The sequence below is a fragment of the Caulobacter sp. GW821-FHT10A10 genome (assembly GCF_059415745.1).
This window is the reverse complement of sequence record NZ_JBWKNV010000001.1, coordinates 1-56254: the sequence shown is the minus strand read 5'-3', so window position 1 is coordinate 56254 and position 56254 is coordinate 1. Positions and strand designations below refer to the sequence as shown.

General features: G+C 68.4%; 51 protein-coding genes (1 of these 51 cut by a window edge). 31 read left to right on the top strand and 20 right to left on the bottom strand.

Annotation, left to right across the window (positions count from 1 at the left end; genetic code table 11):
- Together AC07NS_RS00255 and AC07NS_RS00250 are read right to left on the bottom strand one after the other, a co-directional pair.
- A protein-coding gene (locus AC07NS_RS00255) for a helix-turn-helix domain-containing protein (protein ID WP_494600591.1) crosses the window boundary here: on the bottom strand, nt 1-330 show its 5' portion. It extends 57 nt beyond the left edge of the window; the window shows 330 of its 387 coding nt (coding positions 1-330); it begins with the start codon at nt 328-330; its stop codon lies beyond the left edge, outside the window.
- 121 nt (nt 331-451) lie between these two features.
- Nucleotides 452-1354, bottom strand: coding sequence for a PAS domain-containing protein (locus AC07NS_RS00250; RefSeq protein ID WP_494600589.1), 903 nt, complete (start codon nt 1352-1354; stop codon nt 452-454).
- A 276-nt stretch (nt 1355-1630) separates the two neighbouring features.
- Here AC07NS_RS00250 and AC07NS_RS00245 point away from each other — a divergent pair, with 276 nt between their 5' ends.
- From AC07NS_RS00245 to AC07NS_RS00230, 4 genes are all read left to right on the top strand, one after another.
- The gene (locus tag AC07NS_RS00245) at nt 1631-2056 is read left to right on the top strand and encodes a TadE/TadG family type IV pilus assembly protein (protein ID WP_492853520.1); all 426 of its coding nucleotides are present in this window, start codon (nt 1631-1633) and stop codon (nt 2054-2056) included.
- Nucleotides 2056-3723, top strand: coding sequence for a pilus assembly protein TadG-related protein (locus AC07NS_RS00240; RefSeq protein ID WP_494600588.1), 1668 nt, complete (start codon nt 2056-2058; stop codon nt 3721-3723). The genes AC07NS_RS00245 and AC07NS_RS00240 overlap by 1 nt, the downstream gene beginning before the upstream one ends.
- Before the next feature lie 39 nt (nt 3724-3762).
- The gene (locus AC07NS_RS00235; protein ID WP_494600586.1) at nt 3763-4086 is read left to right on the top strand and encodes a hypothetical protein; all 324 of its coding nucleotides are present in this window, start codon (nt 3763-3765) and stop codon (nt 4084-4086) included.
- A gap of 83 nt (nt 4087-4169) precedes the next feature.
- Complete coding sequence (locus tag AC07NS_RS00230; RefSeq protein ID WP_494600584.1) at nt 4170-4523, top strand: PilZ domain-containing protein; 354 nt, start codon at nt 4170-4172, stop codon at nt 4521-4523.
- A gap of 86 nt (nt 4524-4609) precedes the next feature.
- Here the strand turns inward: AC07NS_RS00230 and AC07NS_RS00225 are convergent, their stop codons facing one another.
- From AC07NS_RS00225 to AC07NS_RS00205, 5 genes are all read right to left on the bottom strand, one after another.
- Entirely contained in the window at nt 4610-5041 is a 432-nt protein-coding gene (locus AC07NS_RS00225) for a helix-turn-helix domain-containing protein (protein WP_110119520.1), read from the bottom strand.
- A gap of 111 nt (nt 5042-5152) precedes the next feature.
- Nucleotides 5153-5974, bottom strand: a complete 822-nt coding sequence (locus AC07NS_RS00220; RefSeq protein WP_494600582.1) for an acyl-homoserine-lactone synthase — start codon at nt 5972-5974, stop codon at nt 5153-5155.
- A gap of 264 nt (nt 5975-6238) precedes the next feature.
- The gene (locus AC07NS_RS00215; protein WP_494600580.1) at nt 6239-6967 is read right to left on the bottom strand and encodes a helix-turn-helix transcriptional regulator; all 729 of its coding nucleotides are present in this window, start codon (nt 6965-6967) and stop codon (nt 6239-6241) included.
- 167 nt (nt 6968-7134) lie between these two features.
- On the bottom strand, nt 7135-8658 hold the full coding sequence (locus AC07NS_RS00210; protein WP_494600578.1) for a response regulator: 1524 nt from the start codon (nt 8656-8658) through the stop codon (nt 7135-7137).
- A gap of 143 nt (nt 8659-8801) precedes the next feature.
- Nucleotides 8802-11792: a TonB-dependent receptor gene (locus AC07NS_RS00205; RefSeq protein ID WP_494600576.1), complete on the bottom strand. Its 2991-nt coding sequence runs from the start codon at nt 11790-11792 to the stop codon at nt 8802-8804.
- Nucleotides 11793-12263: 471 nt separating this feature from the next.
- On the opposite strand from AC07NS_RS00205, the gene queC reads away from it, so the two are divergent.
- The 5 genes from queC (at nt 12264) to AC07NS_RS00180 (ending at nt 15551) form a co-directional block, all read left to right on the top strand.
- Complete coding sequence (gene queC / locus AC07NS_RS00200; protein WP_494600574.1) at nt 12264-13043, top strand: 7-cyano-7-deazaguanine synthase QueC; 780 nt, start codon at nt 12264-12266, stop codon at nt 13041-13043.
- A 129-nt stretch (nt 13044-13172) separates the two neighbouring features.
- Nucleotides 13173-13805, top strand: coding sequence for a 7-carboxy-7-deazaguanine synthase (gene queE / locus AC07NS_RS00195; RefSeq protein ID WP_494600572.1), 633 nt, complete (start codon nt 13173-13175; stop codon nt 13803-13805).
- A gap of 72 nt (nt 13806-13877) precedes the next feature.
- Entirely contained in the window at nt 13878-14246 is a 369-nt protein-coding gene (locus AC07NS_RS00190; protein WP_494600570.1) for a 6-pyruvoyl trahydropterin synthase family protein, read from the top strand.
- Nucleotides 14247-14611: 365 nt separating this feature from the next.
- Nucleotides 14612-15088 carry a recombinase family protein gene (locus AC07NS_RS00185; protein ID WP_494600568.1) on the top strand — a complete coding sequence of 159 codons (477 nt, stop codon included), beginning with the start codon at nt 14612-14614 and terminating at the stop codon, nt 15086-15088.
- A 67-nt stretch (nt 15089-15155) separates the two neighbouring features.
- On the top strand, nt 15156-15551 hold the full coding sequence (locus AC07NS_RS00180; protein WP_494600566.1) for a YciI family protein: 396 nt from the start codon (nt 15156-15158) through the stop codon (nt 15549-15551).
- 73 nt (nt 15552-15624) lie between these two features.
- On the opposite strand, the gene AC07NS_RS00175 is transcribed toward AC07NS_RS00180, so the two are convergent.
- Entirely contained in the window at nt 15625-15855 is a 231-nt protein-coding gene (locus AC07NS_RS00175) for a hypothetical protein (protein WP_494600564.1), read from the bottom strand.
- A 254-nt stretch (nt 15856-16109) separates the two neighbouring features.
- Between AC07NS_RS00175 and AC07NS_RS00170 the strand changes: the two genes are divergently transcribed.
- The gene (locus tag AC07NS_RS00170; RefSeq protein WP_494600562.1) at nt 16110-16304 is read left to right on the top strand and encodes a hypothetical protein; all 195 of its coding nucleotides are present in this window, start codon (nt 16110-16112) and stop codon (nt 16302-16304) included.
- A gap of 936 nt (nt 16305-17240) precedes the next feature.
- Here AC07NS_RS00170 and aroC read toward each other — a convergent pair.
- The 4 genes from aroC to argH form a co-directional block, all read right to left on the bottom strand.
- The gene (gene aroC / locus AC07NS_RS00165) at nt 17241-18368 is read right to left on the bottom strand and encodes a chorismate synthase (protein WP_494600560.1); all 1128 of its coding nucleotides are present in this window, start codon (nt 18366-18368) and stop codon (nt 17241-17243) included.
- A 99-nt stretch (nt 18369-18467) separates the two neighbouring features.
- Nucleotides 18468-19733 (bottom strand): diaminopimelate decarboxylase, encoded by a 1266-nt coding sequence (gene lysA, locus AC07NS_RS00160; protein ID WP_494600558.1) that lies wholly within the window; start codon nt 19731-19733, stop codon nt 18468-18470.
- A 19-nt stretch (nt 19734-19752) separates the two neighbouring features.
- Nucleotides 19753-20067 (bottom strand): hypothetical protein, encoded by a 315-nt coding sequence (locus tag AC07NS_RS00155; protein ID WP_494600556.1) that lies wholly within the window; start codon nt 20065-20067, stop codon nt 19753-19755.
- Nucleotides 20064-21482, bottom strand: a complete 1419-nt coding sequence (gene argH, locus AC07NS_RS00150) for an argininosuccinate lyase (RefSeq protein WP_494600554.1) — start codon at nt 21480-21482, stop codon at nt 20064-20066. The genes AC07NS_RS00155 and argH overlap by 4 nt, the downstream gene beginning before the upstream one ends.
- On the opposite strand from argH, the gene AC07NS_RS00145 reads away from it, so the two are divergent.
- From AC07NS_RS00145 to AC07NS_RS00120, 6 genes are all read left to right on the top strand, one after another.
- The gene (locus AC07NS_RS00145; RefSeq protein WP_494600552.1) at nt 21483-22112 is read left to right on the top strand and encodes a TlpA family protein disulfide reductase; all 630 of its coding nucleotides are present in this window, start codon (nt 21483-21485) and stop codon (nt 22110-22112) included.
- Nucleotides 22109-22846 (top strand): GNAT family N-acetyltransferase, encoded by a 738-nt coding sequence (locus tag AC07NS_RS00140; protein WP_494600550.1) that lies wholly within the window; start codon nt 22109-22111, stop codon nt 22844-22846. Before AC07NS_RS00145 ends, AC07NS_RS00140 begins: the two co-directional genes overlap by 4 nt.
- A 76-nt stretch (nt 22847-22922) precedes the next feature.
- Nucleotides 22923-23456, top strand: a complete 534-nt coding sequence (locus AC07NS_RS00135) for a CcdC protein domain-containing protein (protein WP_494600548.1) — start codon at nt 22923-22925, stop codon at nt 23454-23456.
- A gap of 327 nt (nt 23457-23783) precedes the next feature.
- Nucleotides 23784-24995, top strand: a complete 1212-nt coding sequence (locus AC07NS_RS00130; RefSeq protein WP_494600546.1) for an acyltransferase family protein — start codon at nt 23784-23786, stop codon at nt 24993-24995.
- Between the two features lie 32 nt (nt 24996-25027).
- The gene (locus tag AC07NS_RS00125) at nt 25028-25660 is read left to right on the top strand and encodes a hypothetical protein (protein WP_494600544.1); all 633 of its coding nucleotides are present in this window, start codon (nt 25028-25030) and stop codon (nt 25658-25660) included.
- A 7-nt stretch (nt 25661-25667) separates the two neighbouring features.
- On the top strand, nt 25668-25982 hold the full coding sequence (locus AC07NS_RS00120; protein ID WP_494600542.1) for a winged helix-turn-helix domain-containing protein: 315 nt from the start codon (nt 25668-25670) through the stop codon (nt 25980-25982).
- Here the strand turns inward: AC07NS_RS00120 and gluQRS are convergent.
- Nucleotides 25979-26821 carry a tRNA glutamyl-Q(34) synthetase GluQRS gene (gluQRS, locus tag AC07NS_RS00115; protein WP_494600540.1) on the bottom strand — a complete coding sequence of 281 codons (843 nt, stop codon included), beginning with the start codon at nt 26819-26821 and terminating at the stop codon, nt 25979-25981. The genes AC07NS_RS00120 and gluQRS overlap by 4 nt on opposite strands.
- Nucleotides 26822-26975: 154 nt before the next feature.
- Complete coding sequence (locus AC07NS_RS00110; protein WP_494600538.1) at nt 26976-27599, bottom strand: TetR/AcrR family transcriptional regulator; 624 nt, start codon at nt 27597-27599, stop codon at nt 26976-26978.
- A 488-nt stretch (nt 27600-28087) separates the two neighbouring features.
- On the opposite strand from AC07NS_RS00110, the gene greA reads away from it, so the two are divergent.
- The 9 genes from greA (at nt 28088) to AC07NS_RS00065 (ending at nt 40144) form a co-directional block, all read left to right on the top strand.
- Nucleotides 28088-28567: a transcription elongation factor GreA gene (gene greA / locus AC07NS_RS00105; RefSeq protein WP_494600536.1), complete on the top strand. Its 480-nt coding sequence runs from the start codon at nt 28088-28090 to the stop codon at nt 28565-28567.
- Nucleotides 28568-28594: 27 nt separating this feature from the next.
- Nucleotides 28595-29281 (top strand): DNA-3-methyladenine glycosylase family protein, encoded by a 687-nt coding sequence (locus AC07NS_RS00100; protein ID WP_494600534.1) that lies wholly within the window; start codon nt 28595-28597, stop codon nt 29279-29281.
- Between the two features lie 171 nt (nt 29282-29452).
- Nucleotides 29453-30016: an HNH endonuclease gene (locus tag AC07NS_RS00095; RefSeq protein WP_494601832.1), complete on the top strand. Its 564-nt coding sequence runs from the start codon at nt 29453-29455 to the stop codon at nt 30014-30016.
- A 1527-nt stretch (nt 30017-31543) separates the two neighbouring features.
- Complete coding sequence (gene kdpA, locus AC07NS_RS00090; RefSeq protein ID WP_494600532.1) at nt 31544-33256, top strand: potassium-transporting ATPase subunit KdpA; 1713 nt, start codon at nt 31544-31546, stop codon at nt 33254-33256.
- A 17-nt stretch (nt 33257-33273) separates the two neighbouring features.
- Nucleotides 33274-35346, top strand: a complete 2073-nt coding sequence (kdpB, locus tag AC07NS_RS00085; RefSeq protein ID WP_494600530.1) for a potassium-transporting ATPase subunit KdpB — start codon at nt 33274-33276, stop codon at nt 35344-35346.
- Between the two features lie 109 nt (nt 35347-35455).
- A complete protein-coding gene (locus AC07NS_RS00080) occupies nt 35456-36142 on the top strand; it encodes a TorF family putative porin (protein WP_494600527.1) in 687 nt (228 codons plus the stop codon).
- Between the two features lie 11 nt (nt 36143-36153).
- Nucleotides 36154-36732 (top strand): potassium-transporting ATPase subunit KdpC, encoded by a 579-nt coding sequence (kdpC, locus tag AC07NS_RS00075; protein ID WP_494600523.1) that lies wholly within the window; start codon nt 36154-36156, stop codon nt 36730-36732.
- 111 nt (nt 36733-36843) lie between these two features.
- Nucleotides 36844-39444, top strand: coding sequence for a DUF4118 domain-containing protein (locus AC07NS_RS00070; RefSeq protein ID WP_494601831.1), 2601 nt, complete (start codon nt 36844-36846; stop codon nt 39442-39444).
- Nucleotides 39445-39451: 7 nt separating this feature from the next.
- Nucleotides 39452-40144: a response regulator gene (locus AC07NS_RS00065; RefSeq protein WP_487288613.1), complete on the top strand. Its 693-nt coding sequence runs from the start codon at nt 39452-39454 to the stop codon at nt 40142-40144.
- 179 nt (nt 40145-40323) lie between these two features.
- Here AC07NS_RS00065 and AC07NS_RS00060 read toward each other — a convergent pair whose 3' ends face one another.
- The 3 genes from AC07NS_RS00060 to AC07NS_RS00050 all read right to left on the bottom strand — a co-directional run bounded on the left by AC07NS_RS00060 (nt 40324) and on the right by AC07NS_RS00050 (nt 44815).
- A complete protein-coding gene (locus AC07NS_RS00060; RefSeq protein ID WP_494600521.1) occupies nt 40324-42111 on the bottom strand; it encodes an ATP-binding protein in 1788 nt (595 codons plus the stop codon).
- 102 nt (nt 42112-42213) lie between these two features.
- Nucleotides 42214-43506 (bottom strand): hypothetical protein, encoded by a 1293-nt coding sequence (locus AC07NS_RS00055; RefSeq protein WP_494600519.1) that lies wholly within the window; start codon nt 43504-43506, stop codon nt 42214-42216.
- Nucleotides 43507-43534: 28 nt separating this feature from the next.
- The gene (locus tag AC07NS_RS00050) at nt 43535-44815 is read right to left on the bottom strand and encodes an SGNH/GDSL hydrolase family protein (RefSeq protein ID WP_494600517.1); all 1281 of its coding nucleotides are present in this window, start codon (nt 44813-44815) and stop codon (nt 43535-43537) included.
- Nucleotides 44816-45192: 377 nt separating this feature from the next.
- Here AC07NS_RS00050 and AC07NS_RS00045 point away from each other — a divergent pair, with 377 nt between their 5' ends.
- The 3 genes from AC07NS_RS00045 (at nt 45193) to AC07NS_RS00035 (ending at nt 50017) form a co-directional block, all read left to right on the top strand.
- Nucleotides 45193-46350, top strand: a complete 1158-nt coding sequence (locus AC07NS_RS00045) for an acyltransferase family protein (RefSeq protein WP_494600515.1) — start codon at nt 45193-45195, stop codon at nt 46348-46350.
- Between the two features lie 290 nt (nt 46351-46640).
- A complete protein-coding gene (locus AC07NS_RS00040) occupies nt 46641-48053 on the top strand; it encodes an O-antigen ligase family protein (protein ID WP_494600513.1) in 1413 nt (470 codons plus the stop codon).
- Nucleotides 48050-50017 carry an acyltransferase family protein gene (locus AC07NS_RS00035; RefSeq protein WP_494600511.1) on the top strand — a complete coding sequence of 656 codons (1968 nt, stop codon included), beginning with the start codon at nt 48050-48052 and terminating at the stop codon, nt 50015-50017. Before AC07NS_RS00040 ends, AC07NS_RS00035 begins: the two co-directional genes overlap by 4 nt.
- Before the next feature lie 53 nt (nt 50018-50070).
- On the opposite strand, the gene AC07NS_RS00030 is transcribed toward AC07NS_RS00035, so the two are convergent.
- Nucleotides 50071-51216 (bottom strand): glycosyltransferase family 4 protein, encoded by a 1146-nt coding sequence (locus AC07NS_RS00030; protein WP_494600509.1) that lies wholly within the window; start codon nt 51214-51216, stop codon nt 50071-50073.
- Between the two features lie 204 nt (nt 51217-51420).
- On the opposite strand from AC07NS_RS00030, the gene AC07NS_RS00025 reads away from it, so the two are divergent.
- The 3 genes from AC07NS_RS00025 to AC07NS_RS00015 all read left to right on the top strand — a co-directional run bounded on the left by AC07NS_RS00025 (nt 51421) and on the right by AC07NS_RS00015 (nt 55098).
- Nucleotides 51421-52647: a lipopolysaccharide biosynthesis protein gene (locus tag AC07NS_RS00025; RefSeq protein ID WP_494600507.1), complete on the top strand. Its 1227-nt coding sequence runs from the start codon at nt 51421-51423 to the stop codon at nt 52645-52647.
- A 259-nt stretch (nt 52648-52906) separates the two neighbouring features.
- The gene (locus AC07NS_RS00020) at nt 52907-53974 is read left to right on the top strand and encodes a glycosyltransferase (protein WP_494600505.1); all 1068 of its coding nucleotides are present in this window, start codon (nt 52907-52909) and stop codon (nt 53972-53974) included.
- The gene (locus AC07NS_RS00015; RefSeq protein ID WP_494600503.1) at nt 53971-55098 is read left to right on the top strand and encodes a glycosyltransferase family 4 protein; all 1128 of its coding nucleotides are present in this window, start codon (nt 53971-53973) and stop codon (nt 55096-55098) included. Before AC07NS_RS00020 ends, AC07NS_RS00015 begins: the two co-directional genes overlap by 4 nt.
- 66 nt (nt 55099-55164) lie before the next feature.
- On the opposite strand, the gene AC07NS_RS00010 is transcribed toward AC07NS_RS00015, so the two are convergent.
- Nucleotides 55165-56145, bottom strand: a complete 981-nt coding sequence (locus tag AC07NS_RS00010) for an NAD-dependent epimerase/dehydratase family protein (RefSeq protein ID WP_494600501.1) — start codon at nt 56143-56145, stop codon at nt 55165-55167.
- A partial coding sequence (locus AC07NS_RS00005; protein WP_494601830.1) for a hypothetical protein occupies nt 56142-56254 on the bottom strand: 113 nt, incomplete at its 5' end. The genes AC07NS_RS00010 and AC07NS_RS00005, both read right to left, overlap by 4 nt.

Genomic DNA, 56254 nt, shown 5'->3' with positions numbered 1-56254 from the left:
CCGGATGGCGTCAGGGAGATCGACGGCCGCCTGCATGAACGGACTGGCGTCGCGCAGGGCCGTGAAGCGCACGATCAGGTTCTCGCCGTCGGGACCCGTGTCGAGGCCGTCGAACAGGGCCGAGATCGGCACGTTCAGGGTCCTGGCCACCTCGACCAGCTTGGAAGCGCTGATCCGGTTCTCGCCGGTTTCGTACTTCTGCACCTGCTGGAAGGTCAGGCCGATCGCCTTGCCCAGCTCTTCCTGTGAAACACCGGCCGCGCGACGATGCGCACGGATCAACGCGCCGACATGGGTGTCGACTGGATGTGGAATGGGCGAGCCCGCCATGACGCCGCTTCCGTATACGAAAACCAACGTTTCGGGTTTGCCTTGTGACAATCAAAAAGACAAGCGCTTACAGCGCATTGGCGGGCGATTGTTCCGTACGGTCAAGTTAACGGTATAGCGGTCAGGCCGTGATCGCGATCAGCACGCCGTCGGGGACGCCGTCCCGCCGGACGGTCGCCAGCCCCAGCTCGACGGTCCGCTCGGCTCCGTTCTTGACCAGCAGGGTCACCGACAGGCGGGCCGGGGCGTCGCCTTGCAGGGCGTGCTCGACAGCCATGGTCAGGCCGCGACGCTCGGCCGGCCGGACGATGTCGCTGAGGCGGCAGTCGCGCAGCTCGGCTTCCGAAAACCCGGTCAGGGTAAGGAAGTCGGCGTCCATGCTGGCCAGCACGCCGCGGATGTTCAGCCGGGCGGTCGCCAGGCCGGGCAGCACGGCCAGGGCCGCCTCCAGGGCCGCTGCGCGGTCGAGGCGGCCGCGCAGGTCGCGCTCCTCGGTGCGGTTGACGAACAGGGCCGCCACGCCGCCGGGGTAGGGGAAGACGCGCACGCCGAAGCAGCGGCCGGCCTGGACGGTGGATTCCGACTCGAATTCCAGGGTCTCGCCGGTACGCAGCACGCGGCGGAACTGCTCGCCGATCAGGGCCTGGGACGGCGCGTTGAACACCTCGTTCCAGGCCACGCCGACCAGTTGGGCGGCGCTCGAGCCCTTCAGGTCCTCGAACACGGGATTGACGGCGGTGATGCGCAGGTCGGGATCGAGGGCGACGAAGGCCTCGTTCATGTGGCCCAGGATCGCCGATCGCGCGGTCTCGGCCGTTTGCAGTTCGGAATCGTTGTCGTGACCGCCCGGACCTTCGGTGAGGCCGGCCGCGGCGTAGTGCTCGGCCGAGATCATCACCACCCGCGGACGGCCGTGGTGCGTGACGATGACGGGCCCCGACAGGGCCACATCCTGCCATTGGCCGAAATTGCGGCTGATCTCTCCGGCGGTCACCCTTGCAGGTGCGATGTCGCGCGACTTCATGTCGCTCCTCCAGATTTGCGTGGAATCCGGACGCTACGCATTCACTGAAGCAAACTCTCGGAATGGTTGGTCAGTTGCGCGCTAAAGTTACCGGCGGCTGAGTACGGGGGCAACGCGGTCTGGGGGGTGGCAGAACGTCGCAGAGGATGCGGGTTCCATGTCCGCGAACTTCGCAAAATCCGGATTACCCGTACGAACGCGGAGACAGCCAAGGTCGATCTAATCTCGCTTCACAACCCAAAGGGTGTTCGCCCCAAACGGGTACGGGAGGCGTATGTGACGAAGACGCGTTCGATCCGGAAGTTCGCCGCCGACCGGCAAGGTACGGCCCTGGTGGAATTCGCGCTCGTGTGTCCGGTGCTGATCGCGATGGTGATCGGCATGGTCGGCTGGGGCTCCTATTTCTGGATGGCCCATTCGGTGCAGCAGGTGGCCAATGACGCCGCCCGGGCCGCCGTGGCCGGCCTCAACGCCACCGAAAGGAGCCAGCTGGCCCAGGCCTCGGCCGCCGAGGGCGTGACCGACTACGCCGGTCTCGACGCGACGCGGCTGACCACCAAGGTCACCGATCGTGGCGACCGCGCGGTGATCTCCGTCTCCTACGACGCCTCCAACAGCGTGGCCTTCGCCTTCGCCAAGATCGCTCCCATGCCGTCAAGCCTGATCACGCGTCAGGCGGTGGTCCGTCTGGGAGGGTATTGATGGTGCGTCGTTTCCTTTCCAATCGCGGCTTTCTTTCCAACGACAAGGGGGGCGTGGCGATCATCGCCGCCGCCGCCCTGACCGGCGGGGTCGGCCTGGCCGCCCTGGCCGTCGATCTGGGCTCGGTTTATCTGCAGTCTCGGCGCCTGCAGGGGGTGGCCGACCTGGCGGCCCTGGCCGCGGCGGCCGACCTCGACCGCGCCGATCGCGCCGCCAGCGCGACGGTCGAGGTCAATCCCGTCGGTGGAACCGTCGATGTCAAGGTCGCCAAGGGCCGTTACGACGCCCAGCAGGCGGCCGCCGCCCAGCGCTTCCAGAGCGGCGCGACCACGCCCGACGCCGCCCGCGTGACGGTGGAAGGCCAGGCCGACCTGTTCTTCGGCCAGGCCCTGCTGGGCCGGCCCTCGATCCCGATCCGTCGCCAGGCCACGGCCGCCCGCGCCGACCTCGCCAGCTTCTCGATCGGCACGCGCCTGGCCAGCGTCGACGGCGGCGTCGCCAACGCCCTGCTGACCGGCCTGACCGGCAGCTCGGTCAGCCTGTCGGTCATGGACTACCAGGCCCTCGCCAACGCCGACGTCGAGCTGTTCGGCTATCTCGACGCGCTCAACACCAAGCTCGGCGTCAAGGCGGCCAGCTACAACGACCTGCTCGCCACCGACGTGAAGACCAGCAAGGCCCTGTCGGTGCTGTCCGACGTGCTGTCGGCGGCCGGCGAGGTCCGCGCGTCCGCGGCCGCCAAGGTGCTGTCCTCGGCCACGAACGCCAACCAGAGCATCAAGCTCAGCGCGCTGATCGACGCCGGCCCCTACGCCCGCCAGGACCGCGTGGTCGGCGGGGCCGGGGCCGCGGTCGGCGTCGACGCCATGCAGCTGGCCGACGCCATGCTGATGCTGAGCAACGGCTCGCGCCAGGTGCAGCTGGATCTCGGAACCGCCGTGCCGGGTCTGGCGGATGTCGATGTCTGGCTGGCCATCGGCGAACCGATGAACAACGCCCCCTTCATGACCGTCACCCAGGACAAGTCGGTGGTCATCCGCACCGTCCAGACGCGGCTCTATGTCGAGGCCAAGCTCCTGGGCTCGGGCAGCCTGCTGGGCGGCGCGGCCCAGATCAAGGTGCCGCTGATGGTCGAGCTGGCCTCGGGCGAGGCCAAGCTGGCGGCCCTGGATTGCACGGCCCGCACCACCACCCTGGCGGTCAAGCCCAGCGTCGGCTCGCTGACCATCGGCCAGGTCGACACCAGCAAGCTGTCGAACTTCAAGCAGGCCCTGACCCCGACCAAGGCCCGCATCGTCCAGGCGCCGCTGTTCACGGTGGACGGCTCGTCCAAGGTCGATCTGGGCGGCGGCACGTTCCGCAACGTCGTATTCAGCAGCGCCGACGTGAAGGCCGGCACGGTCAAGACGGTGAAGACCAACGACCTGGTCGGCACGACCGTGGCCACGCTGATCACCGGCCTGACGTTGGACGTCAATCTGCTGGGCATCCAGCTGGGCCTGGGCAAGTCGGCGGTGCTGACGGCCCTGACCCCGGTGCTGGCCGCCGCGGCCGCGCCTCTCGATCAGGTGATCAACAGCCTGACCGGACTGGTCGGGGTGGGCCTGGGCGAGGCCGACGTCCGCACCAACGGCATGCGCTGCGGCGCCCCGGCCCTCGTGGCCTGATCTTTGTTCAACCCCAAGCAGGAAAGCGTGAGTTCAGTCATGTCCAGGCAGTCGGTTCCGTCGCAGCAGTGGCCAGGTCTCGGTGACGCGTCGGAGGATCTTCCGACCGGTCCGTTCGGCCGGCGCGGGGTGTCGGCGGCCGAGCTGGCCGGACCCTCGCTGCTGCATTCGGACTTCCAGCCGCCCAGCATCCGCGCCCGCCTCCACGTGCTGTGCGCGCTCTACGCCCACACCCCGTCGCCCGACCGGCGGCTGGCCCTGCTCGACAGCCTGGAGGAGCAGGTTCTCGAGTTGGCGCACCTGATGGCCGTCGACCTGCTCAGCAACGGCTGGCGGCCGGACGCGACGCGCGACGCCGCCTGACCGGTATGGTCAAGCTTTAGGTAAATATCGGAAAAACCTTCGGAACAGACGGCCGATTAACCGCGCCGTGCGTTCCTTGAGGCATGTCGATATTCGATTCACGTTCGGGGGCTGACCGGCGTACCGCGCCGCGCCTGTCCACGAACAGGTCCGGCAAGGTGCTGTGCGGCACCTTCGCCTGGGACTGCGTGATCAAGGACATGTCGGACGGCGGGGCCCGCGTGCAGATGCTGTCGGGCTCGACCCCGCCGGCGAGCGCCCAGCTGGTCGACCTGGTCGGCGGCTTCGCCCACGACGCCAAGGTGGCTTGGCGCAAGGACCGCGAGATCGGCCTGACTTTTCTCAAGAGCCATGACCTGCGCGGCCTGGCCCCCGCCGGGGCCCAGACGGCCAAGCGCATCTGGCTGGCGGCCCAGAGCCGCGCCAACGCCGGCTGACGTGCGGGCGCTGACATACTGACCAAGAAAAAGCCTCGCCTGGGGGGAGGCGAGGCTCTTCTAAGCGTACTCGGTGATCGCTGAGATCAGGCGTCGGCCCGGGCGGCTTCCTCGGCCATGGCGCGGACGAGGTCCAGCACTTGGCGACGGACGCGGCCGCGGTTGATCTTCGGGAACACCTCGGCCAGTTCCAGACCTTCCGGCGTGGTCAGGAATTCCTGAACGACGCGTTCGGCGTGGTGACCGACTTCGTCCTCTTCGGCGCCGTTCATCGGGTCGGCCAGGCCGTCGAAGAAGAAGGACACCGGCACCTGCAGGGTGCGGGCGATTTCATACAGTTTCGAAGCGCTGACGCGGTTGGCGCCACGCTCGTACTTCTGGACCTGCTGGAAGGTCAGGCCCAGGGAATCGGCCAGTTGCTCCTGGCTCACGCCCAACAGCTTGCGACGCATACGGACACGACCGCCGACGTGCAGATCGACCGGGTTGGGTCGCCGGCCTTCGGTTTCTTCACTCAACTTTTTCGCCTCCAACGGTTGTTTGTGTAAAATGACACGACCGGGGCGTTGGCGAAAGTCGAGCTAGACCAGGTGCGGCGCTACGTCGCTGAGGTGGAGCTTATGCTCCGCCTAAGCGTTAAGCTGAAACTCCGATTTCTGACCGCGATCGCTCCAGATCCGCCGAGCTTGGCCGCTTGCGTCGTGCAAACGGAAAAGCGCTTCTGCGGAAAGGGTTTCGTCACGCTCCGAACCCGGAAGAATCTGGGGCGTCATCGCCCGCAGCACCTGGCGCTGCACGGCGACCAGATCACCGAAGGCCCGCAGGTCAAGTTCGTCGACGTGATAGCCCACGGTCGATTCGATGGCGATAGATTCGCGAACCCGCTCGAGCAATTCTCGCGACAGGAGAATTTCCGATCCGGCGACCACGCCATACTCGTAGGGGCGGGGCAGGCCGACCAGCCGGGTGTCGATCGGCGAGTTCATGATTCCCGGATACAGCGCCATGTCGATCATGCCGACGAAGCGGGTCACGTTGTTGACCAGCGCCAGCTCCATGGCCGCCGCCCAGGCTTCGAACACGCGCGTGCCGCGGCCCGGACCCTTCTTGGCGCGATAGGCCTCGGTGGTGAAAAGGCGGCTGGCTTCCCAGACGTCCTGACCCTTCTTGGGGCTTTCGCCCGGGGCGATCAGGTGGCCGAACTTGTCGGCCAGCATGCAGCGGTCGTCAGTGGGCCGCAGGCGCAGGCCGACCTCGAGCTGCATGTCGTCGTCGAAGCCCAGCAGGTAGATGGCGCGGGCGTCGTCGTAGTCGTCGACTTCGCCGCCATCGAGCACGACCAGGTCGACCCAGCCGTTCTTCTCGACGCACTGCTTGCGACGTTCTTCATGCATGGCCCACAGCTGGGGGCCGTAGAGGTGGCGATTTTCGCAGGTGACGATGTGGATCATGGCGATGCTGTCCCCCGTTCTGGACAGCTCGCATTAGGCAGTATGATCCGCCCAATCACCGATAGGCCAAACGGCCTATGCGCACGCCGCCTCAGTCCGTGAGGCATTTCCGGTTTTTAAAGGGAATTGGTCTGTGCGCTGGCGCACACACGACCATAATTAGCGTTCCGCGCAGGCGCAAAACGACTATGTCGAAGACCTAACAGATCGCCGAACCATATTCAAGGTTGTGAAATTTCGCGTATCGACGTTACGCGTGTGGAGTCATTCGGCCTTCAGCAGGCCCAACTCGCCGGCCTTCATCACCGCTTCCTGCCGCTTGACCACGCCCAGGCGCTTCTTGGCCGCCTCGATGTGGTGGTGGACGGTGCGGGGAGAGAGTTCGAGGATCGCACCGATCTCCCAGTCGGTCTTGCCACGGCTGGCCCAATAGAGGCACTGGGCCTGGCGCTCGGAGATCACCCCGTAGTCGGGATTTTCGTCCTGCAGTTCCCAGTGCTTGAGCATGATGGTGCCGAACACCGTGGCCAGGCTCTCGACCACGGCGCGGGCGGCCGGGTCGGTGTCGGGCGCGGCGGTGGCCATGCGGATCAGCACCTCGTGGCCGGCCGGGCCGAACACCCGCACCACATAGCCGTCGTTCATGCCGAACTCGGAGGCCTCGCCCCACATGGCGTGGGCGCGCTGGTCGCCCAGTGGCTTGGCGTCGCTCCACGCAAAAGACTTGCTCGATTTCAGCAGCAGCTTCACGCACGGGTCGTGGACGACGTAGCGTTCGCCCCAGTAGCGGCTGTCCCAGGCCTCGAAATCCTGGCGGGAGAGGGCCGGGGGCTCCTTGCCGTAGCGCTCGGCGTTGACCAGGGTGGCGGCGAAGCGCTCGTAGCCGAAGGCCGCCAGGGCGCGGCCGAAATGTTCCTCGACCTCGGCCGGCGCGCCGTAATGCGGCGCCTTGCTCAGGAAATCCCAAGCCTGCTGTTCGGCCGAATTCAACACGACGCTCTCGCCTCCCGCTCGATCAGCAACTTAAGGCTACTTTTGCGCGTAGGCCAGTAGCGGCGTCGATCTGTCGCGGGCTCTACTCAAGCCACGTCTTGAAACAACTTTCGGTATTTTGTCTTTCGCGGAGGTTGTGCGCGCGGTTTCTTGACCGTGCGCGGGGATCAGGCCGCTTCCTGCTCGTCCTCGCCGGCCAGCAGGGCGCTCAGCACCACGGCCAGGCGCTCGGGCTTGATCGGCTTTTCGACCACGTCCTGCATGCCGGCGGCCAGATAGACGGCGACGTCCTCGGGGCCGGCGTTGGCGGTCAGGGCCACGATCGGGGCCGCGCCGGCCGGGCCGGACAGTTCGCGGATGGCGCGGGTGGCGGCCACCCCGTCCATGCGCGGCATCTTGATGTCCATCAGGATCAGGTCGAACCGGCCGGTGCGCGCGGCCTCGACCGCCTCGACGCCGTCAGTCACCTGCTCGGAGGTGCAGTCGAACATCTCGCACAGCGCCTCGGCGACCATGCGGTTGGTGGCGTTGTCGTCGACGATCAGGATGTGGGCGGGGCGGGCCGAGACGGTCACTTCCTCGCTGTCGTCCAGGATCACCTCGGCGACCGGAGCGGTCAGGGCGAAGCGCAGGGTCAGGCCGGCGCCGCGGTTGGGCTCGGCGCGCACCTGGCCGCCCATCTCGCGCAGCACGCGGTGGGCCAGGGCCATGCCGACGCCCAGGGCCATCTCGGCGCGGTCGTCCATGCGGCCTTCGCCGAGCGGGTCGAACACCCGGGCCAGGCGCTCTTCGGCGGTGACGGCGGCGGCGTTGTCGCGCACGTCGCCTTCCAGGCGCAGGCGATCACCGTCGAGACGGGCCCGCAGGCTGGCCTCGATCACGCCGCGACCATGCGCCAGGGCGCCGTCGATGAGGGCGTCGAACACCTGCAGCAGGCGCGAGGGGTCGATCAGGGCGGCGGCCTCGGGCTCGCCGTCATAGGAGAACAGCAGGGTCGAGCCGCCTTCGGCCGCGCGCGGCGCCCAGCGGGCCTCGACGGCGTCGGCCAGGTCGCGCAGGCGGGTCGGCTCGGGCGACAGGGCCAGGCCGCCGGTGGCGGCGCGGTGCAGGTCCATGGCCCGGCCGAGGATGTCGCTCATGTCGCGGCTGGTGTCGCTGATGGCGCGCACGCAGGCGGCGGCGTCGGGCGCCAGGCGCTGGTGCTCCAGCCGGTCGGTGAAGGCCTGGACGCCGTCCAGGTGCAGGCCGATGTCGTGCGCCATGCGCTCGACCAGGCCCATGGCCTCGCGCGCTTCGCGCTGCTTGCGGCGGTGCGAGGCCAGCAGCGAGGCCAGGCCGCCGACGCCGACATAGCCGCCATGCTCGTCGGTGGCGACGAAGGCGGTGCGGAAGACCGGGGTGGCGCTCTGGGCCAGGGCGTCGACGAAGACGCCGGGGTCCATCGACACGCGCACGCTGCGCGGCTCGGGATCCATGACCTCGGTGACGGGGCGGTCGTTGAGGTGCTCGGCGGCGACCAGCATCTGGCCGACGAAGACGTCGCGATAGATCAGGCCGATCGGCTCGCGACCTTGCGTGACCGCCAGGGCCGCCAGGCGCGGTTCGCTCGCGAAGATCTCCAGCACCGTCCGGCAGGACGTCTGAGGATCGACCGGTTCACGGCGATCGATGAGGCGGGCGAGCGTTTCCATGCGGCCGGGGGCTGGACGACGTTGAGTTCACAGCTTGGACGACTTGGCCTTGCAGAGTCGTTAAGTCACAGGCCTGAAAGCAGGAAGGGCGGCGGATTTGCACCCGCCGCCCTCGTTTTTTCAACGAACCTGGTTCAGTCGGATCACCAGGTCTTGGTGATGCTGATGCCGTACAGCCTGGGTTCCAGCGTGTAGACGTTGGTGAACAGGCCCGAGGTGTCGTCGGTGGTGTAGGCGTCGGTGATCGGCGTGTCGTTGAGCAGGTTCTTGACGTAGGCGTCGAACGACAGGCCCAGCTCCGGCTTCTCGATCTTGAGCGTCAGGTTGACGTTCTCCCACGACTTCAGCCGGTCGTACTCGGTGTTGTAGATGCGGGCGTACTGCTCGCTCTGGCGGTAGTAGTCGCCGCGCAGGGTGGCCGACCAGCCGGACGGCAGGTCCCAGGTGTACTGGGCGCCCAGCGACAGGGTCCAGTGCGGGGAGTTGGGCAGTTCGTTGCCCGACAGGTCGGCCGCGCGGCCGTCGATCGAGGCCCCGGTGGCGTAGTTGTAGAGCCCGGTGCCGTTGGCCACCGCGTTGGCGGTCAGGGCCACCGTGACCAGGCCGGTGGCCTGGGTGGCGCTGAAGCCGTTCGACATCAGCGCGCCGACCAGGGTGCTGGCCCCGGCCGAGGGGCCGCCGGCCGCCGCCAGTATGGTCTGCACGGCCGTGGCCTGGGCCGAGGTCAGGCCCGCGCCGCCGCTGGTCGTCGCCAGGGTCAGCAGGGTGTTGGTCAGGTTGCTGTAATAGCTGCTGGCGCCGGTGCCCGGACCCGCGCAGGCCAGCGGCAGGGTGCCGCCGAGGCCGGCGCCGAGCACGGTCGCGACGCCGGCGGTGGTCAGCACGCAGTTGCTGCCCAGGGCCGCGGTCGGCCGGGCGGCCTTGACCAGGGTCAGGGCCGCGTCGCCCTGGGTGCGGTTCATGGTGTCGATCGAGGTGACGCCGTCGCCGATCTCGGTGTGCAGATAGCCGACATTGGCGTTGAGGCGCAGGCCGTGGATCGGCTGCCACAGGGTTTCCAGCTCGACGCCCCAGACCTTGGCGTCGATGTTCTCGTTCACCGAGGTGCGGTTGACGATCTTCGAGATCTGGTAGCCCTGGTAGTCGTAGTAGAAGCCGGTGGCGTTCAACAGCAGGCTGCCGCCCAGCAGGGTGTTCTTGGCCCCGACCTCGAAGGCGTTGACGAATTCCGGCTGGTAGGTCGCCGCCACGCCGGCCAGGCCGATGGCCCCCGGCGGGTTGGCGCCGCCGCCCTTGTAGCCCTTGGAGTAGAAGGCGTAGAGCAGGCTCTCGTCGGTGAACGGCAGGTTGGCCTTGTAGTCGAAGCCCAGGCGCCCGGTCAGTTCCTTGAAGTCGGAATACTGCGCCGACGGCGTGCCCTGGGTCAGGCCGTAGCCCGTGGTCAGCAGCGGGGTCGGATAGTAGTCGGACTTCTTCTTGTCCTGGGTCTGGCGCAGGCCCAACGTGAACTTCAGGTCCTCGTTGGCCTGCCAGTAGACCTCGCCGAACAGCGCCGTGGCCCGCAGGTGATAGGGCGTGTGGTTGTCATAGTAGTTGTGGCCCTGGCCGGTCGGGGTGGCCGAGGTGTCGATGCCGATGCAGTTGGCCGTGGTCGACGGGTTGCAGGTCGGGTTGCCGGTGTTCTGGAAGTTCAGCGCCAGGGCCGAGATCGTCAGGCCGTTGCTGACCACCAGATAGTCGGTGATGCCCTGATAGTCGAAATAGATGCCGCCGACGTTGAAGTTGATCGGCCCGTCGAAGGCCGACTGCAGGCGGAACTCCTGGCTCAGCTGCTTGGCCGTCGACTTGGAGATGTCATAGGTCAGGAAGGTGTTGGACGTTCCGGTCTGCGGATCGCTGAAGTAGCCGCCCGGCGTCAGGGCCGTGCTGTTGAACGTGCCCGGCGAGATGTTCCGGAAGTAGTCCTGCTTCGAATAGATCTCGCCGTTGCTCAGCGAGGTCAGCGAGGTGAAGGTCAGGCTGTCGGTGATGTCGTAGGAAAAGTTGAACTGGTAGACGTCCGAGGTCGACTTGTAGATCGGGTCGAACAGCGTCTCGATCTCGCGCAGGTCCTTGCTGACCGTGTCGCCGGCGTTGAGGTCGCCGCTGGTGAAGCCCACCAGGTTGCCCAGAACGCCGTACAGCGTGCCCGAGGTGTTGACCGTGCCGTAGGCGGCGTCGCTGTAGAGGCTGGCCGAGGAACAGCCCTGCGTCAGGTATCGTCGCGACGTGCCGGTGGCCACGCCGCCGACCGTGGCCGGGCCCAGGTCCTTGGTGCAGAGCTGCTTGCCAATGCGGGCGCGGTTGTCGTCCTCGTTGAAGTGCTCCCACATCAGGTTGACGCGCAGGCGCTCGTTCGGATTGACCTGCAGGCTGACGCGGGTGGACCACAGGTCGCGATCGTCGACCTTGTGGTTGTTGTAGGTGTTGGTGACGAAGCCGTCGCGCTTGACCGAGGCGGCCGCGATCCGCAGCGCCATCTTCTCCTCGACGATCGGGATGTTGACCATGCCGCGCAGCTTGGTCGTGCCGTAGTTGCCGTACTCGGCGCGAGCCAGGGCCTCGAACTGGTCGGCCGGCTTGGCGGTGATGATGTTGACGACGCCGCCGGTGGCGTTGCGGCCGTACAGCGTGCCCTGCGGGCCGCGCAGCACTTCCACCCGCTCGACGTCGTAGAACTCGGCCTCGAACAGGTTGGAGGCCTGGAGCGGCGCGTTGTTGACGTGCACGCCGACGCCGTTGTCGGCCGAGACGCCGACGCCCTTGGAGCCGATGCCGCGGATCTGGAAGTTGAAGCTGTTGGTGAAGTTGCTCTTGCCGAAGCTGACGTTCGGAATGGCCTGCTGAAGGTTCGGGCCGCCGTCGATCTTCTGGACTTCCAGGCTGTCCTGGCTGAAGGCCGAGACCGCGATCGGCACGTCCTGGAGGGCTTCCTCCTTCTTCTGGGCGGTGACGACCAGCTCTTCGATCACGTTGTCCTGGGCCGGCTTGGCCGGGACAGGCGTCTGGGCGAAGGCGGGGGCGGCCACGGCGGCCAGCACGGCGGCGGAAGCGCTCATGGCCAAGAGGCCGCGCAAGCGCAGGGTCTGCGTCATTCGAAATCCCTCCCTGGACGCGATGACGCCTTGTTGGCGGCCCCTATCCGCGTCCCGTTGTTTCCTCGTCGCCGCACGTTTTCATTGTCGTATCTCCTTTGCGGAGATCGGCGGGCAGGTGTCCGGCAGACCTGCTTCGGCATTGCAGGATTGCATACTTGCGTTCTTTGGCTGTCAACTGCCGCGCCTGTAAGTAAACGGCGATAGGTTACGGCTTTTCACTTGACGCAACGTCATCTGTTGCGCCGAAAACTCGCTTATTGAAAATTTAGAAAAGACGGTCCGTCGGGTGACGCAAGGTCATCCGTGACGGTCTGCTGAAAACAGGGAGAAAATTTGCTCCCCCGCACGCTGTATCTTGTCGCATTCCCGTAAAAGGTACAGTCGGAAAACGCTGGTTCACGAAGCCTGGGCCGTGTCGCGCCGCGTCCCGCCGTTCCAGCGCGGGGCAAGGTCGTGTAGAGGAGCGGCATGTCCGCATCTTCCACCTCTTCCGCGCCCTCGGGCGCCGCCCTGGTGCTGTTCTCCGGCGGCCAGGACTCCAGCGTCTGCCTGGCCTGGGCGCTCGAGCGCTATGAGCGCGTCGAGACCCTGGGCTTCGACTACGGCCAGCGCCACTCGATCGAGATGGAGGCCCGCCAGTCCGTCCGTCACCAGGTCGCCGCCCGCTTCCCGCACTGGGCCGACCGTCTGGGCGAAGACCACGTGCTCGACATCAAGAGCTTCGGCGCCGTCGCCCAGTCCGCCCTGACCGCCGACCGCGCGATCGAGATGACCGAGCGCGGCCTGCCGTCGACCTTCGTGCCCGGCCGCAACCTGGTGTTCCTGATCTACGCCGCGGCCCTGGCCGACCGCCGGGGCATCGACGCCCTGGTCGGCGGCATGTGCGAGACCGACTTCTCGGGCTATCCCGACTGCCGCCGCGACACGCTGGACGCCATGCAGAGCGCCATGAACCTCGGCATGGACCGCGATTTCCGCGTCGAGACCCCGCTGATGTACCTGACCAAGGCCCAGACCTGGGCCCTGGCCAAGTCGCTGGGCGGCGAGGATCTGGTCGACCTGATCGTGGTCGAGAGCCACACCTGCTACCAGGGCGAACGGGGCGAGCTGCACCCCTGGGGTCACGGCTGCGGCGAATGCCCGGCCTGCGAGCTGCGCGAGAAGGGCTACGCCGAGTGGGACGCGGCCGGTCGTCTTCCGCTTCCTTCTCCCCTTGCGGGAGAAGGTGGCGGCGAAGCCGTCGGATGAGGGGTCTCTCAAACCGATGACGCCGCGCCCGATCGTTCCGCCCCACGCGGCGGATCTCGCCATCAACCCCTCACCCGACGGTCCTCCGGACCGCCACCCTCTCCCGCAAGGGGAGAGGGGAGGTTCTCGATGACCTACTCGGTGAAAGAAATCTTCCTCACCCTGCAGGGCGAAGGCGGCCAGGCGGGCAAGGCGGCGGTGTTCTGCCGTTTTTCGGGCTGCAACCTGTGGACCGGCCGCGAGCAGGACCGCCACAAGGCCGTCTGCACCTTCTGCGACACCGACTTCGTCGGCACGGACGGGGAGGGCGGCGGCAAGTTCGCCACCGCCGATGATCTGGCGAATGCGGTCGAGGCCGCCTGGACCGGCGGTCCGAACGATCGCCTCGTGGTCTGCACCGGCGGCGAGCCGCTGCTTCAGCTGGACGAGGCCGCCATCGCCGCCCTGCACGCCCGCGGCTTCCAGATCGCCTGCGAGAGCAACGGCACGGTGGTCGCGCCGGAAGGCATCGACTGGGTGTGCATCAGCCCCAAGGCCGACGCCCCGGTCGTCCAGACCCGCGGCCAGGAGCTGAAGCTCGTCTTCCCGCAGGAAAAGGCCATGCCGGAACGCTTCGAGAGCCTGGATTTCGAGCGCTTCTATCTCCAGCCGATGGACGGCCCGGACCGCGACGCAAACACGCAATTGGCCGTCGCCTATTGCCTTTCCCACCCTCAATGGCGTTTAAGCGTCCAGACACACAAGTATCTCGGCCTGCCCTGATGGATAAGGCGCTCGGTTTGGTGACAGGACCGTTGCGCTAGAGCCTCCCAGGCCTAGTCAAAAAAGAAGTCCATGTCCGAACCCGTCTTCGAGATCACGAAGGCCGCGCATTTCGATGCGGCCCACTATATTGAGCAAGGCTCCGACGATCATCGCTATCGCCGGCTGCACGGCCACTCGTTCCGCGTCGAGGCCAGCGTGCGCGGCACGATGCAGGCGGCCGGCTGGGTCGCCGACCTGGAAAGCCTGGACGTCGCCCTCAAGGCGGTCGCCACCGAGCTCGACCACGGCCTGCTCAACGACCGCCCCGGCCTGGAAAGCCCGACCCTGGAGCGGATCTGCCTCTATTTCGCCGAGCGCCTGAAGCCGCAGTTCCCCGGCCTGTCGCGCGTGGTGCTGTCGCGCCCGACCATCGGCGAGAGCTGCGCGCTGACGCTGTAGGACTTCTGAGGAACCTCCTCCTCTGGGGGGCGATCGCCTATGGATTTGGACTTGGGTTAGGTGTCAAAAGACCTGCCTTCCTGGGCCTTGTGCCCAGGATCCATGGTTCAGCTTTCGTTGAATTTGAGGCGCGCCCTCGGACTTTCGGCTCCGCAAGGCGACAAAATCAGAGCCATGCCGCCGGCATGGGTCCTGGGCACAAGGCCCAGGAAGGCGTCTTCTATTTGTTCCAGCTTCATACGCGGTAGCCTTCCCACAAGGGGAGGTTCCTTCGTCACGCGATCGCTGACCTCGATTATCCCCGACTTTGACGCCGCCGCCCTCTGGCGCGGCGGCGCGGAGTTCGTCACACAGCGCCCATGCGCATGATCGGCTACTTCCGGGTTCCGCCCGTACGCGGCGCGACCTTCGACGGTCCCCTGGCGGACAAGCTCGCCGCCGCCGGCTGCGAGGCGCTGCACCACGACGCCTGCTATGCCCTGGCGGTGCACAAGCCGGGGCTGGACGCGGCCATCGCCTCGGCGCGGCCCGGCGACCTGCTGGTCGTTCCCAGCCTGCACGCCTTCGCCGCCCATCTGGTCGACCTGCTGCAGGTGCTGGGCAAGATCCAGGCGGCCGGCCTCTACCTGATGACGCTGAGCGAGGGGATCGACACCCGCATGCCCGGCGCCTTCTTCACGGTTTGCGCCCAGCTGGCCCAGTTCAACGACCAGACCCGCATGGTCCGCACCGCCGAGGAGAAGATCGTCCGCCTGGGCCGTCCGCGGCCCGCGACGCCGGAGTCCGAAGCGGCCGAGGGCGATGCGTCGGAAGCGGTCGCAGAGGGGCCGCCCGAGGCCTGACGCCTCTTTCCAGAGAACGCCGGTCAGGCTACCCCTTGCGCCCATAAGCGCCTCGGGAGGCCTCGCCGTGCTCTACGCCATCCTCTGCTACAACGATCAGGACTTGGTCTCGAACTGGACCCCGGCCGAAGACGCGGCCGTGATGGAAAAGCTGTCGGTCGTTCACGACCGGCTCTATGCCGAGGGCAAGCTGGGGCCGGCCGGCCGCCTGGGCTTCACCGGCTCGGCCAAGACCCTGGTCAAGGGCCAGGAGCCGCCGATCGTCATGGACGGACCCTACGCCGAGACCAAGGAGGCCATGCTCGGCTTCTACATCGTCGACTGCGCCTCGATGGACGAGGCCCTCGACGTGGCCCGCGCCCTGGGCGAGGCCAATCCGACAGGCGCCTACGAGATCCGGCCGCTGTCGCTGTATCTGGAGGGCCTGGCCGTGGGGGATCAGATCCCCCAGGCGGCGGAGTAGAACCCCCTCAGGGGAGTATCCGCCGCTTAGATCCCCCTCTGGGGGAGGTGGCCCGGAGGGCCGGAGGGGGTCTTCAGCCGCGCTGGGCCTTCTTCCACTCGCGGAATTCGCGCTTTTCGCGGTCCTTCTTGCTTTCGCCGGGGATCACCGCCTTCCCGGCGCCGACCACCACCTTGCCGGTCGTGCCGACCACGGCCCCGGCCGTGCCGACGGCCGCGCCCGCGACGGCGCCGGCCAGGCATCCCTGGGCGCCGACCGCGATGGCCAGCAGGGCGGGAACGAGAAGCAGGCGGGAAACGCGCATGGGGGGATAAACTCGCGGAACAAGGGTCCGCCGGTTCTAGCCGAATAAAGGTTTACGATCTCCGCGTCGCAAGGTCGCTGTCGTCTGGCCGACTTTTCAAGTCTTCGAGTCTGTAGGCCGACAGTTCTCGTGGCAAAATTACGTCGGCGCAGCTTGATTAAGATTTGTAAACGAAAAAATCAGGAACGAGTCCCAAGTTCGGCTGTTGGTTGGTCGAGTGATAGAGACTTGAACCGATGCCCCGCCGAGAAGACATGATCAAAGAGGAGGCCCAGGCGCTGTGGCGAGAGCTGCGCGGCGAGCCCGTCCCCGACCTCAGCGGCGAAGAACTGCTTGCCAGATTGTGTCGAGATCTTGACGTCGCCGACTACGACCGCGTCCAGTCCCCCTTCCTGCGCCCGTCGATGATTATGCGGCCGGAGGAGTGGCCGGAACGGCGGGAAGGGTGAAGTCCGGGTTCTTCTGATGGGAGAGAGTTCCCGCCAGCCTCCTCTCCCGTAAAATCCCCGCGAAAGCGGGGACCGAGGCTTTTTATCGCCCACTCCGCCTCCCTCGCCCCTGTGGCGAGGGCCCATGCCGGCTACCGCTCAAACCTCGGCCGTCCTCGACAGGTCTGAGCAGTTGAACGATGGATCCTGGGCACAAGGCCCAGGAAGGCGGTGTTGGGTTGGGCTGACGGGAATTGGCGAGTGTCTATCCCCGACGATCGCGCCAAAGACCCCAACCAATCCAGTCCCTTACAACTTTCTCAGCGCTCTGGATCAGACGCGCTCAAACCCGCTGCATAATCAGAGCTGTCCCGTCGCGGGGAGAGGGCGCAAGGATCCGGCCCGAAGCGTGCGACGGCGATGCGATTGAGCGGGGCCGCCGGAGCTGCGTGAGCAGGGCCGGGCCAGGCTTAAATGAGGATGGGGGACGTAAACCCATCCATCGGGAGCTTGCCTAAATAGGCTCCCGCCCGTCCGAGGGTCCGCTCCGGCGCCTTCTGTCTGCACGCGATGGCTAGCGAAGCTTACAGCCCGGTTCCGGGGAAGGCGGATGCCGAAGGGGGTGAAGGGCGGAAGAGGCCCGCGCGCCCCGGCCTAAGGTCAAGAACGATCGCGCGGGGCGTCTAAGCTTCGTCGAAACGGTATTACACAATCAACTCCGGGCGAGGCCCGGACGCCCCGCGCCCTCTCCACACCCTCAGCGGTTCACCGCGTGAGATCGCCCACCCGTACCCTCTCCCCTTGCGGGAGAGGGTGGCCTGCGAAGCAGGTCGGGTGAGGGGTCTCTCAGAACTCAAAGCTGCGTGCGGCGGTCAGACTGGGCGAAGCGTCTCCCATTTGAGAGACCCCTCATCCGACGGCTTCGCCGCCACCTTCTTCCGCAAGGGGAGAAGGATATTAAACCCGCTCGCCGCCGCCGCCCGGCAGGAATGCGCCGCCGCCGGTCTGGCCGCGATGGCGCAGGAAGGCGTCGGCCAGGACGCAGGCGGTCATGGCTTCCACCACCGGCACGCCGCGGATGCCCACGCATGGATCGTGGCGGCCCTTGGTGCGCAGGTCGATCTCCTCGCCGGCCTCGTTGAGGGTCTGGCGGGGGATCAGGATCGAGGAGGTCGGCTTGAAGGCCACGCGGGCTGTCACCGGCTGACCGGTGGAAAGGCCGCCCAGCACGCCGCCGGCGTGGTTGGACAGGAATTCCGGCTGGCCGTTGGGGCCAAGGCGCATCATGTCGGCGTTGTCCTCACCGGTCAGGGCGGCGCTGTCGAAGCCTTCGCCGATCTCGACGCCCTTGGCGGCGTTGATCGACATCAGGGCCGCGGCCAGTTCGGCGTCGAGCTTGCCGTACAGGGGCGCGCCCCAGCCGGCCGGCACGCCGACGGCTTCGACCTCGACCACGGCCCCGGTCGAGGAGCCGGCCTTGCGGATCTTCTCCAGGTGCTCTTCCCACACCGGGATGATCGCGGCGTCCGGCGACCAGTAGGGGTTCTCTTGCGTCTGCGCCCAGTCCCAGTTGGCCCGGTCGATCTTGTGCGGGCCGATCTGCACGAGGGCCGCGCGCACCGTGACGCCCGGGATCACCAGCCGGGCGACCGCGCCGGCCGCGACCCGCGCGGCGGTCTCGCGCGCCGAGCTGCGGCCGCCGCCACGATAGTCGCGAACGCCGTACTTGGCGAAATAGGGATAGTCGGCGTGACCGGGACGGAAGGCCTGGGCGATCTCGCCATAGTCCTTGGACCGCTGGTCGGTGTTCTCGATCATCAGGCTGATCGGCGTGCCCGTCGTGCGCTGGCTGCCGGTGCGCTCGTCCTCGAACACGCCCGACAGGATCTTCACCGCGTCCGGCTCCTGGCGCTGGGTGACGAACTTGCCGTTGCCCGGCCGGCGCTTGTCGAGGAAGCCCTGGATCATCTCGGCGGTCAGCAGGATGCCCGGCGGCACGCCGTCGACGACGCAGCCGAGGGCGGGCCCGTGGCTCTCGCCCCAGGTGGTGACGCGGAACAGGTGACCGAAGGTGTTGTGCGACATGGCGAGGCTTCTAGCCCAAAGGGCGTTTGGGGGCGAGACTTTGCGGGCGGGAAGCGGGCAGGGCGGCGGCGCGCAAGAATTTGCCGCCGCCGCTTTGGCCTAGACCCAGTCCGGAACCAGGTCCCGGGCCAGCATCTCGTCATAGGTCGGGCGCTTGCGGATCACGGCGTAGCGGTCGCCGTCGACCAGCACCTCGGGCACGAGGGGGCGGGTATTGTACTCGCTGGCCATGGCCGAGCCGTAGGCCCCCGCCGACATGAAGGCCACCAGGTCGCCTGGGCCGAACGGCGGCAGGGCGCGGTCGCGGGTGAAGGTGTCGCCGGTCTCGCAGACCGGGCCGACCACGTCATAAACGGTCTCGCCGTCACGGGGCAGCACGGGGCGGATGTCGTGGAAGGCGTCGTACATGGCCGGACGCACCAGGTCGTTCATGGCCGCGTCGATGACCAGGAACTTGCGGCCTTCCGGACGCTCGTGGACGTGGATGACTTCCGACACCATCACGCCCGCGTTGGCGGCGATGACGCGGCCCGGCTCGAAGGCCAGCTTCACCGGCAGGCCCTTGGTGACTTCCGCCACCATGGCCGCGAAGGCGGCCGGGGGCGGTGGTTCGGGATGGTTGAAATAGGGCACGCCCAGGCCGCCGCCGAGATCCAGGCGCTCGACCGACAGGCCCTCGCCCAGCAGCTGCTCGACCAGGCCCCGCATCTTGGTGAAGGCCGCGCGCATGGGCTCCAGGTCGGTGATCTGGCTGCCGATGTGGCAGGCCACCCCGATCGGCTCCAGCGCGGCGTTGTTGCTGGCGTTGGCGTAGAGGCGGGCGGCCTCGGCGAACGAGACGCCGAACTTGTTCTCCGACTTGCCGGTGGCGATCTTGGCGTGGCCGCCGGCCGCGACGTCCGGATTGACCCGGAAGGCGATCTTGGCCCGCACGCCCAGCTCGGCGGCGACGCTGGCGATCAGCTCCATCTCCGGCTCGGACTCGACGTTGATCTCGGCGACGCCGGCTTTCAGGGCGAAGGCGATCTCCTCGCGCTTCTTGCCGACGCCCGAGAACACGATGCGCTCGCCGGGGATGCCGGCGGCCAGGGCGCGGCGGACCTCGCCCTCGGAGACCGTGTCGGCGCCGGCGCCCAGGTCGCCCAGCACCTTCAGCACGGCCACGTTCGAATTGGCCTTTACCGCATAGGCCACCAGCGGATCGACGACCCCGGCCTCGACCAGGGCGCCGCGGAACACGGTGAAGTGCCGCTCCAGGGTGGCGCGGGAATAGACGTAGACGGGCGTGCCGACCTCGGCCGCGATCCTGGCCAGGGGGACGCCTTCGCAGGCCAGGCCCTCGGGGCCGTATTCGAAGTGGTTCACAGAAATGCTTTCGGGGAGATCAGTTCGGCGTCGAGGACGGGAAACCCGCGGCGGATGGGCCGCCGAACGGGTTGGACGGCGTCCCGCGCAGCGGGGCGGCCTGGATGGTGCGGTTGCTCGACGCCGGGTCGATGTTCTCTTGCGTGCCGTTCGGGCGGGCCGGCTGGTTGGCCTGGGCCGAGGCTTCGCGGCGCTTGGAGGCTTCGGCGGCCTTCTTCTCCGGACCCCACAGCGGCGCGGGGCGCTCCAGCTCGGCCTGCTTGCCACAGGCGGAGAGGGCGGCGCCGGTCAGGCCCAGGGCGGCGATGGCGAGCAGCGTGGCGGGACGGATCATGCCAGGGTTTCCTTCCAACGCGCGATCTGGGCGCGGACCTGGGCGGGGGCGGTCCCGCCATAGCTCATGCGGCTGGCCGCCGAGGCGGCCGGGGTGAGGACGGCGTAGACCCCGTCGGTGATCCGCGGCTCGATGGCCTGGAATTCGGCCAGCGACAGGTCCGACAGATCGACGCCCTTGGTCTCGGCGGTTTTCACGGCCGAGCCTGTCACGTGGTGGGCGTCACGGAAAGGCATGTTCAGTTCGCGCACCAGCCAGTCGGCCAGATCGGTGGCGGTCGAGAAGCCGGCGCCGGCCGCGGCGGCCATCTTTTCGGTGTTCGGCGTCAGGTCGGCGATCATGCCGGCCATGGCCAGCAGGGACAGCTCCAGGGCGTCGAAGGCCTCGAAGGTCGGGACCTTGTCTTCCTGCATGTCCTTCGAATAGGCCAGCGGCAGGCCCTTCATGACCACGGTCAGGGTGGTCAGGCTGCCCAGGATCCGGCCGACCTTGGCGCGGATCAGCTCGGCCGCGTCTGGGTTCTTCTTCTGCGGCATGATCGAGCTGCCGGTCGTGAAGGCGTCGGTCAGCTTGATGAAGCCGAACATCGGCGTCGTCCACAGCACGATCTCCTCGGCCAGGCGCGACAGGTGCGTGGCGGTGATCGAGGCGGCCGACAGGGCTTCCAGCGCGAAATCGCGCGAGGAGACGCTGTCCAGCGAGTTGGCGGTCGGACGGTCGAAGCCCAGGGTCGCGGCCGTCTGGTGGCGGTCGATCGGGAAGGGCGAGCCGGCCAGGGCCGCCGCGCCCAGCGGGCACTCGTTCATCCGGGCGCGGGCGTCGCGGAAGCGGCCGGCGTCGCGGCCGAACATCTCGACATAGGCCATCAGGTGGTGGCCGAAGGTCACCGGCTGGGCCGGTTGCAGGTGGGTGAAGCCCGGCATCAGGGCGTCGGCATAGGTCTCGGCCTGGGCCAGCAGGGCCTTCTGGAGGGCGACCAGCTGGCCGGCCGAGCGGTCGGCGGCGTCGCGCACCCACAGGCGGAAATCGACGGCCACCTGGTCGTTGCGCGAGCGGGCGGTGTGCAGCCGGCCCGCCGTCGGGCCGATCAGCTCGCGCAGCCGCGCCTCGATGTTCATGTGGATGTCTTCGTACTCGTCGCGGAACGGGAAGGTTCCGGTGGCCAGCTCGTCCTCGATCTTGGCCAGGCCCTCGAGGATTTCCTCGCCGTCGCTGCTTGCAATGACGCCCTGGCTGATCAACATCCGCGCGTGGGCGCGGCTGCCCGCCAGGTCCTGCGCCCAGAGGCGCTTGTCGAAGCCGATGGAGACGTTGATCGCCTGCATCAGTTCCGCCGGCTTGGCCGAGAACCGTCCGCCCCACATGGCTTGGCCCTGGCCGTTGGCGGCGGGCGTTTTGGAGGCGGTGTCGGTCATATGAGCGAAGTCCAGTCGAACGGTGCGGTGACCAAGCCGAAGCCCGGCCCCCTGAAATGGGCCATCGGCGCCGTCATGCTCGTCGGCGTCGTCGGCGTCCTATACGTCATCGCCCAGGCTTCGTTCAAACCCGCAGAAGCCGCCGACCTCACGGAATTCAAGAAGGCGTCCCTAGCAAAGCTGGATGTGCCCAAGGCGCCGCGCGGCGCGCCGGCCACCGTCTTCACCGACATGGCCGGAAAACCGCACACCCTGGCCGACTTCAAGGGCCAGGTGGTGGTGATGAATCTCTGGGCCACCTGGTGCGCGCCCTGCAAGAAGGAGATGCCCACCCTGGCCAAGCTGGCGGGCGCCTATGCCACGCAGCCGCTCAAGGTGCTGCCGGTCAGCATGGACCGCGATGGCGACCTCAACCTGATCCAGGCCGAGATGGCCAAGAACCCGCCGCTCGTCTCGTTCCGCGACAAGTCCTACAAGCTGTCGTTCGACCTCCAGCCGCGCGCGATCGGCTATCCGACCACGGTGATCTACGACAAGCAGGGCCGCGAGCGGGCCCGCATCGCCGGCGAGGCCGACTGGTCCAGCCCCGAGGCCCGCGGCCTGGTCGAAGCCCTGTTGAAAGAGAAATGAGCCCCGAGCATCTCGAACCGATCGCCGACGGCGCCTGGCCGGCCCGCGAGCGGCAGCGGCTTGGCGGCTGGCGGCTGAACGCGACCGACGGCTTCTCGCTGCGGATCAACGCCTGTTGGCCGCTGGCCGAACCGGACCGCGATCCCGAGGCCGCCATCGACGCGGTCGAGGCCTTCTACGGCGCGCGTGGCCTGCCGGTGCGGTTCAAGCTGACCGAGGGTTTGACGACGCCGGCGGACCTGGCCGAACGTCTGGCCCGCCGTGGCTACGCGGCCCACGGCGAGACCCTGGTGATGACCGGCGCCGTCGCCGGCCTCGCCGACCCGGACGTGACCCTGTCGACCGCGCCCGATCCAGCCTTCGAGGCGGTGCTGGTCGCCTCGGCCAAGGGCAACCTGGCCGACGCCCGCGAACGGCTCGAAGCCCTGGCCCGCATCCCGGCCCCGGCCCGGTTCGCCCGGCTGGCCGTCGAGGGGCGCGCCGCCTTGGGCGCCTGCGCGGTCGATGGCCAGGCCGTGGGGATCTTCGGCATGCGCACCGATCCCGACTTCCGCCGCCAGGGCCTCGCCCGCCGGGTGCTCGACGCCCTGCTGGCCGAGGCCGAGGGATTGGGCGCGCGCACCGCCTATCTGCAGGTCGAGGCCGCCAACGCCCCGGCCATCGCGCTCTATGCGGCGCGCGGTTTTTCGACGGCCTACCGTTATCGGTACTGGAGCAGGCCCGCTCACGATTGACGAGAGCGCCGGTTTGAGGTGCTCATCCGCTCCGGGGAAGCGGCGCAGTGGCCGCGTGCGTATTGGGGGAACGGCCGTGGATCACGGAAACCAGAAACTGATCAGCTATGGCGTCACGGCCCTCGTGGTCGCCATCGTCTTCGCTCTGCGCTTCCGCGCCATGAACAAGGAGCGGCGGCTGAAGCTGGAGTTCATGTGGATCCTGCCGGCGATCATGGTCGCCGCGACGGTCTTCCTGTTCGTGCAGTTCACGCCGCATGGAAGCGACTGGCTGTGGCTGGGCCTGATCTTCGTCGTGGGCGCGACGGTCGGCTGGTGGCGCGGCCGCCTGATCCCGATCGCCATCGATCCCGACACCCACGAGCTCAACACCAAGCCTTCGCCGGCGGCGATCCTGTTCCTGCTGGGCCTGTTCGTCGTGCGCTTCGCCCTGAAGGCCTTCCTCGAATCCGAAGCCCAGGCCTGGCACATCAACGCCGTGCTGCTGACCGACGGCTTCGTGGTGCTGGGCGTGGGCCTGTTCGCCGTCTCGCGCCTGGAGATGGCGCTGCGGGCCATCGGCCTGCTGCGCGAGGCCCGCGCGGCCAAGGCGGCGCAGGTGGCGGCCTAGGTTTCCATCACCTGCATGGAGAGGCCGCGTATCCCCGCGAAGGCGGGGATCCAAGCTGACTCCCAGGATGGGGCGCGGCCGTGGATCATCCGCCGACTCGGCTTGGGTCCCCGCCTTCGCGGGGATGCTCGGAGATGAGGGCGAAGGTCTCGGTAATCGTTCGTCGGGTCGGCAGCGACCTACGTAAACTCGTCCCGCCATGCCCCTGATTGGCAGGTTGCGCCGAGCTCCGGTTTTCAATTTGAACGCCGTTCTCTAACTAGTTTACAAAACAAACTAGTTGATACAGTGTGCGGCTCGCCACCGAGACGGGTGGGGGAGGAAGCCATGCACGCGCCGCTCAAGACCCTGGAGAGACCGACCGTCGGCGACGGTCGCAACGCCCCGATCGGCGCTTTGCGCGCCTTCGTCACCCTGCTGGTGATCGCCCACCACACGGCGATGACCTATCACCCCTACGCGCCGGCCCCGAAGGCGTTCGACGCCCCGCCGATCCTGTGGACGGCCTTTCCGGTCGTCGATCCGCAGAAGGTCGGGGCGTTCGGGATCCTGACCCTGGTCAACGACATGTTCTTCATGTCGCTGATGTTCTTCATCTCGGGCCTGTTCGTCGCGCAAGGCCTGCGGGCCAAGGGCGCGGGCGGCTTCCTGAAGGGGCGGGCGCTGCGCCTCGGCGTTCCGTTCGTGATCGGCGCCGGCCTGCTGGCGCCGCTGGCCTACTATCCCGCATGGCTGCAATCGGGCGGCGCGCCGTCGCTGGACGCCTTCGCTCAGGCCTGGACGCACTTGCCGTTCTGGCCCAGTGGCCCAGCCTGGTTCCTGTGGGTGCTGCTGGCCTTCGGCGCGGTGGTGACGGGGCTGCACGCCCTGGCCCCCGGCGCGATCGACGCCCTCGGGCGTCTGGCCAAGGGGGCGGAGGCCAGGCCCGGCCGGTTCTTCCTCGGCCTCGTCGCCGTCAGCCTGACGGCCTATCTGCCGCTGTCGATGACCACGCCGTTCGGCCACTGGACCATGGTCGGGCCGTTCTCGATGCAGACCGCCCGCATCGGTCACTATCTCGTCTATTTCCTGGCGGGCGTCGCCGTCGGCGCGGCCGGCGTCGGCCAGGGGCTGACCGATCCGGACGGCAAGCTCGCTAAGCGCTGGTGGGTCTGGCAACTGGCCCCGATCGCGCCGATCGTCGGCGGGGTGGCGACCCTGATCGTGGCCTTCTCGCCCAACCCGCCGCCCCGGCCGTTCCTGGACCTGTTCGGCGGCCTGATGTTCGCCCTGGCCTGCGCGGCCCTGTCGTTCGCCGCCCTGGCGACCTTCCTGCGCTTCGCCCGCAAGACCGGTCCGATCGGCGCCAGCCTGCAGGCCAACGCCTACGGCATGTACCTGCTGCACTACGTCTTCACCTCGTGGCTGGCCTGGCTGCTGCTGCCGCAAGCCTGGGGCGGCCTGGCCAAGGGCGCGGCGGTGTTCGTCGGGGCGAGCGCGCTCAGCTGGCTGCTGACCATGGCCCTGCGCCGCATGCCGCTGTTGGGGCGAATCCTGTGACCCGGCATGATGCGATCGAGGGGAGCCCGCGCATGAGCGACAATCTGAAGACGGTGCAGGACGATCTCGCCTTCCTGCGCGGCCTCGCCGAGGGCGGCGCCGAGCGGGGCGGGATCGGCGTGGCCGGCGGCGCGCTCTACGGCTCGGCTGGCCTGCTCTACGGCGTCCAGACCCTGGTCTATTTCGCTCAGGAGAAGCGCCTGCTGCAGCTTGGGGGGCTGGGAAACCTGATCCTGGCCTGGCTGCCGACCGTGATCTTCGTGGTGCTGATGACGATCGTGATCGTGGTCGAGCGCCGCAAGCCCAAGGCCGGCGTGGCCAGCCGGGCCATCAACGCCGCCTTCACCGGCGCGGGCCTGGCCAATCTGGCGCTGATCATCGTCTTCGCCGTGGCCGCCGCCCGCCATCACGACTTCCGCTACTGGCTGTTCCATCCGGCGGTGGTGTTCGTGATCCAAGGGGCGGTCTGGTACGCCGTCTTCGCCCTGCGCAAGCGGGCCTGGACGCTGGCGGTCTCGCTGGGCTGGCTGGTCTGCGGCGTGGCGATGGGCGTGCTGATCGACCGCGCCGACCTCTACCTGCTGTTCGCGAGCATCGGCCTGTTCGGTTTCATGATGATCCCCGGCTTCTTCATGATGCGCCAAGCTCAGCGCGCGGCGGTCTGAGGCGGGCGTGGCGGAACGGTTCGACATCAGCGGGCTCGACGACGTCATCCATGGCCGGGTGCGGCTGGGTATCGTCGCCTACCTGGCCAGCGCCGAGGTCGCCGACTTCACCGAGCTGAAAAACCTGCTGGAGGTCACCCAGGGCAACCTCTCCATCCACCTGCGCAAGCTGGAGGAGGCCGATTATGTCTCGATCGACAAGAGCTTCGTCGGCCGCAAGCCCCTGACCCGCGTGCGGCTGACCAACACCGGCCGCGCCGCCTTCGCCCGCTATTTGAAGGCCATGGGCCAGCTGGTGGAGCAGGCGGGGGGCGGCGGCTAGACGCCCATTTCCGCCCGCAGCGCCTGCGGGCTCACCCCGGCGGCGCGCAATTCGCGCAGGGTCTGGGCCTTGTCGCGTTTGGCGTAGCGCTTGCCGTCCGGTCCGACCAGCAGGCCGTGGTGGCGGTAGGTCGGGACGGGCAGGTCCAGCAGGGCCTGCAGCAGGCGCTGTATGTGGGCGGCCTCGAACAGGTCGTGGCCGCGGATGACGTGGGTGATCCCCTGCAGGGCGTCGTCCAGGACCACGGCCAGGTGGTAGGCGACGCCGACGTCCTTGCGGGCCAGCACGATGTCGCCGGCGGTTTCGGGGCGGGCCTTGATCAGGCCCGTCTCGCCGTCGGGACCCGCGCCCTGCTCGACGAAGCTGAGGGCCTTGAAGCCGCCCAGCGCTGCCTGCGCCGCGTCCAGCGACAGCCGCCAAGCGAAGGCCTCGCCGCGCGCCAGGCGTTCGGCTTCCTCGGCTTCGGCCAGGGGCGCGCCGCGATAGGGGACGGCCGGCTCGTGCGGCGCGCGGCCGATATCGAGCTCCTTGCGGGTCTTGAAGCAGCGATAGACGAGACCGCGCTCGCGCAGGGCGTCGATGGCGGCGTGGTAGTCGGCCAAGTGCTCGGACTGGCGGCGAACGGGCTGCTTCCATTCGAGGCCCAGCCAGGCCAGGTCCTCCAGGATCGCCGCCTCGTATTCGGGCCGGCTACGGGGGGCGTCGATGTCCTCGATGCGCAGGACGAAGCGACCGCCGGCTTCCTGAGCGGCCTGAAAGGCCGTCAGCGCCGAGAAGGCGTGGCCGCGATGCAGGAAGCCGGTCGGGGAGGGAGCGAAGCGGGTAGTGAAGGGGCGCATCAAGCTCCTCCCCCGTGCAACGGGGGAGGTGGCGCGCTGCGGACACGCAGCGTGACGGAGGGGGCGACCGCCGGCACGGAGCCCAGTCTCGCCCCCTCCACCACTTCGTGGTCCCCCTCCCCCGTTGCACGGGGGAGGAGAGAGGTCATCGGCCTCATCCGCGATCGAACTTGGCGAACATGCCCAGGTGGTCGAACACCGCCTTCAGGAAGGCTTCCTCGCCGCCGAGCATGGTCTTCAGGCCGGCGAACTGCTTGAAGCCGCTCATTTCGGCGAGGCCATGACCGGCGCACCAGGCGGCGATGGTCGCCAGCTCCAGGTCGATTTCCGAGACGCCGGGGCCGGCCTGGTGGGCGATGGTGTTGCGCACCTGGCAGTAGGCCCCTTCCTCCTTCATCTGGTCGGGCAGGGCGTCCTTGTCGCGCGAGCAGTCGTACATCACCCGGTAGAGGGCGGGGTTGTCGCGGGCGAAGGTGACGTAGGCCACGCCGAGATTGGTCATCCGCTGGCGGTCGCTCTCGCTGTCGTGGCGAGCCTTCATCAGCGCCTCGTCCAGCGCCACCCAACCCTCGTGGGCGACGGCGTCGAGCAGCTGGCCCTTGTCCTTGAAGTGGTGGTAGGGCGCGGCCGGGCTGACCCCGGCCTCGCGGGCCACCGCGCGCAGCGACAGGGCCGCCGGGCCGTCGGTCTCTAGGATCCGCCGGGCGGCCTCGACGAGGGCGCGGCTGAGATCGCCGTGGTGATAGGGGCGGGCGGCTTCGGGCGAGGCGAGAGTCATCGGGCGGCACTCTATCCCTTACGTAGCGAAAATTCATCCAAACATTGTCAAGATATCTTGACGTCGCTCAGATCCGTGTTATCTAAGCATCGTTCAGATGGATCGGCCGATCAAGAGACCGCCGCTGGACCACGCTGGCCGAGGGGGTCGGCGCGAACCAAACTTCAAGGATGTGTGTCATGACCAACCGTAGCTTCGAAGCCTTTGAAGGCGTCTTCGACCGTGTCGCCATCGGTTACTTCCTGGTGGCCGCTGTCGCCGTCGCCGGCGCCGTGCTGGCGATCGCGCTCTAAGGCTCCAAGAGAGCTCCAAAAGGACGAAATGTCCGTCGCGGCCGCCACGGCCTGATCCGGGGGCGGCCGCCGGGGTGCGTCGCCCCGACTTGAAACCGGCGCCATGCTCGGCCATAGCCGAGCCGGCGGAACGACCCGCGACACCTCGGGTTTCCGTCTGATGACTGTCTTTTCCCATTCCTCGCGAGACGCCCGATGAGCGTGGCCTTCACCAAGGAAGGCGACGCCGAGGCCTTCGCCGCCGACCTTCCCGACCGTCCGATCTCGACCCAGCCCAATCTCGTCACGGCCGAAGGCCTGGCGATGATCGAGGCCGAGTTCGCCGCCGCTCGGGCCGCCTATGCGGCGGCCCAGGCCGCCGGCGGCGTCGCGGAGGATCGCACGGCCATGGCCCGCGCCACCCGCGACCTGCGCTACTGGTCGGCCCGCCGTGGCACCGCCCAGCCGGTCGAGCGCGACGAGAGCCGCACCAGCGTGCAGTTCGGCGACACGGTGACCTTCGACCGCGAGGACGGCCGCACCCAGGCCTTCCGCATCGTCGGCGAGGACGAGGCCGACCCGGCCAAGGGCTCGGTCTCCTACGTCTCGCCCCTGGCCCGGGCGCTGATGGGCAAGGGCGTCGGGGATACGGCGACGGTGGCCGGCGGCGAGGTCGAGATCGTCGCCATCGGCTGAGCGCCGCTCGCGACCGCAAGTTTCGGATTGCCAGCGATCCCCGGCGAGGGCTTCCTCGCCGGCGTGATTTCCGCCTCTGCTCCCACCCCCGACCTGATCGCCGCCGCTCGCGCCCACCTGGCCGCTACCGACCCGCTGTTTGGCCGGCTGGAGGCCGTCACGCCCGTCTTCGAATGGCGCCTGAGGCCGGGCGGCTTTCCCGGCCTGGCCCGCATGATCGTCGAGCAGCAGATCTCGGTGGCCGCCGCCGCGGCCATCTGGGCGCGGGTGCAGGCGGGCCTGCCCGAACTGACGCCGCACGCCGTGATGGCGCTGGACGATCCGGCGCTGCAAGGCCTTGGCCTGTCGCGGCCCAAGGTGCGCTATCTGCGCGAGATCGCCGGGGCGCACCTTTCCGGCGCCTGCGACTTCGACGCCCTCAAGGCCATGCCCGACGCGCAGGCGGTGGCGGCCCTGGTGGCCATCAAGGGGATCGGCCGCTGGACGGCCGAGACCTTCCTGATGTTCTGCGAGGGCCGCATCGACGTCTTCCCTGGCGGCGACGTCGCCTTGCAGGAGGCCATGCGCTGGGCCGACGGGCTGGAGGTTCGCCCCAACGAAAAGGCCGCCTATGTCCGCGCCGAGGCCTGGAAGCCTTATCGCGGCGTGGCGGCGCATCTTCTTTGGGCCTGTTATGGCGGCGTTCGGCGCGGCGAGATCAACCTGACGGCTTAGGGGCCGAACTTTCGCAAGCTTCGTCTTGGTTCTGTCGCTGATTGGGATCATCCTTTCTGTGCGTCCGGGAATGAATGGCGATTCCCTGATTTGCGTAGGAAGGAGGCCCGTCTTCAGTCCGACCGCGTACCAGCCCCATAGGGACCTCGTCGGTTCCATGAGCGGGAGGCCCTGATGCAGGTGCTGACCCGTCCCCCGTCCGGCATGCCGGCGCTCGTGCTCAACGCCGACTATCGGCCGCTGAGCTATTATCCGCTGTCCCTCTGGCCATGGCAGGAGGTGATCAAGGCGGTGTTCCTCGACCGCGTCGACGTGGTCTCGACCTACGATCACGTGGTCCATTCGCCGTCCTTCGAGATGAAGCTGCCCAGCGTGGTGTCGCTGAAGCAGTACGTGCCGCAGGAGCGGCCGCCGGCCTTCACCCGCTTCAACCTGTTCCTGCGCGACAGCTTCAGCTGCCAGTACTGCGGCTCGCCCGAGGAGCTGACCTTCGACCACGTGATCCCCCGCTCGCGCGGCGGCCGCACCACCTGGGAGAACATCGTCACCGCCTGCGCGCCCTGCAATCTGGCCAAGGGCGGGCGCACCCCGCGCGAAGCGGGCATGCACCCGTTCCACACGGCGCGCCGGCCCTCGATGCACGAACTCCAGGACCGCGGCCGCAAGTTCCCGCCGGGACACCTGCACGCCAGCTGGCTCGACTATCTCTACTGGGACATCGAGCTGGAGTCGTAACCGCGTCCCTTCTCCCCTTGCGGGAGAAGGTGGCGCCGATAGGCGTCGGATGAGGGGGCTCTCAAATATGGGACGCCTCCGTCTTGCCTTACCGCCGCACGCGGCTTTGAGATCTGAGAGACCCCTCACCCGACCCTGCTCCGCAGGGCCACCCTCTCCCGCAAGGGGAGAGGGAACGGGTGGGCGTCCCCGCGCTTTCGCTGCGAGTTGATGAAGGAGAGCGGAGCGCCGGGCCACGCCCGGAGTGCTTTGTGTTGTTACCGTTTCGACGAAGCCTAGGCGCTCCGCGCGGTCGTTTGGCTGCCGGCTTCCCGGGCGGCGGCGCTCTTAACGCCTTACCAGGACCATCCTCGGAGTTTCCTCTTCGGGCGGCGACGAGGAGAGGGGCGCTCTGTAATCCTCGTCCAAGCCGACGGCGGGCGGGCCTGGCCAGCGCCAGGTCCCCGGACGCGACGGATCTTCCCAATCCGCCCCAATCCCGCTCGATCGCATCCCGCCGCCGCATGGTCGCTGGCCGCGCGCCCCTTCGGTGCGGCGAGACGGGGTTATTATGCAGCGGGTTTGAGCGCGTCTGATCCAGAGCGGTGAGAAAGTTGCAAGGGGTTGGATTGGTTGGGGTTTGATCCGCAGTCGATGGGGATTCAGCTTCGTCTGTGCCCGTCAGCTCTCCTTCTCCCTTCCCCCTTGATGGGGGAAGGGCCGGGGTTGGGGGTGGTTGCGGCGGTCAGGCTCGATGAGGCCGTGCGGGCGGACATGCCGTGTCACCCCCATCCCAACCCTTCCCCCCTCAAGGGGGAAGGGCTCAAAAGCCTGGGTCCCCGCTTTCGCGGGGATTTTACGGAGGAGGGAAGCAGCGTGCGCCCTGGATCGCGCCTTAATCCCAGACCCTAATCCCGGAAATAGCCGCGACGACGGCTGCGGCCGCGTCCGCGGCGGCGCAGGCGGGGCTCGATGCTGGGCCAGATGAGCAGAGCCAGCAGGGCCACGATGACCAAGGTTGGAAACAGCGGTGACATGAGCCCAGAACGCGCGTGACTTGGATCGGCTGCCACCGTTTCGCGATTTTGCGATGCAAACAAGAGTAAATTTCCGCGCGGCGGCAAGTTGTTCGGAAAGCGGGCGCTTGTCACGATAACGCCTTGTTTCTAAGGCTGCCGGCAAAGTTTGCCGAAAACCTTGGTCTCGCCAAACTGCACCCTTGAACGCGCTGCGTTGCAGCATGGCTTGCCGCGGTCGCCGGTCTTTATGCGGCGCTTATGCGCGGCTCACATCTCCCGAATGGAGCCCTTACGCGGCTCCGTGGTCCCTTCCGCGCCAACTGGAAGGAGGCCGAACGTGGCTGACATCATTTTCCTGGCGCTGGGCGGAGGGCTGTTTGCGGCCTTCGGCCTCTTCGCCATCGCATTGAGGCGCGCATGACCTTGTTCGTGAACGCGCTTTGGGGAGCCGGGGCGATCGTCGTCGCGGCCTACATGGTCACGGCGCTGATGCGGCCGGACCGCTTCTGACGCTCTTCGGATAACTCACATGAACTGGCAAGGCTGGGCGGAAATCGCCCTGACGCTTGGCCTGGCGGTCGGCATCGGCTGGCCGCTGGGCGTCTACATGTCGCGCGTCTGGAACGGCGAGCGCACCTGGCTCGATCCCGTGCTGGCGCCGGTCGAGCGTCTCTTCTACGCGGCGGGCGGGATCGACCCGCGCAAGGGCCAGACCTGGATCGGCTATGCCGGCGCCCTGCTGGCCTTCAACGCCGTCGGCTTCTTTCTCGTCTATGGCGTGCTGCGCCTGCAGGGCGTGCTGCCGCTGAACCCGCAGGGCTTCGCCGGCCTCTCGCCGCACCTGGCGTTCAACACCGCCGTCAGCTTCGTGACCAACACCAACTGGCAGAGCTATGGCGGCGAGACCACCATGTCGACGCTGAGCCAGATGCTGGTGCTGACGGTGCAGAACTTCGTCTCGGCCGCCACCGGCGCGGCGATCGCCGCGGCCCTGGCGCGCGGCTTCCTGGCCAGCAAGGGCGAGGACGTCGGCAACTTCTGGAGCGACGTCATCCGCACGACGCTGTGGGTGCTGCTGCCGCTGTGCGTGGTCGTGGCGATCGTGCTCGTGGCCCTGGGCGTGCCCCAGACCCTGGCCGCCGGCGTCACCGCCCATACGCTGGAGGGCGGCGAGCAGAAGATCTCGCTGTTCGCCACCGCCAGCCAGCTGGCCGTCAAGCAGCTGGGCATCAACGGCGGCGGCATCTTCAACGCCAACTCCGCCCACCCGTTCGAGAACCCCACCCCGCTGACCAACCTGATCACGGCCGTGTCGATCAACGTGCTGGGCTGGGCCGCCTTCTTCGCCTTCGGCCGCAGCGTGCTGGCCAAGAAGGACGTCCGCGCCCTGGTCGTGGCGGCCATGGTGCTGCTGAGCGCCGGCGCGGCCGCGATCTATGTGACAGAGACCCAGGCCCCTCCGGCCCAGGTCGCCGCCCACGTCGACACCAGCGTGAACATGGAAGGCAAGGAGGTCCGCTTCGGCGCGCCCTCGACCGCCGTGTGGGCGGCCATGACCACGGGGGCCTCCAACGGCTCGGTCAACGGCATGCATTCCAGCCTGATGCCGCTTGGCGGGGGCGTGACCATGTTCCTGATGCAGCTGGGCGAGATCCTGCCCGGGGGCATCGGCTCGGGCGTGGCCATCATGGTCGTCATGGCCCTGCTGGCGGTGTTCGTCGCCGGGCTGATGGTGGGTCGCACGCCGGAATATCTGGGCAAGAAGATCGAGGCCCGCGAGATCCAGTTCTCGATGCTGGCGGTGCTGGTGATCCCGCTGTTCATGCTGGGCTTCGCCGCCTTCGCCGCGATCCTGCCGGAAGCCTTGAAAGGCCTGATGCACGCCGGGCCGCACGGCCTGTCGGAGATCCTCTACGCCTACGTCTCCGGCACGGCCAACAACGGCTCGGCCTTCGCGGGCCTGACCGCCAACGCCCCCTGGTGGAACGTCACCCTGGGCCTGGCGATGATGTTCGGGCGCTTTGCTCCCATCGTCGCGGTGCTGGCCATCGCCGGGGCGCTCGCGGCCAAGCCCAAGCTCGCCCCCACGGCCGGCGCCATGCCGACCGACGGCGGCCTCTTTGTCGGCCTCTTGATCGGGGTGATCCTGATCCTCGGCGGCCTGCAGTTCTTCCCCGCTCTGGCGCTGGGGCCGATCGTCGAGCACTTCCAGGCGCTCGCCTTCGTCGCCGCCAGCCGCTGATCGAAAGCGATACTCCCATGACCACCTATGAAACCGCTGCGGGCGAGGGCGGTCGGCGCAAGCCGGCCAGCCTGGCCGGCGGCCTCTCCGCCCCGATCCTGGCCCGCGCGGCCAAGGACGCCTTCCTCAAGCTCGACCCGCGCAAGCTGACCGGCAATCCGGTGATCTTCGCGACCTGGATCGTGGCCCTCCTGTCGAGCGTCTCGGCCGTGGCGGCGATCGTCGCCCAGCAGGCGGCGGGCTTCGCCGTGCAGGTCTCGCTGTGGCTCTGGGCCACCGTCCTCTTCGCCAACCTGGCCGAGAGCGTGGCCGAGGGCCGGGGCAAGGCCGCCGCCGACAGCCTGCGCGCCGCCCGGGTCACCACCAAGGCCAAGCTGATCATCGACGACCAGGCCGGCACGGTGATCCCGACCCCCGCCCACAAGCTGGTTCCCGGCGAGCTGGTGCTGGTCGAGGCCGGCGACGTGGTCCCCACCGACGGCGAGATCGTCGAGGGCATGGCCAGCGTCAACGAGGCCGCCATCACCGGCGAGAGCGCCCCCGTCATCCGCGAAAGCGGCGGCGACCGCTCGGCCGTCACCGGCGGCACCACGGTCGTCTCCGACTGGATCAAGGTGCGGGTCACGGCCGCGCCCGGCTCGACCTTCCTCGATCGCATGATCGCCATGGTCGAGGGCGCCGACCGCCGCAAGACGCCCAACGAGATCGCCCTGGCCGTGCTGCTGGCGGGCCTGACCCTGATCTTCCTGATCGCGGTGGTGACGCTGCTGGGCCTGGGCAAGTTCTCGGGCGTGGCGCTGGACCCGCTGGTGCTGGGCGCGCTGTTCATCACCCTCATCCCGACGACCATCGGCGGGCTTCTCTCGGCCGTCGGCATCGCCGGCATGGACCGCCTGCTGAAGGTCAATGTGCTGGCCACCTCGGGCCGCGCGGTGGAAGCCGCCGGCGACGTCGACACCCTGCTGCTCGACAAGACCGGCACCATCACCTTCGGCAACCGCATGGCCACCGAGGTGATCGCCGCCCCCGGCGTGCGTCCCGACGCGGCCCTGCGCGCCGCCGTCATGGCCTCGCTGGCCGACGAGACGCCGGAAGGCCGCTCGATCGTCGAACTGGGCCGCCAGCAGGGCCTTTCGCTTGAAGCCCCGGCTGGCGCGACCTCGATCGCCTTTAGCGCCGCGACCCGCCAGTCGGGCCTGGATTTCGCCGGCCAGTCCTGGCGCAAGGGCGCGGTCGACGCGGTCTATCGCAGCCTGGCCATCGATCCCAAGCGCATCCCGGCCGAGGTGGCCGCCGCCGTCGACCGCATCGCCCGCTCGGGCGGCACGCCGCTGGCGGTCAGCGAGGACGGCGCCCTGGTCGGCGTCATCCACCTGAAGGACGTGGTGAAGCCCGGCGTGAAGGCCCGCTTCGCGGACCTTCGCCGCATGGGTCTGCGCACGGTGATGATCACCGGCGACAACCCGGTGACGGCCGCGGCCATCGCCTCGGAGGCCGGCGTCGACGACTTCCTGGCCGAAGCCACCCCCGAGGACAAGCTGCGGCTGATCCGGGCCGAGCAGGCCAAGGGGCGGCTGGTGGCCATGTGCGGCGACGGCGCCAACGACGCCCCCGCCCTGGCCCAGGCCGACGTCGGCGTGGCGATGCAGACCGGCGCCCAGGCCGCCCGCGAGGCCGGCAACATGGTCGATCTCGACAGCGACCCCACGAAAGTCATCGAGATCGTCGAGGTCGGAAAGCAGATGCTGATCACCCGCGGGGCGCTGACAACCTTCTCGATCGCCAACGACGTGGCCAAGTACTTCGCCATCATCCCGGCGATGTTCGTGGTCGCCCTGCCGGCGCTGGGCGGGCTGAACATCATGAAGCTGCACAGCCCGCAGAGCGCGATCCTGTCGGCGGTGATCTTCAACGCCCTGGTGATCGTGGCCCTGATCCCGCTGGCCCTGAAGGGCGTGAAGTACCGCGCAATAGGCGCCGGCAAGCTGCTGTCGCGCAACCTCCTGATCTACGGCCTGGGCGGCCTGGTCGCCCCGTTCGTCGGCATCAAGCTGATCGACATGATCGTCTCGGCCCTCGGCCTGGCCTGATGAACCGCCCGATCGTTCCGGACCTGGTTTTCGGCCTCGGGGCGATCGGGCTCGTCTTCCTGGCGGCCAAGGCCGCCGAACTCCTCGCGTCGTGAAAGGCGCTCTTTCAATGTCCAAGTTTTCTTCGCTGCTGATGGCCTCGGGCCTGGTCTTCGCCATGGCCGGCGCCGCTCGCGCCGCCGAGGCGCCCAGCGTGACCTTCAACCTCGGCGCGGCGTCCGACTACGTGTTCCGGGGCGTCAGCCAGACCGATGAAGATCCGCAGGTCTTCGGCGGCGCCGACCTGACCGCCGGCAAGGTCTACGCCGGCGTCTGGGCCTCGAACGTCGACTTCGGCGACAAGACCGACGCCGAGGTGGACCTCTATGCCGGCTACAAGCCCAACCTCGGTCCCGCGACCCTGGATCTGGGCGTCATCTACTACGGCTATGTCGGCGCGCCGGGCGGGGCCGACTACGGCAACGCCGAGCTCAAGGTGGCCGCCAGCGTCCCGGCTGGCAAGGGCGGGGTAGGGGCCGCGGTGTTCTACAGCCCCGACGGCTTCGGGACCGCCGAAGAGGCGACCTATTACGAGGTCAACGGCAGCTATCCGCTGGCCAAGGCCATCAGCGTCTCGGCCGCCCTGGGGCGCCAGACCTATGCCGGCCCCGGCGACTACACGACCTGGAATCTGGGCGGGACCTGGAATTTCACCGACAAGCTGGCGCTGGACTTGCGCTATCACGACACGTCCGAGCATGACTTCGGCAAGCTGTACGACAGCCGCGCCGTCGCCACGCTCAAGGCCGTGTTCTAGAGGAGGCCCACATGCTGAAGCATCTTCGTCCGGCCCTCGTCTCGATGGGCCTGTTCACCGTCCTTCTGGGCCTGGCCTATCCGCTGGCGATCACCGGCGTGGCCCAGGCCGCGTTCCCGGCCCAGGCCAACGGCTCGCTGGTTCATGACCGCCATGGCCAGGTGGTCGGCTCCGAGCTGATCGGCCAGGTGTTCGCCAAGGCCGAGTACCTGCACGGCCGCCCCTCGGCCGCCGGCAACGGCTACGACGCGTCGGCTTCCAGCGGCTCCAACATGGGTCCGCTGAACGACAAGCTGATCGAGCGCGAGAAGACCGACGCCGCCGCCCTGCGGGACGAGTTTCACGGCGCGGTCATTCCCGCCGACGCGGTCACGACCTCGGGCTCTGGCCTGGATCCGGACGTCTCGCCGGCCTATGCCCGCCTGCAGGTCCCGCGCATCGCCGCCGCCCGCAACGCCCCGCGCGGCGAGGTGCTGGCCATGATCGAGGCGGCCGTGAAGCCGCCGCTGCTGGGCTTCATCGGCCAGCCGCGGGTCAATGTGCTGGACGTCAACCGCGCCCTGGACGCGCGCTTCCCGATGGTCGGCTAGGCCTTGGCGGGCGACCCCTCTTCATACCCCGAAAGGGGCCGCCCCGACCCCGAGGCGCTTCTGGCGGCCGCCAACAAGGCCCGCCGGGGGCGCCTCAAGGTGTTCCTGGGCATGGCGCCGGGCGTGGGCAAGACCTACGAGATGCTGCGCGCCGCCCGCCGTCGCAAGGCCGAAGGCCAGGATGTGCTGGTCGGCGTGGTCGAGACCCACGGCCGCCGCGAGACCGAGAGCCTGCTGCGGGGGCTCGACGTGCTGCCCCGCCGTCCGGTCGAGAACCGGGGCCGCAGCTATCTGGAGTTCGACCTCGACGCGGCGCTGGAGCGACGGCCCAAGCTGCTGCTGGTCGACGAATACGCCCACTCCAACGCCCCCGGCTCGCGCCATCCCAAGCGCTGGCAGGACGTGGAAGAGATCCTGGCGGCCGGCATCGACGTCTGGACCACGCTGAACGTCCAGCACCTGGAAAGCCTGGTCGACGTGGTGCTGCGCATCACCGGCGCCCGCCAGCGCGAGACGGTGCCCGACAGCGCGCTGGCCCGCGCCGACGACATCGAGCTGATCGACATCACCCCCGACGAGCTGCGCGAGCGGATGGCGGCGGGCAAGGTCTATGTGCCCGAGACGGCGCGCCTGGCCTCGGAGAACTTCTTCAAGGTCGAGAACCTCACGGCCCTGCGCGAACTGGCCCTGCGCCGTGCGGCCCAGACGGTGGACGACCAGCTGGTCGCGGCCATGCGCGAGAAGGGCGTCGAGGGGCCGTGGGCGGCGGGCGAGCGGATTCTCGTCCTGGCCGGCGGCGACGCCATGGCCTCCATGCTGGTTCGGGCCGGCCGGCGGCTGTCGGACATGATGATGGACGCGCCCTGGACCCTGGCCCATGTGGAACGTCCCGACCGTCCGCCGCCGCCCGAGACCGCCGCCGCCCGCACCCGCGAGGCCCTGAAACTGGCCGAGCAGCTGGGCGGCTCGACCGTGGTGCTGACCGGGGCCGACGTGGTCGCCACCGTCATGGCCTGGGCGCGGCGCAACAACGTCACCCAGATCGTGATCGGAAAATCCCGCGATTCCCGCTGGAAGGAACTCACGGGCCGTTCGCTGGCTGCCGCCCTGCTGCGCGAGGCGCGGGGCGAGGCGATCCACGTGGTCACCGGCGCGGGCGGGGAGGGCGGCGCCGAGCCGCGGGTTCCCGGACCGCGTCGCTTCGACTGGCCCGCCTACCTGACCGGCGGCGGCTTCGTGGTCGCCGCCAGCCTGGTCGCCTGGGCGCTGGATACGGCCTTCGACCGGGTGGAGTTGGGGATGATCTACCTGGCCGCCGTGCTGGCGGCCGGGGTGATGCATGGCCTGCGCCCGGCCCTGGCGGCGGCGACGGCGGCCTTCCTCGTCTACAACTATTTCTTCCTGGCCCCGCGCTACAGCCTGGCCATCGGCTCGCCGACCGACGTGCTGACCCTGATCGTGTTCTGGGCCGTGGCCCTTGCCACCGGCGGACTGGCGGGGCGCGTGCGCGACCAGGCCATCGGCTCGCAGAAGCGGGCGGCGGGGGTGACCAGCCTGCTGGCCGCCAGCCGCACGCTTTCGGCCGCCTCTGGCAAGGCCGCGGTCGCCAAGGCCCTGGCCGAGCAGGCCGCCGCCGCCTCGGGCGCGCGGGCCGTGGTCTTCCTGCCGGAGGGCGAGGAACTGGCTCCCGCCGCCGGCGCGCCCGACATGATCGACCTGGGAACCGCCCCCATGGCCGCCGCCCGCTGGGCCTGGGAGAAGGGCGAACCGGCCGGCGCGGGCACCGGCACCCTGCCTCAGGCCGCCTGGACCTTCTGGCCGCTGGAGGGCCTGGGCGCTCGCGCCGGCGTGGCCGGGATCGAGGCCGGGACCGTGGTTTCCGGCTCAGACGAGGAACGCCTGCTGCTGGCCCTGCTCGACCAGGGCGCGGTGGCCTTGCAGCGCGCCGAGTTGGCCGCGGGCGCGGTCGAGGCCGAGGCCCTGCGCCGCTCCGACCGCTTCCGTAACGCCCTCTTGAACTCCATCAGCCACGACCTGCGCACGCCGCTGACCACGGTGCTGGGGGCGGCCACCACCCTGATCGACTATGGCGACAAGCTCGCGCCCCCGGCCCGCGCCGACCTGGCGCTGGGGATCAAGGAAGAGGCCGAGCGGCTCAACGGCTACGTCGCCAACCTGCTGGACATGACCCGCATCGAGGGCGGGGGCCTGAAGCTGCGCACCGACTGGATCGACGCGCGCGACGTACTGGCCGCCGCCGCCGACCGGGTGGCCCGCCGGCTGGACGGCCGGGTGCTGGTGCGAGACTTCCCCGAGACCCTGAGCCTGGTTCAGGCCGACCCGAACCTGCTGGAGCAGGTGGCGGTCAACATCCTGGAGAACGCCATCGCCTATAGCCCTCCCGGCGCGGGCATCGAGGTCGCCGCCTACGAGGACCGCGCCCACGTGGTCATCAGCATCGAGGACGAGGGGCGGGGCATTCCGCCGGCGGATCTGGAGCGGGTGTTCGAGAAGTTCCGTCGCCTGCAGGATCCCAGCGACCGCTCGCCGGGCGCCAGCCAGGGCGTGGGGCTTGGCCTGGCCATCGCCAAGGGCTTCGTCGAGGCCATGGGCGGGCGCATCGCCGCCGCCAGCCCGATCCACGACGGCAAGGGCACGCGGATGCTGATCAGCCTGCCCAAGGGCGTCGCCACGCCCCACCATCTGCTATGAGCAGGTCATGAGCGCGCTTCGCCCCCGCATCCTGGTCATCGACGACGAGCCGCAGATCCACCGGTTCCTCGCCCCCGCGCTCGACGCCGCCGGCTACGACCCGCTGCGCGCCGACGGCGGCCAGGAGGGGCTGCGCGGCATCGCCTTGTGGTCGCCCGACGCCGTGGTGCTGGACCTTGGTCTGCCCGACATGGACGGCAAGGAGGTGCTGGAGAAGGCCCGCGCCTTCTATGACGGCCCGATCCTGATCCTGTCGGCCCGCGACCGCGAGATCGAGAAGATCGACGCGCTGGACAAGGGCGCCAACGACTATGTGGAAAAGCCGTTCGGGGTGGGTGAACTGCTGGCCCGACTGAGGGTGGCCCTGCGCCAGCGGGCGGCGACCCAGGCGCCGGCCGGGCCGATCCGCGCCGGGGCCGTCGAGCTGGATCTCGAAAAGCGCTTGGTCACCCGCGACGGGGCGGTGGTGAAGGTCTCGCCGCGCGAATACGAGGTGCTGGCCCGCCTGGCCCTGGGGCGCGGCAAGGTGCTGACCCACAAGGAGCTGCTGACCTCGGTCTGGGGCCCCGCCCACATGCACGACACCCAGTACCTGCGTGTCTTCGTCGGCCAGCTACGCCAGAAGCTGGAGGCCGACCCCGCCCATCCGAAGATCCTGCTGACCGAGCCGGGCGTGGGGTACCGGTTCATCGGGGATTGAGGAGGCGTTCGGCGCCTCGCCCCCCCCTCTTACCGCGCATCCCCGCGAAGGCGGGGATCCAAGCCGAGCCTGCAAGTGATCCACGGCCGAGCCGCCTCCTGAAAGTCAGCTTGGGTCCCCGCCTTCGCGGGGAGAGGCGGATTTGGGGCGGCGCGAGCAGATGGTGACGATCGGCTCGTCTACCGCCGCGTGCGGCTGAGCCGAGCCGCGTCGCGCACGCGTGTCAGCAGGGTGACGATGTCGATCGGCTTGGCCACGTGGCCGTCCATGCCGGCCGCCAGGCAGGCGTCGATCTCGGCCTTCACCGCATTGGCCGTCAGGGCCAGGATCGGCGTGGCGCAGGCCGGGAAGGGCAGGGCGCGGATCGCCCGCGTCGCGGCCAGGCCGTCCATGCCCGGCATCCGCACGTCCATCAGCACCACGTCATAGGCCCGCGCGCGCACGGCCTCGACACCCGCCGCCCCGCCGTCGGCGCAGTCCACCGCGTGATCGGCCGAGCGCAGCACGGCCTCGGCCAGGGCGCGGTTCATCTCGGCGTCGTCGACGACAAGGATACGCAGAGGCTCGTCCTTGGCGGCCATGGCGGGCGGATCGTCATCGGCCGGGCGGTCGGCGGGGCGGGCGGGGATCTCGAACCAGAAGGTCGAGCCCTGGCTGACCTTGCTGTCGACGCCGATCGTTCCGCCCATCAGCTCGACCAGCCGCTTGCAGATCGCCAGGCCCAGGCCCGTGCCGCCATAGCGGCGATGGATGGTGGAATCGACCTGGCCGAACGGCTGGAACAGGCGCTCCAGCGCTTCGGGGGCGATGCCCGGACCGGTGTCGGCGACGGTGAAGCGCAGGCGTTCGACCCCAGTGGGCGCGACCGATAGGGTGACGCAGCCCTCGGCGGTGAACTTAACGGCGTTGGTCACCAGGTTCAGCAGCACCTGGCGCAGGCGGGTCGGGTCGCCGGCGATCGCGTCCGACGTTTGCGGCGCGATCTCGATGGTCAGCGCCAGCCCCTTGGCCTCGGCGTCGGGGCGGGCCATGGCCGCGCAGCTATCGACCAGTCGCGCGGGAGCCACGACGCCGTCTTCCAGCATCAGCTTGCCGGCCTCGACGCGGGAAAGGTCCAGAATGTCGTCGACGATGGCCAGCAGGGCCTTGGCCGCGTCGCGCACGAAGCCCCGATAGCGCCCGCGCTCGTCGCCGGACAGGGCGTCGCGGGCCAGCAGCTCCGAGAACCCGACCAGGCCGTTCAGCGGCGTGCGCAACTCGTGGCTCATCGCGGCCAGGAACTCCGACTTGGCGCGGTTGGCCGTCTCGGCCTCGTGCTTGGCGTCGGCCAGGTCGAGGGTCAGCTGGGCCAGCCGCTGGTTGCGTCGCTCCACCCGCTCGAGCGCCGCCGTCCGCTCCTGCAGCAGCCGGCGCAGGTCGCTGACTCCCACCCGCGTGGCGATGGCCGCGCCGAGCGTCTGGCTCATGTGGCGCAGCAGCTCGATCTCCTCAATGTCGAATGCGGCCGCCTCGCCGGCCATGGCCTTGAGCACGCCCACCGCCTGCTCGCCGTCGAACAGGGGCGCGCAGACCATCGAGCTCAACCCCACCCGGCGGCAGGCGTCGCGGTCGACGCGCGGATCGGTCTCGCTGTCCTCGCACACCAGGATGGCGGCTTGGTCGACGCACAGACCCGACAGGCTGCCGGCGCGTGGCAGGCGCAGGCCCAGGTGCTGGGCATAGCCCTCGCTGACCGCGCGATAGACCATCTGGTCGCCGTCGACGAGCTCGACCACGGCGCCGCGCCCGGGCAGCAGGCGATGCACGCTGTCGACCACGATCTGCATGAAGTCGTCGACGCCGACGTCGCTGCTGGCCAGCAGCGACTGGATCTCGGCCAGGGCGCGCAGGCCCTCCATCCGCCGGTTGAGGATTTCGAGACGGGCGGCGCCGGGGATGGCGGGGAGCGACGTCGACAGATGACGCATCGCGGGCATCCAGCTTCGCCATGAGACTGGAACCAGCGCCGTTCCCGCACAAGCACCCTCCGGCTGAGCCGTCGCGGCGAAAGCGCTGGCGACGGATGCGCGCTAGCGTCGGAAGCGGGCCACCCGCATGGCGCTGTCGACCGCCAGGTTGAAGCTGGTCCCCCGGCGGCCATCGACGGTGGTGACCACCTCGCCGGCGTTGGTCAGGGCGCGGACGTCCACCAGGGTGAGCGCCTCGGCGGCGTCCAGCTGCACGGCCTCGCTGGTGGTCTCGATCAGGGTGCGGGTGGTCGGGTTGTAGTCGGCCACGCCCCGCCAGATCGGCACCAGGTAGTCGCCGTCGGAGCGCTGGAACACGGCGGCGTAGACGCTGGTTCCGCCCGAGACCGAGATGTCGACGTTGCTGGCGTAGCCGCCGTCGCCCGTGTCGGCGAACATGGCGATCAGGTTCTTCACGGCGAAGTACGAGGCCTTGGGCGTGGCGGTGGCGTCGACCAGGCCGAAGTGGGATTCCGGATCGGCGTCGCCGCGCTCCCGCGAGTCGGCGAATTCGTAGAGGTACGAGCGTGTCATCCCGCGCATGAACTGGATCATCAGCCGGCGCGGCAGGTAGCGGGCGATGATCTCCGGCGGGGTGGGCGGGTGCGACTTGGTCGTCGTCATGGCGCTGTGATAGCCGGTCTCGGTCGAGATCACCGGCTTCTGCGGCGTGTTCACCCGGGCTGCCGCCATGTAGCGGTCGACGCCGCCCGCGCTGACCGTCTCGGGATGGTTGCCGCCCGGATAGGAGTGGACGTTGCCGTAGTCGACGTAGCTGCTGATGTCGCCGACCACGCCGCCGGCGTTGCCGGTGTAGCTGGGGGCGACGACGCCGACACTGCCGAGCTTGGCCGAGCTTCGGACGGCGTTGTACAGGTACATCTGCATCTGCACGCTCGCCTCTTGCCAGTTGGCGTAGCCGGAGAGGTTGGGCTCGTTCACGCCCTCGAAATACTCGATCCCGCCGTCCATGTTGTCATAGGTCTTCTCGATATAGAGGAAGTCGTCGGTGGTCGGTTCCGGGTTGATGCGGGCGGCGATGCAGCAGAAGCGCACGCCCTGCGCCACCAGCGCCCGGCACTTCTGAAAGTAGGGATAGTTGTAGGGGTAGTCGGTCTTGACGAACACCTCTTCGCGAATGTGCCTGATGCCGGCGTCGACGATCAGCGGCAGCAGCTTGTCGAACTTGGTGGTGTAGACAGTGCTTCCCCACGAGAAGTGGGTGCAGACGCCGACGCTGTCGGCCAGGTCGGCGGCGCGGTAGACGGGCAGGCTGTCGCGGGCGGAAGCGAGCCCCGGCGCGGCGACGGCGGCGAGGGCGGCGCCCTGGGCCAGGAACAGGCGTCTGTTCTGCACGGCGGTTTCTCCTCCGGCTTCGATCGGGCTAAGCGGGGACCACCCATGGGCGGCGCATGCGTACGGTCGCCTTGCCGGCGCCGAGGCAGCGCGCGGTCATGCGCAAGGTGACGCTGGCGAGGGTCTTGGTATCGGAAACCATGTCGGGCAGGCTTTCCATGGTCAGCTTCAGCGCGCCCGTCGAGGGGATCACCCGCTTGCCGCCGGACGAGCGGGCCTGGAAGGCTTGGGCGAAGGTTCCGTCGGTGTAGTTGTAGTCGAGCTGGCAGCCGACATCGGCGAGGTTCACGTGGCCGGCGTCTACGTCGATCTGGCAGCCGACCAGGAACCGTGCGCTCTTGGGGAACAGGGCGATGGGCAGGGCCTGGTTGACGCGAATTCCGCCCAGCGCCGTTGCGGCGTTGGCCGTGGTGACGGCGGCGACGATCTCCTTGAGCCCGTCCGCGCGGGTGTTGAGCGAGAACACCGCCCCGCAATTGGCGTTGTCCACGCCGCCCGAGAACTTGTAGGGCAGCACGCCGCTGTTGCCGGCGCCGGGTGAGCCGCCGGTTGTGGTGGCGAAGTCGCTGTTGATGGCCAGGTTGCCGACGGGGGCGGGGTCGGCCTCGGCCGGCAGGTAGGCCGCCGCCACGCCGGCGAAGAACGCGCCGCCGGCGATCGCGCCGGGAACGTCGAGGTGGGTGCCGTCATAGGTGTAGCCGGAGCGGAAGGTGATCGGGCTGGTGCTCGACAGCAGGGTCGAGACCCAATCGACCAGGATCACCTGGCCGCCGCTGGCGGCGGCGATGGCGCGCAACTGGTCGTTCAGTCCGCCCGCGCCGTGGAAGCTGGCCGCCTGGCTGGTGCTCATCGACTGGTTGCCGGGGTCGGTGAACAGGAACACCCGCAGGCCCGCGGCCTGCGCCTGGGAGATCATGAAGCTGATGTTGGCGACGGTCTGGGCCACCGGAATGCCGGCGGCGACGTCGTTCACCCCCAGCAGGATGGAGAGGAAGGCCGCGCCCGAGCTCAGAGCCGACGGCAGCCAGTCCAGCGCCTGGGTCGAGGTGAAGCCCGAGGTCGCGAACACGCCCGACAGCGGAAAACGCTGGCGGTGCAGCATGTTCGCCCAGTTGTAGTGGCACTGCGACGCGCCCTGGATCCGGTTCAGGTCGAAGGTGATGATCGCCGTCCGGCTGTCGCCGATGGGGGCGATCCTGACCCGCGTGGCCTGGCCGGCGGCCTGCTGCCATCCGCCCGCGAAACTGCCGCGCACCGAAGCGGCGCCGATCAGTGTCGCCATCCCGCCGATAAAAAAACGACGTTCCATGAATTGCGCTCCCCTGAATCGTGTAGTGGTTAAGCTGATAGCTCCAATGGTGAAGCTTATCCTAGGTCATGGGTTCCATATTACCGCTTGTGCGTGCTCATTTTGTAGGGAAACGATAATATAAACTTGAAGAAGAAGGGTTCCATTATTTCGAATTGTGCTGCACTTTGATGTGATGGGGCGGGCGATGATCGGTGCGGCGCCTCGTTCATGCCTAAATTTTGCTCGATGGGTGTAGCGATTCCGGCAGATCCGCGTGGGGCCGAAAAACGCGAACGCCAGGGCTGTTCTCCAAGGGCTAGATCAACTATGGGCGTTATGTGCTTTGAATGCGCCTTTGGGATGTATTTCTCCGGAGCGTGCGGTTTTTGGGGGCGATGAGCATGCGGCATGAGGCGGCGGCCGCGCTCGAGGCGACGCGTCCGATCGCGCCGCCTCCGGGCGCGAGGCTCAGCTATCTCGACGGACTGCGTGGACTCGCGATCTGCGGCGTCGTGCTGATCCATGTGGGCCAGGCGACGCCGGGCCTGCCGGTCCTGCTCGAGCGTTTCGCCGGTTTCGGCCTGCGCGGCGTCCAGCTGTTCTTCATCGTCAGCGCTTTCACGATGTTCAGCGCCTACGCCGGCCGCGCCTTCGTCGCCAGGGACTTCTATATCAGGCGCTTCTTCCGGATCGCGCCGATGTTCTATCTGGCGGTGGTGCTCTATCTGGCGCTGCGCGGGATCACCTCGCCGGGCTACGAGATCGACGCGGCCGTGATCAAGAACGTGCTGCTCACCGTGTTCTTCGTGCACGGCCTGTCGCCCAGCGCGATCAACGACATCGTCCCCGGCGGCTGGAGCATCGCCTGCGAGGCGCTGTTCTACTTCATCTTCCCGTTCCTGCTGGCGACGATGACCACGCTCAGGCGCGCGCTCGTCGTGGCGGCGGCCGGGGTGGCGCTGTCGATCGTCTCGCGCCTGGCCTTGCCGGTCCTGCTGGCCGGCCGGGTCGAGCCCGAGGCGCTGTCGCACTTCATCCACTTCGGCTTCCTGACCAACCTGCCGGCCTTCCTGTTCGGCATCGTGGTCCATCATCTGGGAAGCGGGGCTCTGGCCGGACGGCTGGCGCCGCACGCCAACGCCGGGCTGCTGGCGGTGCTGGCGTTGCTGTGCGCTGTCGGCGCCCTCGGCCTCGGGCCGCTGCGCAACCCGCTGGTGGTCAGCGCCATGCTGGCCCTGCTGCTGCTGCTTTCGTCGCAGGCGTCCTGGCCGGTCATCGACAACCGTGTCCTGCGCTACATCGGCAAGATCAGCTTCAGCGTCTATCTGCTGCATTTCCTGGTCCTGCACCTGCTGGACGGGATGGTCGGCGACCTGGGCGGCCGGCCGGCGGCGGCCTTCGTCGTGCTCTATGTCGTGGTCCTGTCGGTCTCCGCGGTCCTGGCCAGCGTGACCTATCGCGTCGTCGAGGCCCCGATGATCGACTTCGCCAAGACCCTTTCGCGCAAGCGCGCGGTCGCGCCGGCCTCGGCGGTCTCGACGCGCCCCGACTGACGCGGGCGCCGCCGCCGTCCGCCTCTTCCGGCGGCGCCGCGTGAAAATTGCATGATCTCCGTGTTGCGCTGCGGCGCCTCGCTTCCCCTGGAGCGAGGAGGCTGCTACACGCACCGGGAAGAGTTGCCGCGGCGTCCAGGCGACGATCACGAGACGGCGTCGCTACGGATATCGTAACAAGCATGGTCTTCATGTCCGCAAGGCAGAATTCGCTCGCGTCGAACCGGGCGGCTGGTCGTGTTACGCAGTCGCGCGTGACAAACGTCAGCTTTCTGCTCATCGCGTTTTCTGTGTTTATTTTTCCGTTCAACGGCGAGTTCTCGTTCTCGCCGCTCGGAGAGCTTGGCCATGAAGCCTATGCGATCTTCGCGGTGTTCGCCACGCCGCTGATTGCGTTCAGCTTCTTCCGCGACGGCCGGCTGTCGATCGACAAGACGCTGACATTCTTTCTCGGCCTGTTCGCGCTCGTCATTTTTCTGTCGATGGTCGTGAACTTCAACGAGATCTCGGTCGCCAACTTCCGCAACCGGGGCGGCGGCGAGAAGATGATGACCAGCACCATGGTGCTGGTGTTCGGCCTCTACTACGCGCACCTGATCCGCAACGCGGCGATCTACGACTTCGACAAGTACGTGATGCGCCCGCTGATGATCGTTCTGGTCGTGGCGGCCGTCGTCGGCTGCATCGAGTTCATGGCGTGGCACATCGGCCCGGTGACCACGGCCTACACCGCCTTTTCCAGCAAGTTCCTGCACGCCGCGGTCGGGCGGGGGCACTTCATCCCGGGGCGGATCCACAGCATCACCTACGAGCCGTCCAACTTCGGCGCGTTCCAGATCTTTATCCTGCCGTTCGCCTATTCGTATCTGCGCTCGCCGATCCGTTCGAGCTTCAAGCCGCTGATCTTCGTGTGCACGGCGCTGCTGGTGGTGTTCGGTTTCATCTCCGGCCGGACCGCCCTGGTCGGGGTGATGATCATCACGGCCGCCTATTTCCTGATCGACCAGATCCTGCGCATGCGAGGCTTCAGCTTCCGCATGGCCTGGCGGGTGGTGATGGTCCTGTTCATCGCCGCCAACCTGCTGCCGCTGCTCTATATCGCGCTCAACAGCGACCAGATCGCTGAGACCATGGTGCAGTCGGGCCAGGTCTCGAACGTCACGCGCTTCGGCACGGTGGCCATCCAGATCAAGCTGTTCCTGCAGCATCCGCTGCTGGGCGTGGGCATGGGGCAGTACGGCTTCTACGTGGCCTCGACCATTCCCAGTTGGGCGCTGAGCTGGGAGTTCGTCCGCTGGATGACCGATCCCAACTCGTCGTTCTTCCCGTCGTTCTCGCTGCACTCGCGCCTGGCCGCCGAACTCGGCGGGATCGGCGTTCTGGCCTGGACGGCGATGGGCTGCGTCATGGTGCAGATCACCGGCCGCGCGGCCAACCGCTACCGCGAAGCGACCGGACGATTGCCGCTGATCGCCGTGGCGATCGTCGCGACCTTGTTCGGAACCGTACTGGCCGGCTGGTCGGTGGCGACGATGAAGATGTTCTGTTTCTGGGGGCCGCTGGGGCTGGCGGCCGCCTACGCTGTCGCCGCGCCGGCCATGGAGGGCCTGCGCGCACGCGCCGTCCCGACATCCCGCCCCGCCCGTTTCCGGGCCCCGACCTCCAACGCCTCCTCCCCAGCCGCCAGCGGAGACGCCTCGTGACCAGCAGCGCCCTGACCGCGGACGACGCCGTCCTGCCCTCCGCCGCGACCCGGGAAACCGCGGCGCCAGCCTCCGCCCAGCACGCCTCCCTGGCCTATCGCGCCGACATCGACGGCCTGCGCGCCGTGGCGGTCATGTCGGTGCTGCTGTTCCATGCGGGCTTCGGCACCCTGGCCGGCGGCTATGTCGGCGTCGACGTGTTCTTCGTCATCTCCGGCTTCCTGATCACCTCGATCCTGCGCAAGGAGATCGTCGGGCAATCGTTCTCGATCTCGACCTTCTACGTGCGCCGCATCCGCCGGATCATTCCGGCCCTGCTGGCGACCATGACGGTGACGACGGCGGCGGCCTTCATGCTTCTGCTGCCGTCCGAGCTCGACGATTTCGGACGTTCGGGCCTGGCCGCCCTGGCCAGCGTGTCGAACATCTTCTTCTGGGCGACCTCGGACTACTTCGCCGCCCACGCCGCCACCCAGCCCCTGCTGCACACCTGGTCGCTGGCCGTCGAGGAGCAGTACTACCTGCTGCTGCCGCCGGTGCTGTTCCTGCTGCGCCGCCGCTCGCTGCGGACCTGGCTGGCCGTCATCGCGGGCATCTCGATCCTCTCGTTCGTCGCCGCCGTGATCACCGTGGCGAAGGACACCAGCACCGCCTTCTACCTGCCGTACTCGCGCGCCTGGGAGCTGATGCTGGGCTCGGCGCTGGCCATCCTGCCGCTCGGCTGGCGGCCGCCAGCCTGGCTGCGCCAGGTGATCGGCGTCGTCGCCGTGGCCTGCATCGTCGGGCCGTTGTTCCTCTACGGCCGTTCCACGCCGTTCCCGGGCGTCGCGGCCCTGCCGCCCTGCCTGGGCGCGGCGGCCCTGATCTGGCTGGGCGGCTGCGGCGGCTCGCTGGTCAATCGCGGCCTGTCGCTGCCGCCGGCGGTGTTCATCGGCAAGATCTCCTATTCGCTCTATCTGGTGCACTGGCCGCTGATCGTCTTCCAGCAGAGCAACGCCGTGCTGCTGGCCAACGGCTCGCTGCTCCTGGTGAAGGTTGTCCTCGTCCTGGCCAGCCTGGCGCTGGGCGTGGCCTCGTGGTGGATCGTCGAGCGTCCGTTCCGTCGCCAGGACCTGTTCACCACCCGTCGGCTGCTGATCGTCGTCGGCGTCTGGTCGGCCGTGCTGCTGGCCGTGTTCGGCGGCCTGGTCGCCAGCAAGGGCTGGCCCGAGCGCTATCCGCCGCAGGCGCGCGAGATGGCCAGCTGGCTGTCCTACGAGGCCGACCCGGCCTATCGCGGCGGCAAGTGCTTCATCGCCTCCGGCCACCATCTCGAGGACTATGATCGCAAGGTCTGCCTGACCCCGCCGGCGGGCAAGCCCTACGACGTGCTGATCGGCGACAGCCACGCCGCGCACCTCTGGAGCGGCCTGGCCGCGACCCAGTCGAGCGACGCCGTCCTGCAGGCCACCGCGACGGGCTGCAAGCCGGTCCTCAAGCGCGCCGCCAACGCCAAGCCCGCCTGCGACGCGATCATGGGCATGGTCTATGACGACTTCCTCAAGCACAACACGCCGCGCCGGGTGATCATCGCGGCCCGCTGGCGGGCCGAGGACATGCCGGGCCTGGTCGAGACGCTGAGGGCCCTGCGCACCCGCGGTCTCAGCGTCGTCCTGGTCGGGCCGATCGTGGAGTACGACGCGCCGCTGCCGCGCCTGATCGCTCGCGCCCTTACCGAGGGCAAACCGCACCTGCCGGCCGAGCACCGCGTGCCGGAAGCCGGTCAGCTGGACAAGGAAATGCGGGTGATGGCCCGGCGCGAGGGCGTGACCTACGTCTCGACCTACCAGGCTCTGTGCTCGGGCGATCGTTGCGTGCAGACGCTGCCGGACGGCTCGCCGGTGCAGTTCGACTACGGCCACCTGACCCAGTCGGGTTCGACGTTCATGGCCCGTCGCCTCGAAGAACAGGGCCTGTTCCGGTAGGCCGCGAAACGACCGGGGAGCGCCGCGTCGGCGACGCTCCCCAGCTCTTTCCGTCAGGCCGCCTCGTCGAGCACGGCCTTGGCGGCGACTTCCCAAACGTACATGTCGCTGCGGGCCTTGGCGCCGGCGGCCAGGCGTTCGCGCAGGCCCGGTTCCTCGATCAGGGCAGTGATCGCGCGCGCCACGTCGTCGAGATCGCCGTCCTTGGTCAGCAGGCCGGTGACCTGGTCGATGGCGACCTCGGGGATGGCGTCGACGCGGGAGGCGATCGCCGGGGCGCCGGCCGCGGCGGCTTCGGCGATGACCAGGCCGAAGCCCTCGGCCTTGCGCGGGATGTAGGTGGCCGTGTGCATCAGGGCGTGGGCCCGGTGGTACAGGGCGCGGATGTCCTCGCGCGTGACCACGCCCAGCAGGCGCACGTCGGCCGCGCCGGCGGCGATCGCCGCCTCCAGTTCAGCGGTGTAGTCGGCCTCGACCGGCTTGCCGACGATCAGGTAGGTGACGCGCTCGCGCAGGTGCGGCGGCAGGCGCTCAAGAGCGGCGATCGTGATGTTCTGGCCCTTGCGGCGCTCCAGCCGGCCGGCCGAGACCAGCACGATGCGGTCTTCGCCGATGGCCAGGCGCTCAAGGACGTCGCTGCCGACGTCGGGCTCACGCCAGAAGGCGTCGACGCCCAGAGGCACGGGATCCACTTTGCCCGGATCGACATAGGGGTGGTTGCTCAGCAGTTCGCTCTTGGTGAACTCGCTGTTGGCCACGACCTTGCGGAAGTTGCGCAGAGGGCGATAGACGCCGGCCGCGCCCAGGCTCGTCAGGATCTTGCTCTTGATGTCGGTGCCGTGCACGCCGGCCACCATCTTGGCGCGGCGGTTCAGCCAGCCGATCGCCATGATCATCCGGTAGTCGCAGGCGAAGATGACGTCGTAGTCCTCGGCCGCCAGCAGGGCGCGGGTCTTGCGGGCGATCAGCGGCAGCTGCTTGTGCGAATAGGGCGGCAGGGCGATGTGGCGGGTTTCGACGCCTTCGGAGGCATCGGGCGCCTCGGGGCCCACGCCGATGATGGTCGGCCGATGGCCAAGCGCGGCCAGCGCCTTGGCGATGCCGCCGACATAGGTGGCGATGCCGCCAGGATAGGGCGGATATTCCGTGGACAGCAGCGCCACTCGTCTAGTCATTTCATCGCCCTTTTCGAAGCGCATCGACTGCTCCTCTTAAGTATTGCGCTCCGTGTATGACGCCGGCCTTGCATCCGAAAGGCCTACATGTGAAAGCCAGCGCGAATTGTATCGATGAGGGTGCGCATGTCCGTCTCCGACCCGCGAGGGGATACGGAAGAAGCAGTTTTCGCCGATAAGCCCAAGCTTCAGGGTATGCGTCGGCTAGGCGCCCAGAGTATCGGCCTGATGTTGGCCAGTATTACGCCCGCGGCCCTGCAATGGTTGATGATGGCGCTGGTCGCGCGCTCGGAAGGGCCGCACCGGCTGGGCGAATTCGCCTTCCTGCAGGGCATCGCCGTGCCCGCCGGCTACATGGCCTGGATGTCCCTGCGCCAGCAGGTCGTCTCCAAGCGCGTCGATGGCGTCGAGGACGCCGATTTCACCTTCCTGCGCACGGTTCTGCCGGCGGTGATCTATCTGGTGCTGATGGCCGGCCTGGCCCTCTCGGGGCGCGGTCCCGAGGCGCTGTGGCTGGCCTTCGGGGTGTTCGCCCTGCGCTTCGCCGAGGGCTATTTCGACCTGTCCTACGGCTTCCTGCAGCGGGACTCCCAGGTTCGCCTGATCGTCGAGGTCAGCATCAGCCGCCTAGTGATGTCGACGCTCGTCTTCCCGCTGGCCTACTGGCTGACCCACAATCTGGGGCTGGCGCTGCTGATCCTGGCCGGGGTCTGGGGCGCCGCGGCGCTGATCGCCGAGCGCCGCATGGCCAATCCCGTCACGCTCCGACAGGTCTGGGACCGCACGCCGGAGACGGTGAAGCGGCGGATGAGCCTGGCGCTGGTCTCCGCGCCCATGGCCCTGTCGTCGGTGCTGATGTCGCTGAACTCCAACGCCCCCCGCTACGCGCTGGAGCGGATCGGCAACGAGGCGCTGGGCGTGTTCGCCGCCACCTTCCACTTCGTCGCCGTCGGCGGCGTGGCCTTCGCCACCGTCGGCCAGCTTCTGCTGCCCCGGCTGGCCTCGGCGGTGCGCGCTCACGACCGGCGCGGCTTCATCCGGCAGACCGGCATCGGCCTGGCGCTGGCTGTGGGGGTCTCGATCGTCGCCGTCGTCGCCGTGCGGCTGGTCGGCGTGCAGGTGCTGCGCATCGTCTATGGTCCCGAGTTCGCGGGACAATTGGGGCCGCTGACCATGGCGGCCATCTCGGCCGGCCCGTTCTACTGCGTGTCGATCCTGGCCTCGGCCGCCTTCGCCGCCGGTCTGTCGAGCCGCATGGCCGTCTGCTACGGGATCGGACTGGTCGCGACCCTCGCGGCTGGCTTCTTCAGCGCCAGTCTCGGCCTCTACAGTGCATATGTCGCGATCACTATCGGTTCTCTGGTGCAAGTGGCGGCCTTCGCCATTGCCATCAGTCTGGACTGGCGAAACAAATCGCGATTGAAGAAAAGCTCGGGCGTGTTGAAGACGATCTGAGGCACAAAGCCCGGGTATAAAACCCGTTTCATCGCTAATTGTCGTCACATCTAGTGGCTAGGGTGCCGCCATGTCCGGTTATGGCTTGGCTTTTCGCGGCCGGATGTGGCCTGCAACGCTTGTGTGAAGACGTCCAGGACGGAAAATGACTAAGTTCGAGCGAGTTTTTGTCGTCCTGGATGGGGATTTCACGCGAACCGACGGCGCGCCATCGTCAAATCGCACCCATTACGAGAACTTTTCGAAACGCTACACTACGGTGTTCAACGACGTTTCCTTGCTGTGCCGCGTGCATGACATCGAGGAAGCGGGCGCGCTGGCGGTCGAAGGTCCCGGGGTCAAGGTGATCGCGCTGCCGCCCGTCCACGGACCGGCGGACCTGCTGCGCTTCGGGCCCAGCATCCTCAAGACCTTCTTCTCGATCCCCCGGAAGTCGCCGGTGATCCTGCGCGTGCCGGGCATCTTCCCGGCCATCGCCTGGATGGTGCTGACCCTGCGCGGCATGCCCTTCGCGGTCGAGGCCATGGCCGACGCCGACGCCCAGTTCGCGCCCGGCGCCTACAAGAAACGCTTCCGCGCCTTCTACCGGGTGATCTGGACGGCGATCATGAAGGCCCAGTGCCGCATGGCCGCCGTCTCGTCCTACGTCACCGCCCGCTCGCTGCAGGCCGACTATCCGCCGAACCCCAAGCGGCCGACCTTCAACTACACCACGCTGGACCTGTCGCCCGACCACCTGGCGGCCGCGCCGCGCTCGGCCGAGAGCCTGGGCAAGGAGCGGCTGACCCTGGTCAACGTGGCCATGATGCAGAAGCACTTGAAGGGCCAGGACCTGATCATCGAGGCCGTGGCCATCCTCAAGTCGCGCGGCGTGCTGGTCGACCTCTGGCTGGTCGGCGACGGCGACACGCGCGCCGAGTTCGAGGCCCAGGCCGCGGCGCTCGGCGTCGCCGACCAGGTGCGGTTCCTCGGCAAGAAGAAGGCCGGCGCCGAGGTCTACGCCATTCTCGACCAGACCGATCTGTTCGTCCTTCCGTCGCGCCAGGAAGGCCTGCCGCGCGTGGTCATCGAGGCCCAGGCCCGCGGCCTGCCGTGCGTCTGCAGCCAGCTGCCCGGCAACACCGAGCTGGTGGGCCCCGAATTCCTCGTGCCCCAGGACGACGCCAAGGGCTGGGCCCACGTCGTCGGCCGGCTGGCGGCCGACCGCGACGAGCTGGTCCGCGCCAGCGCCGTCAATCTGGAGAACGCGCGCGGCTACACCACGACGGCCGTCTATCCCGTGCGCGAAGCCTTCTACACGCGCGTCGCCGAGAGCGCCCAATCATGAAGATCCTGCACTTCGCTCAGATGTTGCCCGGCGGGACGGCCAGCTATCTCGAAGAGATCGCCCCCGTTCAGATCGAGGCCTACGGCGTCGAGAACGTGCGCTTCCTGCTGCCGGAATCCTCGCTCGACCATGTGCCGTCGATCCCGCGCGAATGCATCGTCGGCTTCGACTGCGAGCAGCGCACGGTCGCTGATCTGGTCCGACTTGGCCTGAAGCTGGCCAGCACCGCCGGCGACCTGAAGCCTGACATCGTCCACCTGCACAGCAGCTTCGCCGGCATCGCACGGCCGGTGCTGGCGCTGGCCCGGCCGCGTCCCAAGGTGATCTACTGCCCGCACGGCTGGGCCTTCACCCGCGACGGCAAGGCGCTGAGCTCCAAGGTCTACGCTGTACTGGAGCGGGTCCTGAGCGGCTTCAGCGACGCCATCGTCAACATCTCCGACTACGAGCAGAAGGCCGCGATCGCCGCCGGCGTGCCGGCCGAGAGGATGATGGTCATCCACAATGGCGTGGGCCGCACGCCCGAGGTCGGACTTCCGGTCGCGCTGGGCGAGGGGCGTCTCAACCTGCTCTTCGTCGGCCGGCACGACCCGCAGAAGGGCCTGGACATCCTTCTCGACGCCGTCGAGCGGCTGCAGCGTGACGACATCCACCTGCACGTCGTTGGCGGCGCCGTGGTGTCCTCGGGTATTTCGGCCGTGAACCGCCAGCGCGTGACCTTCCACGGCTGGGCCGACCGCAAGCGCGTGGCCGCCTTCATGCAGGCCGCCGACGTTCTGGTCATGCCCTCGCGCTGGGAGGGCTTCGGCCTCGTGGCCATCGAGGCGATGCGCGCGGGCCTGCCGGTGATCGTCAGCGACCGCGGCGCCCTGCCCGAGGTGGTCAATAACGGCGAGGCCGGGCTGGTGGTCTCGCTGGACCAGCCCGACGCCCTCAAGGACGTGCTGGAGGATCTGACGCCTTCCCGCCTCGATGCGCTGCGGGAGGCTGGCCTGAACCGGTTCGAGGCCTGCTACACCAGCGGTCGCCTGAACGCCTCGCTGGACGATCTCTATCGCCGTCTGCTGGGGCCGGCCCGCCCCACCTTCTCGGGCGTCGAGCTGGCCAACCAGGCCGCGTCCTGACACGAAAAAAGGGGCGGTCGCTTCGCGGCGGCCGCCCCTTCGATCATTCGCGCGGTCGCGCCGCGATCAGGCGCGCGGGTAGAATTCCGCGTACCACTTGGCGAAGCGCTGCAGACCCTCGGCCAGCTTGACCTTGGGCTTGTAGCCGCACAGCGCCTGCAGCTTGTCGATGTTGGCGTAGGTGGCCGTGACGTCCCCCGGCTGCATGGGGCGCATGATCTTGTTGGCCTCGACGCCGATCGCCGCTTCCAGGGCCGAGATCATGTCCATCAGGCCAACGGGGTCGTTGTCGCCGATGTTGTAAACCTCGTGCCCGCCGCGCGGGGGCGGGTTGTCGAGCACGCCGATGATCCCATCGACGATGTCGTCGATATAGGTGAAGTCGCGGGCCATCTTGCCCTCGCCGTACACCTCGATCGACTCGCCCTTCAGGATCTTCTGGGTGAAGCTGAAATAGGCCATGTCGGGGCGACCCCACGGGCCGTAGACCGTGAAGAAGCGCAGGCCCGCCTGCGGGAAGCCGTAGAGCTTGGCGTAGCTCTGGCTGAGCAGTTCGCACGAACGCTTGGTCGCCGCGTAGAGCGAGACCGGGGCCTCGGCCGGATCGGTCTCCCTGAAGCCCTCTCCGGCCAGGGGACGATCGCCATAGACGCTGCTCGACGAGGCGTAGACCAGGGCCTCGACGCCGCCGTGGCGGCAGGCCTCCAGCACGGCCAAGTGGCCGGCCAGGTTCGAGCGCTCATAGGCGAAGGGGTTCTCGATCGAGTAACGCACGCCGGCCTGGGCGGCCAGGTGCACGATCCGCTTCACGCCCGACGACTTGACCAGTTCGAGCAGGGCCTCGTGGTCGGCGATGTCCATCCGCACCATCGAGAAGCCTTGTCGCCCGTCGAGACGGGCGGCGCGGGCGTCCTTCAGGGCGGGGTCGTAATAGGCGTTGAACACATCGACGCCGATCACGGTCTCTCCACGATCGAGCAGGCGCTCGGCGACGTGCATGCCCACGAAGCCGGCGGCGCCGGTAACCAGAACAGGGCCTCCGCTCATGCGACGGTCTCGGCTTCCGGCTGGACGACGCTTCCCCGGCCGATGGAGGCGTAGGTGAAGCCGGCCCGCACCATCTCGGCGGGCTTGTAGACGTTGCGCAGGTCGACGA

What these genes read in the sequence shown, in the direction of transcription:
- AC07NS_RS00250 (WP_494600589.1), bottom strand. Translation starts at nt 1,354, where the DNA reads ATGAAGTCGCGCGACATCGCACCTGCAAGGGTGACCGCCGGAGAGATC.
- AC07NS_RS00240 (WP_494600588.1), top strand. Translation starts at nt 2,056, where the DNA reads ATGGTGCGTCGTTTCCTTTCCAATCGCGGCTTTCTTTCCAACGACAAG.
- AC07NS_RS00235 (WP_494600586.1), top strand. Translation starts at nt 3,763, where the DNA reads ATGTCCAGGCAGTCGGTTCCGTCGCAGCAGTGGCCAGGTCTCGGTGAC.
- AC07NS_RS00230 (WP_494600584.1), top strand. Translation starts at nt 4,170, where the DNA reads ATGTCGATATTCGATTCACGTTCGGGGGCTGACCGGCGTACCGCGCCG.
- AC07NS_RS00220 (WP_494600582.1), bottom strand. Translation starts at nt 5,974, where the DNA reads ATGATCCACATCGTCACCTGCGAAAATCGCCACCTCTACGGCCCCCAG.
- AC07NS_RS00210 (WP_494600578.1), bottom strand. Translation starts at nt 8,658, where the DNA reads ATGGAAACGCTCGCCCGCCTCATCGATCGCCGTGAACCGGTCGATCCT.
- AC07NS_RS00205 (WP_494600576.1), bottom strand. Translation starts at nt 11,792, where the DNA reads ATGACGCAGACCCTGCGCTTGCGCGGCCTCTTGGCCATGAGCGCTTCC.
- queC (WP_494600574.1), top strand. Translation starts at nt 12,264, where the DNA reads ATGTCCGCATCTTCCACCTCTTCCGCGCCCTCGGGCGCCGCCCTGGTG.
- queE (WP_494600572.1), top strand. Translation starts at nt 13,173, where the DNA reads ATGACCTACTCGGTGAAAGAAATCTTCCTCACCCTGCAGGGCGAAGGC.
- AC07NS_RS00190 (WP_494600570.1), top strand. Translation starts at nt 13,878, where the DNA reads ATGTCCGAACCCGTCTTCGAGATCACGAAGGCCGCGCATTTCGATGCG.
- AC07NS_RS00185 (WP_494600568.1), top strand. Translation starts at nt 14,612, where the DNA reads ATGATCGGCTACTTCCGGGTTCCGCCCGTACGCGGCGCGACCTTCGAC.
- AC07NS_RS00175 (WP_494600564.1), bottom strand. Translation starts at nt 15,855, where the DNA reads ATGCGCGTTTCCCGCCTGCTTCTCGTTCCCGCCCTGCTGGCCATCGCG.
- AC07NS_RS00170 (WP_494600562.1), top strand. Translation starts at nt 16,110, where the DNA reads ATGATCAAAGAGGAGGCCCAGGCGCTGTGGCGAGAGCTGCGCGGCGAG.
- aroC (WP_494600560.1), bottom strand. Translation starts at nt 18,368, where the DNA reads ATGTCGCACAACACCTTCGGTCACCTGTTCCGCGTCACCACCTGGGGC.
- AC07NS_RS00155 (WP_494600556.1), bottom strand. Translation starts at nt 20,067, where the DNA reads ATGATCCGTCCCGCCACGCTGCTCGCCATCGCCGCCCTGGGCCTGACC.
- argH (WP_494600554.1), bottom strand. Translation starts at nt 21,482, where the DNA reads ATGACCGACACCGCCTCCAAAACGCCCGCCGCCAACGGCCAGGGCCAA.
- AC07NS_RS00145 (WP_494600552.1), top strand. Translation starts at nt 21,483, where the DNA reads ATGAGCGAAGTCCAGTCGAACGGTGCGGTGACCAAGCCGAAGCCCGGC.
- AC07NS_RS00140 (WP_494600550.1), top strand. Translation starts at nt 22,109, where the DNA reads ATGAGCCCCGAGCATCTCGAACCGATCGCCGACGGCGCCTGGCCGGCC.
- AC07NS_RS00130 (WP_494600546.1), top strand. Translation starts at nt 23,784, where the DNA reads ATGCACGCGCCGCTCAAGACCCTGGAGAGACCGACCGTCGGCGACGGT.
- AC07NS_RS00125 (WP_494600544.1), top strand. Translation starts at nt 25,028, where the DNA reads ATGAGCGACAATCTGAAGACGGTGCAGGACGATCTCGCCTTCCTGCGC.
- gluQRS (WP_494600540.1), bottom strand. Translation starts at nt 26,821, where the DNA reads ATGCGCCCCTTCACTACCCGCTTCGCTCCCTCCCCGACCGGCTTCCTG.
- AC07NS_RS00110 (WP_494600538.1), bottom strand. Translation starts at nt 27,599, where the DNA reads ATGACTCTCGCCTCGCCCGAAGCCGCCCGCCCCTATCACCACGGCGAT.
- greA (WP_494600536.1), top strand. Translation starts at nt 28,088, where the DNA reads ATGAGCGTGGCCTTCACCAAGGAAGGCGACGCCGAGGCCTTCGCCGCC.
- kdpA (WP_494600532.1), top strand. Translation starts at nt 31,544, where the DNA reads ATGAACTGGCAAGGCTGGGCGGAAATCGCCCTGACGCTTGGCCTGGCG.
- kdpB (WP_494600530.1), top strand. Translation starts at nt 33,274, where the DNA reads ATGACCACCTATGAAACCGCTGCGGGCGAGGGCGGTCGGCGCAAGCCG.
- AC07NS_RS00080 (WP_494600527.1), top strand. Translation starts at nt 35,456, where the DNA reads ATGTCCAAGTTTTCTTCGCTGCTGATGGCCTCGGGCCTGGTCTTCGCC.
- kdpC (WP_494600523.1), top strand. Translation starts at nt 36,154, where the DNA reads ATGCTGAAGCATCTTCGTCCGGCCCTCGTCTCGATGGGCCTGTTCACC.
- AC07NS_RS00070 (WP_494601831.1), top strand. Translation starts at nt 36,844, where the DNA reads ATGGCGCCGGGCGTGGGCAAGACCTACGAGATGCTGCGCGCCGCCCGC.
- AC07NS_RS00065 (WP_487288613.1), top strand. Translation starts at nt 39,452, where the DNA reads ATGAGCGCGCTTCGCCCCCGCATCCTGGTCATCGACGACGAGCCGCAG.
- AC07NS_RS00060 (WP_494600521.1), bottom strand. Translation starts at nt 42,111, where the DNA reads ATGCGTCATCTGTCGACGTCGCTCCCCGCCATCCCCGGCGCCGCCCGT.
- AC07NS_RS00050 (WP_494600517.1), bottom strand. Translation starts at nt 44,815, where the DNA reads ATGGAACGTCGTTTTTTTATCGGCGGGATGGCGACACTGATCGGCGCC.
- AC07NS_RS00045 (WP_494600515.1), top strand. Translation starts at nt 45,193, where the DNA reads ATGAGCATGCGGCATGAGGCGGCGGCCGCGCTCGAGGCGACGCGTCCG.
- AC07NS_RS00030 (WP_494600509.1), bottom strand. Translation starts at nt 51,216, where the DNA reads ATGCGCTTCGAAAAGGGCGATGAAATGACTAGACGAGTGGCGCTGCTG.
- AC07NS_RS00025 (WP_494600507.1), top strand. Translation starts at nt 51,421, where the DNA reads ATGTTGGCCAGTATTACGCCCGCGGCCCTGCAATGGTTGATGATGGCG.
- AC07NS_RS00015 (WP_494600503.1), top strand. Translation starts at nt 53,971, where the DNA reads ATGAAGATCCTGCACTTCGCTCAGATGTTGCCCGGCGGGACGGCCAGC.
- AC07NS_RS00010 (WP_494600501.1), bottom strand. Translation starts at nt 56,145, where the DNA reads ATGAGCGGAGGCCCTGTTCTGGTTACCGGCGCCGCCGGCTTCGTGGGC.